Source organism: Pseudomonas sp. Ost2, from assembly GCF_018326065.1.
Classification (GTDB): Bacteria; Pseudomonadota; Gammaproteobacteria; order Pseudomonadales; family Pseudomonadaceae; genus Aquipseudomonas; species Aquipseudomonas gingeri.
Map to the genome: position 1 here is coordinate 6,075,018 of NZ_AP021904.1, position 57,671 is coordinate 6,132,688.

Below are 57,671 nucleotides of genomic sequence, written 5' to 3' on the forward strand. Positions count from 1 at the left end.
TCTGAAAAGATCAGTCCAAAGGCGGCACGGGAAGCCCGCGCTTGGCGTAGAAGGCATCGACAAAGGCGGCCAATGTACCCTGTTGAATAGCCTCGCGCAAACCAGCCATAAGCAGTTGGTAATGGCGCAAATTGTGGATGGTATTCAACATACTCCCCAGCATTTCGCCGCACTTGTCCAGATGATGCAGATAAGCACGGGAGAAGTTCTGGCAGGTGTAGCAATCGCAGGTCGGATCCAGCGGCGAATCATCATGGCGATGGAACGCGTTACGGATCTTCAGCACGCCGGTATCGACGAACAGATGCCCGTTGCGGGCATTACGGGTCGGCATCACGCAATCGAACATGTCCACCCCGCGGCGAACACCCTCCACGAGATCCTCCGGCTTGCCAACGCCCATAAGGTAACGAGGTTTGTCAGCGGGCATCTGGCCTGGCAGGTAGTCCAGTACCTTGATCATCTCGTGCTTGGGCTCGCCCACCGACAGGCCGCCGATGGCCAGGCCGTCGAAACCGATCTTGTCGAGGCCTTCGAGCGAGCGCATGCGCAGGTTCTGGTGCATGCCGCCCTGGACGATACCGAACAGCGCCGCGGTGTTGTCGCCATGGGCATTCTTCGAGCGCTGGGCCCAGCGCAGCGACAGTTCCATGGACACCCGGGCGACATCTTCATCCGCAGGGTACGGCGTGCACTCGTCGAAAATCATCACGATGTCCGAACCCAGGTCGCGCTGGACCTGCATCGACTCTTCCGGCCCCATGAATACCTTGGCACCGTCGACCGGCGAAGCGAAGGTCACGCCCTCCTCCTTGATCTTGCGCATGGCGCCCAGGCTGAACACCTGGAAACCGCCGGAGTCGGTGAGGATCGGCCCCTTCCACTGCATGAAGTCGTGCAGGTCGCCGTGTTTCTTGATCACTTCGGTGCCCGGGCGCAGCCACAGGTGGAAGGTGTTGCCCAGGATGATCTCGGCACCGGTGGCGACGATATCCCGTGGCAGCATGCCCTTGACCGTGCCGTAGGTGCCCACCGGCATGAACGCCGGGGTCTCGACGGTGCCGCGCGGGAAGGTCAGGCGACCGCGACGGGCCTTGCCATCGGTAGCGAGCAACTCGAACGACATACGACTGGTGCGACTCATGCTTGATCCTCGGATGCCGATTCCTGGGGTCCGGTCGGCGCGGGGTTGCGGGTGATGAACATCGCATCACCGTAACTGAAGAAGCGGTAGCCGTTGTCCACGGCGGCCTTGTAGGCGGCCATGGCTTCGGGGTAACCGGCGAAGGCCGAAACCAGCATCAGCAGCGTGGATTCGGGCAGGTGGAAGTTGGTGACCAGGGCGTCGACCACATGGAACGGCCGGCCCGGGTAGATAAAGATGTCGGTATCGCCACTGAACGGCTTGAGCACGCCATCGCGGGCAGCGCTTTCCAGCGAGCGTACGCTGGTGGTGCCTACCGCGATCACCCGACCACCGCGCGCGCGGCAGGCGGCGACGGCATCCACGACAGCCTGGCTGACTTCCAGCCATTCGTTATGCATATGGTGGTCTTCGATGCGCTCCACGCGCACCGGCTGGAAGGTGCCGGCGCCGACATGCAGGGTCACGAACGCGGTTTCGACGCCCTTGGCGGCAATGGCCTCCAGCAGCGGCTGATCGAAATGCAGACCGGCGGTCGGCGCGGCCACGGCGCCCAGGCGCTCGGCATAGACCGTCTGGTAACGCTCGCGGTCCGAGCCCTCGTCGGGACGGTCTATATAAGGAGGCAACGGCATGTGGCCGACGCGCTCCAGCAGGGGCAGTACTTCCTCGGCGAAACCCAGTTCGAACAGGGTGTCGTGACGGGCGAGCATCTCGGCTTCGCCCCCCCCTTCGATAAGGATCTTCGAGCCGGGTTTGGGCGACTTGCTGGAGCGCACATGAGCCAGCACACGGTGGCTGTCGAGCACTCGCTCGATGAGAATTTCCAGCTTGCCGCCGGAGGCTTTCTGGCCGAAAAGACGGGCCGGAATGACCCGGGTATTGTTGAACACCATCAAGTCGCCTGGGCGTAAATGCTCAAGCAAATCAGTGAATTGACGATGTGCCAGCGCGCCGCTGGGCCCATCCAGGGTCAGCAGGCGGCTGTTGCGACGCTCGGCCAGCGGATGGCGAGCGATCAGGGAATCGGGGAGCTCGAAAGTAAAGTCAGCGACGCGCATGATGGGGTTCGTCTAGCAGGGCCGGAAAGTTTAGCGGAATTCACCCATATTGACCATGAAAGGCGATTGACCAACGGTAATGGCGTCTCTATACTTCGCCGCCATTGAGCCCTGATGGCGGAATTGGTAGACGCGGCGGATTCAAAATCCGTTTTCGAAAGGAGTGGGAGTTCGAGTCTCCCTCGGGGCACCAAGATTGAAAAAGACCTTGATTATCAAGGTCTTTTTTTTCGTCTGCAGAAAAGCGGCCATCGTCCGCCACACACGACGACAGAGGCCCCGGCACCATGGAATCGTCACTGGAAACAGTCGCCCTTTTTGCCCTCAAGCTGGCTTATGAAACCGAAGGCCAGAGCCCGATTTTGCGCGACGATCCGGTCATGAGTGACTATCAGCGGGACGTGTTCGACTTGCTGGTGCGCAACCGCGATGTCGGCGCTATCCAGCGGAAGATGAATGCGTGCATCACGGTGGCGCTGGACGCTGTGGGTGGAACGGACAAGCCCCTCGGGCGCGAACTGCACAGACTGGCAACGGACTTCAGCCAGGCGCGGACCACCGAAGAAATGAATGCACCGCTCGTCTTGCTCAAGGACTACCTGAAAGACATTCAGTGATGAGCTGCGCTCACCGTCCCCTCTCATGAATCAGGCGGAAGCCATTCTAAGTCGTTTTTTTTCGCCTCGTTTTTTTGCCGATTCCCCCGCCCGCCCCATGCCCGGGCAACACCCTTCTATACTCAACGGTAGTCGCGGAAAGAACCGTGCACGTCGCTTTGGTGCCGATAAACCAAAGACAGCGTGGCAAGCTGCCCTTTATGCCCTGAAGAGGTGCGGCAAAGACCGCACCGGGCCCAACAAGATGCCCGCTCAGGGTGCCTGGCCAACGGCCGAAAATGCCACGATACCGTGACGTGGTGTGAATGCCGCAGCCGACACTTTCGGACAACCGACAACCTTGTGGTTTGTCCGTGACCGTGAGGAATGCTGTATGCCTGATGAGATGCTGCACCTGCCTATGGTCAACAGCCTGCTGGAGCGCCACAAAGGCTCCCCCGGCGCACTGTTGCCCATCCTTCATGAGATTCAGGCGGGCATCGGCTACATCCCCGATGCCGCCATCCCCGAGATTGCCCACGCCCTCAACCTGAGCCAGGCCGAAGTTCGCGGGGTGATCAGTTTCTACCACGACTTCCGCACCGCGCCCCCGGCCCGACATATCCTGCGCCTGTGCCGGGCCGAGTCCTGCCAGAGTCGCGGCGCCGAGCAGCTCGCCGCGCAACTGCGCGAGCGCCTGCAACTGGACGACCACGGCAGCAGCGCCGACGGCAGCATCAGCCTGCGTCCGGTCTATTGCCTCGGTGCCTGCGCCTGCTCGCCCGCCCTGGAGCTGGATGGCCAGGTGCATGCACGGCTCAGCGCCGAACGCCTGGATGCCCTGCTCGACGCCTGCCGGGAGGACGCATGATGCCCAGCCTCTATCTGCCCGCTGACTCCCTGGCCCGCGCCGTCGGGGCCGATGAAGTCGCCACGGCCCTTGCCGCCCAGGCCCGGGAACGCCATCTGCCGCTGGAGCTGCACCGCACCAGTTCCCGTGGCCTGTACTGGCTCGAACCGCTGCTGGAAATCGACAGCCCGCAAGGCCGTATCGGCTTCGGTCCGCTGACCGCCGCCGACGTACCGTCGCTGCTCGACGCCCTGCAAGGTGATCCCGCCACCCATCCACTGGCCCTCGGCCCCGTGGAAGAATTGCCCTACCTGAAGAGCCAGCAACGCCTGCTGTTCGCTCGCGCAGGCATTACCCGACCGCTGTCCCTGGAGGATTACCGTGCCCACGGCGGCTTCGAGGGCCTGGCCCGGGCCATCGCCCTCGGTGGCGAACAGACCGCCACCGCCGTATTCGATTCCGGCCTGCGCGGACGCGGCGGCGCGGCGTTCCCCGCCGGGATCAAATGGCGCACGGTGCGTGGTACCCAGGCTGCGCAGAAGTACATCGTCTGCAACGCCGACGAAGGCGACTCCGGCACCTTCGCCGACCGCATGCTGATGGAAGGCGACCCCTTCCTGCTGATCGAGGGCATGGCCATTGCCGGCCTCACCGTCGGGGCCAGCTACGGCTACATCTATGTACGCTCGGAATATCCCCAGGCCGTGGCGACCTTGCGCGAAGCCCTGGACATCGCCCGCGCCGCCGGCTATCTCGGCACCAATGTCAGCGGCAGCGGCCAGGCTTTCGACATGGAAGTCCGCGTCGGTGCCGGCGCCTATATCTGTGGCGAGGAAACCGCGCTTCTGGACTCCCTCGAAGGCAAGCGTGGGATCGTCCGCGCCAAGCCGCCGATCCCCGCCCTGCAAGGACTGTTCGGCCAGCCGACCCTGGTGCACAACGTACTGACCCTGGCCTCGGTGCCGCTGATCCTGGCGAAAGGCGCGCAGTTCTATCGCGACTACGGCATGGGCCGTTCCCTGGGCACCATGCCCTTCCAGCTGGCGGGCAATATCCGTCACGGCGGCCTGGTCGAAAGGGCCTTTGGCCTGACCCTGCGCGAGCTGGTGGAAAACTATGGCGGCGGCACCGCCAGTGGCCGGCCGCTGAAGGCAGCCCAGGTCGGTGGCCCTCTCGGGGCCTGGGTGCCACCCGGGCAATTCGACACGCCGCTGGATTACGAAGCTTTCGCCGCCATCGGTGCCATGCTCGGCCACGGTGGCGTGGTGGTGGCGGACGACAGTCTCGACATGGCCCGCATGGCGCGCTTCGCCCTGCAGTTCTGCGCCGAGGAATCCTGTGGCAAATGCACCCCGTGCCGCATCGGCTCCACCCGCGGCGTGGAGGTGATCGATCGCCTGCTGGCCGCACCCGACCAGGGCGGTCGCGATGAACAGGCGATCATCCTCAAGGACCTGTGCGACACCCTGCAATACGGTTCGCTGTGTGCGTTGGGCGGCATGACCTCCTATCCGGTGGCCAGCGCCCTCAAGCATTTCCCCGCCGACTTCGGTCTGCAGCCCTCGGAGGCCGACCAATGATCACTCTCTTCGACCCGAAAACCGATATCGACCTGGGCACCCCTGCCCGCGACAGCCAGGTGCAGGTCACCCTGACCATCGACGGCCGCAGCATCAGCGTGCCCGAAGGCACCTCGGTCATGCGCGCCGCCGCGTTGCTGGGCACCAGCATTCCGAAACTGTGCGCCACCGACAGCCTGGAAGCCTTCGGCTCCTGCCGCATGTGCCTGGTGGAGATCGACGGCATGCGCGGCTACCCGGCGTCCTGCACCACGCCGGTCAGCGAAGGCATGACCGTGCACACCCAGACGCCGAAGCTCGCCACCCTGCGGCGCAACGTCATGGAACTGTACATCTCCGATCACCCGCTGGACTGCCTGACCTGCTCGGCAAACGGCAACTGCGAGTTGCAGACCGTCGCCGGCCAGGTCGGCCTGCGGGAGGTGCGCTACGGCTACGAAGGTGAAAACCACCTCGCCGACAAGAAAGACACCTCCAACCCCTACTTCGACTACGACCCGAGCAAGTGCATCGTCTGCAACCGCTGCGTGCGCGCCTGTGAAGAAACCCAGGGCACCTTTGCCCTGACCATCACCGGACGCGGTTTCGAATCCCGGGTCGCGGCCGCCGGTGGCGAGGACTTCCTCGACTCGGAATGCGTGTCCTGCGGCGCCTGCGTGCAAGCCTGCCCCACCGCGACGCTGATGGAAAAAAGCGTGGTCGAACTGGGCCAGCCCGAACACGCCGTGATCACCACCTGCGCCTACTGCGGCGTGGGCTGCTCGTTCCGCGCCGAGATGAAAGGCGACCAACTGGTGCGCATGGTTCCCGACAAGAACGGCCAGGCCAACCACGGCCACTCCTGCGTCAAGGGCCGCTTTGCCTGGGGCTACGCCACCCACCCGGATCGCATTACCAAGCCGATGATCCGCAAGCACATCAGCGATCCCTGGCAGGAAGTCAGCTGGGATGAAGCGGTGACCTACGCCGCTGGCGAATTCCGTCGCCTGCAGCAGAAATACGGCCGCGACTCCATCGGTGGCATCACCTCCAGCCGCTGCACCAACGAAGAAACCTACCTGGTACAGAAGCTGGTGCGCGCCGCCTTCGGCAACAACAACGTCGACACCTGTGCGCGGGTCTGCCACTCGCCCACTGGCTACGGCCTGAAACAGACCCTGGGCGAATCCGCCGGCACCCAGAGTTTCGACTCGGTGATGCAGGCCGACGTTATCCTGGTCATGGGCGCCAACCCCAGCGACGCCCACCCCGTATTCGCCTCCCAACTCAAGCGCCGCCTGCGCGAGGGCGCCCGGTTGATCGTCATCGACCCGCGGCGCATCGACCTGGTGGACTCGGTGCATGCCCGCGCCGACCTGCACCTGGCCCTGCGCCCCGGCACCAACGTCGCCATGCTCAACGCCCTGGCCCACGTTATCGTCAGCGAGAACCTGCTCGACCAGGCCTTTATCGACGCCCGTTGCGAAGGCAGCGATTTCGCCCGCTGGAGCGAATTCGTCAGCCGCGCGGAAAACTCGCCGGAAGTCCTTGGCCTGATCTGCGGCGTCGACGCGGCCGACATCCGTGCCGCCGCCCGCCTCTACGCCGGCGCCGGCAACGCGGCGATCTACTACGGCCTGGGCATCACCGAACACAGCCAGGGCAGTACCGCGGTCATGGGCATCGCCAACCTGGCCATGGCCACCGGCAACATCGGCCGCGAAGGCGTCGGCGTCAACCCGCTGCGGGGGCAGAACAACGTCCAGGGTTCCTGCGACATGGGCTCCTTCCCCCACGAACTGCCCGGCTACCGGCATATCTCCAACGAAGTGGTACGGGCGCAGTTCGAACAGGCCTGGAACGTCACCCTGCAACCCGATCCGGGCCTGCGTATTCCCAACATGTTCGAGTCGGCCCTCGCCGGCAGCTTCAAGGGCCTGTACTGCCAGGGCGAAGACATCGCCCAGAGCGATCCGAATACCCAGCACGTCACCGCGGCGCTGTCGGCCATGGAATGCGTGGTGGTACAGGACATCTTCCTCAACGAAACCGCCAAGTTCGCCCACGTGTTCCTGCCGGGCAGCTCGTTCCTGGAAAAGGACGGCACCTTCACCAACGCCGAGCGGCGCATTTCGCGGGTACGCAAGGTCATGGAGCCGCTGGGCGGCAAGGCCGACTGGGAAGGCACCGTGGCCCTGGCCAACGCCCTGGGCTATCCGATGAACTACAAGCACCCGTCGGAAATCATGGATGAAATCGCCAGCCTGACGCCGACCTTCACCAACGTCAGCTACGCCGCCCTGGACAGCCATGGCAGCCTGCAATGGCCGTGCAACGCCGCGGCGCCGGACGGCACGCCGACCATGCACATCGAGCAGTTCGTGCGCGGCAAGGGGCGCTTCATGCTCACCGGCTACGTGCCCACCGAGGAAAAGGTCAACAACCGCTATCCGCTGTTGCTGACCACCGGACGCATCCTCAGCCAGTACAACGTCGGCGCCCAGACCCGGCGCACCGACAACGTCGCCTGGCACGACGAAGACCGCCTGGAAATCCACCCGACCGATGCCGAGAGCCGGGGTATCAACGAGGGCGACTGGGTCGGCATCGGCAGCCGCGCGGGCCAGACCGTGCTGCGCGCACGGGTGACCGAACGGGTCGCTCCGGGCGTGGTGTACACCACCTTCCACTTCCCGGAATCGGGGGCCAACGTCATCACCACCGACAACTCCGACTGGGCCACCAACTGTCCGGAGTACAAGGTCACCGCGGTGGAAGTCAGCCGTGTGTATCACCCTTCCGAGTGGCAGAAACGCTTCCAGGCCTTCAGTGACGAACAACAACGCCTGCTCGACGAACGCCGCCATGCGCGCAGCACCGGGGCAAAAGCGGAGGTACGCCGATGAGCACTGAAAACCTGATCAAGATGGCCAACCAGATCGCCCAGTACTTCTCCAGCGAACCGGACCAGCACCAGGCCGTGCTGGGCGTGCGCAACCATCTGCAGATGTTCTGGACGCCGGGGATGCGCAAGGAACTGCTGGCCTGGCAAACCACGCATCAAGGTGCGGACCTGCATCCACTGGCGCAGGAAGCGGTCAGTGGGGCGGGGTGGGAGGCTTAGGTACACACAACTGTTTGGGATTACCCCTTGGCCTGTGAAAGCAGGCCAAGGGGCGCTCCTGGAAGCTGTCTGCTCAAAGGCTAGGTCCGCTGGATTGGCAGTGAGGATTCAAGGGTCGCGCAACACCAAGAGCACTCAGGGAAGCGTATTTTTACTCATGACTTTTCCCGCCCCTATCCGCAGATACTCCAACGCATCAACAAACCTCTGAGCCTTTTCAAGACTCAACGTTCTCACCGTTCGCACCTGCCCTCCCTCAGCCGCACGAATGATCACGGCATAGCGTCCTGTGCGAACATTGCTTTGATAGAGGCTGACCGAGCTTATCGAACTAAAATAGAGACGCTGTCCTCTTTCCTTGGTCGTTACCGTCGAACTACCAACCGCAACTGCACCATTACCAAGCGGAGCAGCCGTACCGTAGGTTGTACCGTTTGAAACGGTGCCATCGGATAACGCAATGAATTGCTCCGTCACCTGAACCGACTGCGGCCGGCCCTTGCTGAAATCTTCATAGAATACCTGCTCAACGATATCTATCGCCTGCTGGCGATCCATTCCGGAAACAGGCCTCGGCGTGTACTCAATCTGCTTGTGTCCGCACCCCGTGAGAACCACCACCCACAACAAAACCATCCATACTTTTTTCATATCAATCTTTATCTACTTCTTTAACCTGGCCACATCAATGAGACGAGTGACCGTTAACCCTGTTCTTGTTACGCACGTACAATACCGCCCCACCTGTCGGTGAACCACCTCGACTTTCCAGTTCAAACGATTTGCTTTGGCTGCGAATCAAACCACTGAGTTTGGTGTGCCCATACAGCCGAGAGTCGAAATCGGAACGTAGCTGGCTGATGTTGTTACCCAACGCTCCGAGAGGCGCCCATCCGTCCTCATCGGCAATGTCATCCAGGATCTTCGCGATGAACTCCACCGGCACCTTCGGCTGTTTGGCCGAGGTTGGGGGAGACGATGGCTTCTCTACCTCAGCAACAGGGTGAGCCGCCGCAGGTATTTTCTCCCCCTGCCCGCCCTGCTCAACCGCCACCTCAGCCCGCAAAATCTCGGTATAGATAAACTTGTCGCAAGCGGACACAAACGGCTTGGGCGTTTTCTCTTCACCGAAGCCATAGACCGTCATCCCTTCCTCACGCAAGCGCGCGGCCAGTCGGGTGAAGTCGCTGTCACTGGATACCAGGCAAAAGCCGTCGAACCGGCGCGTATAAAGCAGGTCCATCGCATCGATGATCAGCGAGCTGTCGGTAGCGTTCTTGCCCTTGGTGTAGGCGAATTGCTGGATAGGCTGGATGGAGTGTTCCAGCATCAGCTTTTTCCAACTGCCCAGTTGCGGCGAGGTCCAGTCGCCGTACATGCGTTTCACGCTGGCGATGCCGTATTTGGCGATTTCCTCGAACAGGCCTTCGACAATCGCCGCCTGAGCGTTGTCGGCATCGATCAGCACGGCCAGGTGCTTCTGCTGGTGGTTGTGGGGCGATTTGGTAGCCATCACTCATCCTTGAAAAGTGACTACCTGGGGCGGGCTGACCGTGATCAGGACCTGGCAGGCAGTTCACTACGTCTTCCTTAACGAACATGAAGGCCTGGGGCATTGGCGCGTTGGTACGGCCAGTAGCGTGGGGCTTTGAGGGCGACGCTACTATTTTGATACTACTGCGTCCACAGGTCGGGCTGGGGTTTACGACTAAAGGAGGGTGAGAGCAGAGGGGATTCTTGGGCGTCCACTTGAAGCCCGTGCCGTCTGGGCCGGCGCTTTCGTGGGCAAGCCCGGCTTCCACAGGTTCGAGTGTTACAAAGTATTTGTAGGAGTTTCCGCAAGACTTGTGCGAATTCCAACTCACCCCGACCGAAGCCGGGGCAGGCCACCTCAACAATCCTTACCGCTGATTGTCGAAATGATCCCGTAGAAACTCATACAGGCGATAAGCCCGGAATGCGTTCACTACGAGGCTCCAGGTACGTCGCAGGATCTTTGACATACTTTGGCCCCCAAGGTGGGCCAAACCTCCAGCGTACTTACCGGAACACGTACGCCTTCAAGTCCACGTGAAGGACTCCATGAGGCAGCCGGGCTGATGGCCCCTTGAGCGAATCCGGCACGGGTTACTAAGCCGTGTCAGGGGGTCCGAAAATGCGCGCGCAGGCCTGGCTGCCTCATGACACTCCTTTAACGTGAGAGCGCCGACATCGTATCCGAGCGCCAGTCTTCAGATGTTTCCATCAGGCTTTTTTTTCGGCGAAGTTCAATCAAGACATTTCAGACTGAGCCAGTCTTTGTTCCAGCCAATCCTCCCGGTGGATGAGCGTTGCACAACACCAAGAGTCTCAGTAACATTGAACCGTCCACGTGAAGGTCTCGATGAGATCAGCAAATCAGTTTCATACTGGCTTTGCGCAAAAAACCGCCCTACTAAGGCGGTTTTTTTCGTCCCGACTCAGGCCTGCTCGCCCGCCTCAGCACGACACTCAACGCCACGCCACGCCACGCCGCGATTCGCGCAGCTGGCGCTTCAGCGTGCGCAACGGCGGCGCATACAGGAAGCCGAACGACACACTGTTCTTGCGCCCTTTCACCGCGTGGTGCAGCAGGTGCGCCTGGTACAGGCGTTTCAGGTAGCGATTGCGCGGCCGCGGGCGGAACGGCCAGTAGCGGTGCACGATGCCGTCATGCACCACCACGTAGATGATCCCGAACGCCGCGACGCCGGCGCCGATCCACTGCAAGGGATCGTGCCCGGTATTGCCCAGTACGATCAGGGTGATCGCCACCGCTGCCAGCACCAGCAGGTAGAGGTCGTTGCTCTCGAACGCCCCCAGGTGTTCCTCGTGGTGCGAACGGTGCAGGAACCAGCCCCAGCCATGCATGACGTACCTGTGCGCCAGGTAGCCGACTCCCTCCATGGCGACCAGGGTGCAGAGGAACAGGGCAAGGTGGCTGATCATGGAACGCTGTCGGCTCGCGGGAACGTCAGGGAATCAAGCGGAAGAAGGTGTCCAAGCATACCTTGCCGGGCGCGAAAATCGAGCCCTGCCGCGACAGGCGTCGCTGGGGGAAAAGCCCCATATTGGCTATCATCACGCGAACTGCCGGCCAGCACGCCCGTGCCGCGCCGCCCCGTGACGATCATCGACAAGGACGTTCCATGCCCCGCCTCTTCCTGCACGGCCAGCTCTGCCTGCTCGCATTCACCTTCGCTTGCCTGAGTCTTCCGGCCCATGCCGCGGCCAAGGTTGAACGCCGCTGCGGCTGGTTCGAGAACCCGACACCGGCCAACGCCACCCTCAGCGACCGCGACGGCACCTGGGAAATCGCCAGCCAGGGAGGCTACCAGGCCGAGGGCGACTGGCCGCAGTTCAGCGATGCACAGTGGGTGCGCACCAACGGCCACTACGGCTATGGCTGCGGCTGCATGACCGCCAGCGCCGATCCCGAAACCCATCGACTGGACAACCTGACCAAGGCCACCGCCCGGCCGCTGGCGGCCTGTCGCAACGATGCGACTCTGCGCGAGCCGGAAAACCCGCTCGCTCCGGCTGCGGACCCCACGTCAGGCCCGGTCAGGGAAATGAAGCCCTATCAGGCCGAAGGCTTCAGTTTCAGCTACCCGAAGGGCTGGAAGGTCAGCAAGGTCAAGGAGTGCCTGAACCTCAACCAGCCCAAGACCAGGACCAGGACCAACGAGGAATACACCCTCAACCTGTGTGTCCAGCACGGCACACTGGAACAGGCCGCCGACAGCATGATCTTTTCCCTCGAAGACGGCGTCTGGATGCGTAGCGCCGGCATGGACTCACCCAGCCCCGTCGACCTGATCGAAGGCCCGGGCTGGAAAGGCATGCAGACGACCCAGACCTGTGGCGTCGGCGATGAAGAGACCGGCTTCCACGCCGCCGGCGGCACCTGCCTGATGGCAATTGTCTACAACGCCAGGACGCAGCTGCTGTTCGACACCGTGGGTTACTACCAGGATTTCGACACCCTCAGTGCGATCATCCGTTCGGTGCGGTTCGACGAGAAATAACCGTCAAACCTCCGCTTGCACCACCTCGATCCCCATGCGTCGATAGGCCTCGATATCGTCGCTCACCTGGTGCTCGGTAATCATCGTGTGCAATCGCGAGCATGGTGCCACCACGAATGGTTCCACCGCGCCGAGCTTGTCGGCGGTAGTGACCGCCACCACATGGGAGGCGCTGTCCAGCAGAGCCTGTTTCACCGCGAGTTCTTCGTAGCGCAGGCAACTGATGCCGACTTCCGGATGAATCGCGCAGACGCCGGTAAACAGCAGGTCGGCCTTGATGCCCTGGATCAGCCGTACCGCTTCATGCCCGCCCACCGCCATGGTCAGCGGGTTCAGCGTGCCCCCGGCGAGGATCACCGTGACGCCTTTGTGTTCGGCCAGGGTCATGGCGATCATCGGTGAGCAGGTGACAGCGGTGATGGACATGCCCGTGGGCAGGGACTGGGCGATCTGCAAGGTGGTGCTGCCGGAGTCGAACAGGACGATCTGGCCCTCTTCGATGCGGCGCACCGCCAGTTGCGCCAGGTAGCGTTTCACTTCGTTGGTTTCGGCGATGCGGGTGAAGTAGTCCTTGCCCGTGTCCTTGGGCCGCGGCAAGGCGCCGCCGTGGACCCGTTGCAGCAGCCCGGCCTGGGCGAGTTCCGCCAGGTCGCGGCGGATGGTGTCCTCCGACACCGCGAAATGCTGGCCGAGGTCCGAGGCCATGACTTTGCCGTCGCGCTCCAGCAGCAACAGGATCTTCTGCCGCCGCAGGTGCGGCAGCTCGGAGGAGTGATGAAGGTTTTGCATGTTTATGCCCGATTACGCACGTTTGTGCCGACTCAGGCATGACTATATACCAGCCAACCGCCCCCGCACCACTCGCCCGCCGACCCGCGGTCAGCCCTCAGGCCTCTTCGCCGGCCAGTTGCTGCCACTCCTGTACCAGCGGGTGCTCCAGCACCTGCGCCACGTAGTCCTGCAAGGCGTCAGGCACCGCGATGCCATAGCGGCGGAAGCGGAACACCACCGGCACGAACATCGCGTCGACGATGCCGAACTCGCCGCAGAGGAAACGGCTGGAAGCGCTCCGCGTGCGCAGGTCGCTCCAGAGGCTGAAGATGCGCTGGATCTCCTCCTTCGTCTCGACCGTCAGCGCTTGCGCAATATCCCCTGTGGATAAGCCGAACGACAGCTGCGTGCGCAGATGACTGAAGCCCGAATGCATTTCCGCCACGGCAGCCCGGGCCAGGGCCTTGGGGATCGGGTACTGCGGCCACAGCTGGGCCTCGGGGTGCAGGTGCGCGATGTATTCGGCAATCGCCAGGCTGTCGTTGATGACCACGCCTTCGGTCAGCAGTGCCGGGACTTTCCCCGAGGGCGAATACCTGAGAATCTGCGCGCGGGTGTTTTCCTGGCCCAGCTTCACCTTGACCACCTCGAAGGAAACACCGGCGGCCTTGAGGACCAGCCATGCACGAAAAGACCACGAAGAGCTGTTGTAGTCCCCGATAACGAGCGTTGTCGACATTGTTTTTACCTGGCTTGCGCAATGGAGTGGGTGCTAAATTTATCGGCCCACCTTTCCCCCGTATTGCACAAAACTGGACAGGGTCATGAGCGAGCATCAGCTTCCAGGGACACCTGACACCACCGGGCGGGACTTCTCGCGCTTCTGGCGAATCAGCGAGGGCGACTGCGAACTGCTGTCGGCGCGCTACAGCAGCCAGTCATTCGGCCGTCACTCCCACGAGCGCTATGCCGTCGGCGTGATCAGCGCCGGCGTGGAAAAGCTCTATTACCGTGGCGGCTACTACCTGGGTGGGCAGTCCAGCATGGTGACCATCAGTCCGGGGGAAATCCATGACGGCCTGGCCGGCTGCGACACGGGCTGGATGTACCGGATGCTGTATATCGATCCGACCTGGTTGAACGAAACCGTGCTGGGCCAGCGCGTTGCCGCGGACCATATCCACCTGTTTCACCACGCGATCAGCCACGATCCGCATTTTGCCCAGGTGTTTCTCCGCGCCCATCGACTGATCGAACAGGCCGGCCAGACGCTGGAGCGCGAGACCACCCTACTGGAACTGGTCAGCTGCTTGTTCCAGCGCGACGGCGTCGGCATCGTCCCGTCGCCGGCCCTCGAGCGGCACGCGGTCACCCGGATCAAGCAGAAGCTCGACGACGAGTTCGAGCGCAATATTCCCCTGGAAGAACTGGCCAGGCTGGTGGACATGGAGCCGCTGTACCTGATCCGGGTGTTCCGCGCCAATGTCGGCGTGTCCCCGCACCAGTACCAGATCCAGCGCAGAATCGCCCGGGTGCAGCAGTTACTGCGCCTGGGTACCGGGATTGCCGAAGCGTCCTTCGCCTGCGGCTTCTTTGACCAGAGTCATATGGCCCGGGCCTTCAAGAAGGTGGTCGGGGTGACACCCGGCAGTTTTCGCCGGACGCGTTGAGCCGCCCGCGCAATCGGTGTAACCGACCCCGAGGTTCCAGGCACGCTCCTGTCGGAAACCTCCGATTCCACCGCTAATTTGCCCTCGAGCCCGCGTAATACTTGAGCCCCCCACCTTCGGGATTTAATATCCACGCCGCTTATGTCGAGCACTCAGTCCCGGTTGCACACCTGACCCGCTCAGGGCCCCGCTGAGAAGAAAAACTAGAGAAGGTGAAGCAATGACAGGTGACAACCTGACACCGGGTCTGCTCAAGCGCGGCCTGAAGAACCGCCATATCCAGCTGATTTCCCTGGGCGGGGCGATCGGCACCGGGCTGTTCCTCGGTTCCGCCGGGGTGCTCAAGTCGGCCGGCCCGGCGATGATCCTCGGCTACGCGATCTGCGGTTTTATCGCGTTCCTGATCATGCGCCAGCTCGGCGAGATGATCGTCGAGGAGCCCGTGGCCGGCTCCTTCAGCCACTTCGCCCACAAGTACTGGGGCGGCTACGCGGGCTTCCTCTGCGGCTGGAACTACTGGGTGCTCTATGTGCTGGTGGGCATGGCCGAGCTCACGGCCGTGGGCAAGTACGTGCAGTTCTGGTGGCCCGAGGTGCCGTCCTGGGTCAGCGCGGCGGTGTTCTTCGTGCTGGTCAACCTGATCAACCTGACCAATGTGAAGACCTTCGGTGAGGCCGAGTTCTGGTTCGCGATCATCAAGGTGGTGGCGATTGTCGGCATGATCGCCCTCGGCTGTTACCTGCTGATCAGCGGCGCCGGCGGCCCGCTGGCCACGGTGAGCAACCTGTGGAGCCACGGCGGGTTCTTCCCCAATGGCATCAGCGGCCTGCTGATGGCGCTGTGTTTCATCATGTTCTCCTTCGGTGGCCTGGAGCTGGTGGGCATCACCGCCGCCGAGGCCAGCGAACCGCGCAAGGTGATCCCCAAGGCGATCAACCAGGTGGTGTTGCGGATCCTGATCTTCTACGTCGGCGCGCTGACCGTGCTGCTGTCGCTGTACCCATGGGACCAGTTGCTGACCACCCTCGGCGCCTCCGGCGATGCCTACAGCGGCAGCCCGTTCGTGCAGATCTTCGCCCTGATCGGCAGCGACACAGCGGCACAGATCCTCAACGTGGTGGTCCTCACCGCCGCTCTGTCGGTGTACAACAGCGGCGTCTACTGCAACAGCCGCATGCTGTTCGGCCTCGCCGAGCAGGGCGACGCGCCGAAGTCGCTGATGAAGCTGAACAGGCAAGGCGTACCGGTACGGGCCATCGGCGTCTCGGCACTGGTGACGCTGCTGTGCGTGGTGGTCAACTACGTGGCCCCCCATGAGGCCCTGGAATTGCTGATGGCGCTGGTGGTGGCTTCATTGATCATCAACTGGATCGTGATCAGCCTGACCCACCTGAAATTCCGCAAGGCCATGGAGCAACAAGGCGTGGTGCCGGGCTTCAAGGCGTTCTGGACGCCGTTCAGCAATTACCTGTGCCTGGCCTTTGTCGCCCTGATCCTCGGCGTGATGCTGATGATCCCGGGCATCAGCGTGTCGGTGTACGTGATGCCGGTGTGGGTGCTGTTCATCTACGGCCTGTACCGCCTGCGCCTGGCGAAGGGTTCGGCCCGCCCGAGCTGAGCCGCCTGATCGTTCCCACGCGCAGCAAAACGCTGCGCGTCACCTCGCCGGCACTGGACGCGGAGCGTCCGGTCAGGCATTCCCACGCCGGAGCGTGGGAACGATCGCCGTCGGTCCCGTATTATCAGGGTTTGCCCGGATGGGGTTGCGGGTAGTCGCGGACGATATCCACCGGCCACGCATAGGGGCCATCCCACAGTTGCTCATGCAACGCTTCGATCCGCTCGGCCATGGCACTGTCGCGCATCACCACTTCCAGGTTGCGCGAGTTGTCGAGGTAGCCGCCCAGCCAGTTGCTGGTGCCAACCCAGGCCACCTGCCCGTCGATTTCCATCGTCTTGCTGTGGATAACTCGCGCATAGGGAATAAAGCCCTGCGGATCCTGGGGCAAGGTGACGATCTTGACCTGCACATTGGGCAGCACCGCCAGGCTTTTCAGATAGGCGACTTCCGGCATGCCGGTGTTCCAGTCGGAGACCATCAGCTTGATCGACACGCCACGCGCCGCGGCGGCTCGCAGGGCATTGTCGATCACCGCGTAGTACGCACGGGTGTTGTCCGGAGCGGATGACAACGGTGCATAATCGAGCAATTGCACCCGCACCTCGCGTTTCGCCTCGGCCAGCAAGCGCGGCAATTCCTGCTGCGAATCGCCGACGCCGGGCGGGTTGTAGCGTTGCGGGCTGGCGACCAGGTAGTTGCCGGTGCGTGCCGGCTCCTTGCCGGCCCTGGGCAACGGCACCGCCTTGTTGTCGGCCAGCGCGGCCTGGGCTTTCCAGTCCTGATCGAAGATCGCCTGCACCTGGCCGACCATGGTCTCGTCGCTGATGCGCAGGCCGGTCTCATGGATATGTTCGAGCGAGCGCCAGTCGAAATTCTGGCTGCCGATAAAGGCCAGGCGACCGTCCACCACCAGATACTTGGCGTGGATGATGCCGCCCCCCACGCGTGCGTAGGGCAGGACACGGAACGTCAGGTTGGGAATCCTGCGCAGCCGCTCCAGGGTCGCCTCATCGGAAAGCGCCAGGCCCTTTTCCTCCAGCAGGAAACGGATCTTGACCCCACGCTGGCCGGCGGCCTCGAGGCTTTCGAGCACCTTGTCCATCACCGAGCCGGGATGATCGGCAGTATAGAACTGGCCGATATCGATACGGCTTTGCGCACCGTCGAACAGTTCGATCCAGACCTCGCCGGGCTGGCGCAGGTCCGGGGTCGCGAGATCCGTCGCCAGCGGCACGCTGTGCACCAGCTCGAAGCCCGCAATGGAAAAGTCCGCCTGGGCCGGCGGACTGAGCAGCAGGCCGATCAGGCCCGCCATGGCGACGCTTGAGCGTGCCGGTTGAAACTTCAGGTGGATCGGCATAAATGTCTCGTCGGGAAAGGTAGGACGGCCCGCCCCCCGTCGTGCACCACGCGGCTGGCCGGTCGTTCCCGCGCAACGCGCAAGGAACGCTCCATCAACCCTCAGGGTAGCCGTATATCGTTACCATACGGCGTCTGCAAATCCCGCTCGGGAATCTCCCAGACCACCAGTTTGGGTGGCGTCTGCCTGAACGCCGGGCTGTCGAAGTAGGCCTTGGCCGCTCCGGAAAATTCGCCGCCATCCTTGGCGAAGTTACCCACAGGGGCGCCCAGCGCGGCCTCGAGGAAACCGAGGAAATTCGAGTTGCGCGAAAACGAGGTGCCGATCAGCGCTGTGTTGGGCAGGTTGTCGTCGCCAAACAGATCGTCCAGGTTGTCAGCACCGGCGGCCTCTTCTGCCTGCTCCTTCACCTGGGTCGCGGCCACGTTTTCGGTTCGAGGCTGCAACATCGGCGGTAACCAATCGATCCCCGCCAGGCGCACCAGATCACCCGGGCGCACCGCGCTCGCCTGCGTCACCAGATCGAAGCGCTTGTGTGGCGTCGCAGTGAACTTCAGCCCTGCGACCGCCCGGGCAACCTGCCCCGCCGCCGCCTTGGCACCGGCTTCGCTCCAGTGCGTATCGGTGCGCAGATAGGCCCCCACCCCCACCGCCTGCAACGTCGGTGTCAGGTCCAGGACTGGCACGCCAGCGCCCTGCAACAGGGTCAACCATTCGCCGATGCGTGGCGCCAGCAGCGCCGGGCGGGCCAGCGTGCACCGTTGCGACGCGACGATCCGACTCTTGTCCGGCACCACCGCCACCATCAGTTGGATACCGCGCCTGGCCAGCCCTTGCTGCAACTCGATCACCGCCCCGGCCTTGGCCCGGGCATTGAGCGCGGCGTTGTGGTTCACCCGCAGTTCATCGGTGAGGAACAACCAGCCGGGACAGCCCTCACGCACCCGTGGCCCAAGGTCGCCGAACACCAGCCAGCTGGCGCCACGCTCCAGGTCGGCGGCCTGTTTCGGCGCAGGCGCGTCGGACAGGGTCTTGGCGAAACGATGGGTGATATCGCCATGCAGCAACATGTCCCGGGTGACCACCTTGGGCACGAACTCGATCGAGCCCTTGAGCATCAGCCAGACACAGGACAGGAAGCCCAGGGACAGGAACAGCGTGAAGATCACCCCGGCCAGCGGGCTGGCGCGCAACGCCAGTTCGGTGGGTGGCGTGGGCGCGGTCGACGGGGATTGCGTTGGCTTGGTCATCAGAATTGAAAGTACAGAAAGGGCACGGCTTCACGACTGGCGATCAGAGCGAACGACAGGATGAACCCGAGCACGGGCCAGAGGGCCGCTGCCAGCACGAACCACGCACTGTCGGCGAATCGTCTTTCACATCGCGCCTGCAACAGCGGCGCGAGGATGCACACCAGCCCCAGCAGGGCCGCCAGGCCGTGCACCGGGCGCAGGGTCACCGCCAGCGCATCGCCGAGGGCGAAGCCATGCTGGCCGAACTGCCCGCCATACATGCTCAGGGCCGTGGCGAAATCCGGGGAGCGGAACAGCGTCCAGGCCAGGCACACGAACAACAGCGTCGCGGTATGCGAAGCCCACAGCGGCAGGCCCGGCAGGCTGGAGCGCGACCAGGCGCGATCGACGCACAGGGCCACGCCGTGGGCCGAGCCCCACAACAGGTAGTTCCAACTGTCGCCGCCATGCCACAGGCCGGCGATGGCCATGGTCAGGAACAGGTTGCGATAGGTTTTCCAGGTGCCCTTGCGATTGCCACCGAGGGCGATGTACAGGTAGTCGCGCAGCCAGCTGGACAACGACAGGTGCCAGCGCCGCCAGAAGTCCTGGATGCTGTAGGCCAGGTACGGCCGGTTGAAGTTCTCCGGAAAGTGAAAGCCCAGCATCAACCCCAGGCCGATGGCCATGGCGCTGTAGCCGGCGAAGTCGAAGAACAGTTGCAACGAGTACGCCAGGCAGCCGATCCAGGCATCGACGAAGGATGGCTGGTCCAGGTGGAAGGCCACATCCACCAGCGGCGACAGGGTGTCCGCCACCAGCACCTTCATGCACATGCCGATCATGAAGCGGCGCGCACCGAGGGAGAAGTTCACCCAGTTGAAGTAACGCTGGTTGAGCTCTCTCCGGACCCAGTCATAACGGATGATCGGCCCGGCAATCGAGTGGCCGAACATGGAAATGTAGGTCGCGTAATTGACGAAGCTGCGCTCCACCGGCACCACATGCCGGTGCACGTCGACCAGATAGGAAATCGCCTGCAGGACAATGAACGACAGCCCCGCCGGCAGTGCCACCCGCTGCCAGGCCATGGGCATGGCACCGTAGCAGGTGATCAGGTCGTTCCAGGTAGCGGCGAGGATATTCGCGTACTTGTACCAGCAGAGCACCGCGGTGTTGATCACGATCAGCGCAATCAGCAGCCGCATCCGCCCGCGCCCGTCTTCCCGGGAACGATCCACCAGCAGGCCGCCGACCCACGCCAGCACGGTCAGGACCATATGCAGGAACAGGAACAACGGGCTCAACCAGCCGTAGAACAACCAACTGCCGATCAACAGGATCACATTGCGCCAGCCCGGTCTTGCCAGGGCATAGACCAGCAGGAACGCAGGCAGGAACAGCGTCAGAAACTCGAGCGAGGCGAAAACCATGGCGACGGGTGCTTCCGATTCAGTTGGACACGCTATCCGTGGCAGTGACAAGGCGTGGCCCCGTCGGCGAAGGCAATACCAGCAAGCTGTAGCGCTTGTTCGGTTCCAGCGCCCCCAGCTCGACCGGCGCACCTACCGGCTTGTCGGCGCAGAGCAGTTGGACCGCCAGCGAAGCACGTGGATTGAGTTCCTGGCGGCGCGGGTTGCCCGCCGGCGCCTTCTGGAACAGATCGACATCGCGCCCGGCGAGGTTGATCCGCGCATCGGCGCAAGCAGCGTCGGCATTGAACAAGGCCAGCGAGGCCTTGAGCTGGTTGGGGATATCGAAGGCTTCGTTGACCACCAGTTGCCGGATGCCCTGGTGGCCGTCGTCCAGGGCAAATACCGTGGTGAAGTCCCCCGCCGCGACCGTCACCTGCACCGGCACGCTCTGCCCGTCACGCTGGAGCGTGCCCTTGACCGGCCGGCCACCGGGAACCGGGATAAAACCGCTGACGGCCTTGTCGCCTTCCAGCTTGAGGCTGGTCTTCGCCCCTTCCGGGGTCAGTTCCAGGGCACTGCCGGAGACATTGACGAAGCGCAGGTAGGCCGAGTCCTGGGACGGGCCGGTGGGGTACAGGGCAATCTGCGCACTGAACGCGGTGCCGCCCAAGGCGACGCCGAGCAGGCCGCCAACGAGGCTGAAGGTCCGTTTCACTGTTTCGCTCCCTTGACCGCGCTCGCGGGCAGTTCACTGATGGATTTGCCGATGGCCGCCGCCCAGGACTTGTACCCGGCGATGGTGAAGTGCTGCCCGTCGGAGGTGATCCACTCCCCTGGCTTGGAGAACTTCGTGGAGTCGATATAGGTGCAGGGCGCGACCATGTTCGCCAGGGTGCCGGCCACCAGTTGGGTGCGCACCTGGTTCTTGCCGTAGGTGTTTTCATTGGTATTGCTGCCATTCGCCTTGCCCCAGGCAGGCCCGACCCACACGCACTTGGCGCCGCTGTCGGCGATCTGCCGGGTCAGCGCGGTGACGCTCTGGTAAGCCCAGACCTTGGGAAACGGCGTGGTCTTATAGGAAGCCATGGTGTCCCCCATGATCAGCACCACCAGGTCCGGCTTGTCCTTGGCGATCACCTCCTTGATCGGCTGGGTGTCCAGGGTGCCGCGGCTCATCACCTTGATCTTCTCGCCTGGATCGCGGGTGGCGCCGCAGTCGAGCTTCAGTTTCGGCGTGACCCAGTCCGCCGGGTTGGCCCCGCAGGCACCGATCGCATGGACCTGCGCGCCCTGCTGGGTGAGGTTGTCATACAGCGGGTTCATCAGTGAGTCGGGAAAACTCATGTGGCTTTCGCCAATCACGAGCAACGTCAAACCAGCGAGCACAGAAGAAGCCATGAACCATTCCTCGTTGAATCAATTCGAATAGGGGGAACCGAAGGGGCTGACCGGCAAGTCCATCGGGCCGGTCATGTCCTCGAAGGTGTAACGCAGGTACAGGCCACCGGCGACCTGGCGGTAGTCGCTGGCGTTGTCCACGCCCAGCGAGCCCCCGAGGAAGAAGTTCGAACCGAACTTGTATTCACCGGCGGCGTTGAAGCTGTAGCCGATTCCTGTCTTGTTTTCGCCGTCATAACGCGTCAGGCCGACTGCCGTGGCGTTCGGCTGCAGCTCGCTGTGACCGGGGAAGATCGCGGCGCTGTCCTGGCCGATATGCTGGACGCCCACCGAACTCTTGATCCGGTAGGTGAATCGCTCGGTACGTTGCGACCAACTGACCGGCACGCCGAGGGCGAAGAAGGTCTGCGGGCTGAAGTAACCGCCGTGGCCGTAGGTGTAGAAGTCCTGGTTATCCGAGTAGCTCAGGGCCGAACCGCTGAGGCCGAGGGTCAGGATGCTGCCGGGGGTATTGCGCAGGTACCAGTAGACGCCGCTGCCCAGCTCGAAGCGGTCGTTGTCGTCGACGTTGTGGCCCACCAGCCGGTGTGCCGAACCGTAGCCGTAGGCGCCGAACTTCTGGTTGTCGTAACCCAGTTCGCCACGTACGCCGTTGGCGGTGACGCCCCCCCACTTCTCGCCGGTACGCGGGTCGCGGGAGCCGGCGAACGAGGTCAGGCTGTCGGTCACCGCCCGCCGTGAGGCACTGACGCCGTAGCTGAAATTGGAGTTGGCCGCGAATGGCCGGTTGAGGCTGACCCCGCCAATCGGCGTGCTGTAGGTAAAGCCCACCGGGCTGACCCCGATGTCGGCCTTGAGGCCCTGCTCCTTGTCGCGATAGGCCAAGGCGAACCCCACGCCGCTGTCTTTCTGCGACCCCACCGGATCCAGGCCGCTGGTGCCGAAACGGGCCTGGGCGAAATTGCCCGGACTGCCCGAGGACAGCCAGACCGGAGTAACCTGCAGGGCGATGCTCGCCATTTCCGTACCCACGGGGATACTGAGTTCAAACGGCGTCTCGATATCCGTCAGCTTGCCCAGGCCTTTCTCGCTGTTGTTGCTGCGCACGCTGAGGCCCTGGACCACATAGCCGGTGCGGTCCTGGAGGATATCGTCCAGGGCCAGTTGCGCCGGGCTGCGTCCCGCCTGCGCAGCCGTGTCGCGGGCATAGCTCTGGTCGAACGGATTGACGCCGCCATTGGTCGCGGCAACGACCTGGGCCTTGCGCCCGACCGGTGCCGGCACCTGCTCCGGATCCCCCGCGCCGAGCCCCGTCGCCGGGCCATCCACCGGCGGCGGAATCAGTGACGCCTGGGCCAGCGCGGTGGTCTGGCGCCGCTGCCCGGCCAGCCCGACAAAGGGGTTGGCCGAGACGGCCGAGCCGGCGGAAGTCACCACGTAGGTGTCGCTGCGCTGACTGTTCTCGATCTCGATGGCCTTGCGCAGCAACTGGCTGGCCTCGCCGGTACGGCCCATGCCGCGATAGACCCGCGCGGACGCAGTCAGCGTCTGCGGCACGCCCGGTTCCAGTTCGAGGGCTTTTTTCACCGCGCTTTCGGCCAGGGCATAGTCCCGGCCTTGCAGGGCGATATCGGCCAGGCCCAGTTGCAGCCTGGCGTTGCCCGGATCGGCCTTGATCAGCGGTTCATAGAGTTGCCGGGCCTTGGCGACATTGCCGCTGGCCGCATACATGCGCGCCAGCGAAGACACCGCCAGGCTGTCGTTCGGACGTTGCTGGAGAGCCGGCGACAACATGTCGTAGGCGGCCACCAGATCATTCTTTTCACGCAGTTCATCGGCCTGTTTGACCCGGTAGAGAAACACCAGGTCCTCGTAGCGCTTGCTCGCGGTTTCACTCATCGGCTTGCCTTGCAACTGGCGCAGGATGTCGCTGGCTTCGGCGTCCTGGTCGGCCTTGAGCAACACGCCCGCATAGAGCAATTGCAGGTCCGGCGTCGACGCGGACTTATCCAGCAAACCGCGCATCAGGCTCACCGCCTGGTCCGGATTGCCGGCTTCGGCATAGGCACTGGCCAGCACCGCCAGCCGCTCGGGCTTGCCCTGGGCCAGCGGCTCGCAACGCGACAGCAGCGCCCAGGCTTCCTGGCGCTGGCCGCGACGGGCGACATCCACCGCCAGTTCGGTCTGGATATGCAGGCGGATATCCAGCTCCATCTCGTTCATGTCGGCACTGCGCCTGGCCGCCGGAATCCGCGCCAGGGTGCGTTGGGCCTTGCTCCACTCGCCCAGTTCGGCAGACAGCAGGGTGCTGGTGTACAGCGCGTCCGGCTGGTCGGGTTGCTGCTTGAGCAGTTCGTCGATCAGGTCGCGGGCGACCTGGGTCTGGCCGTTGCGCAGGTAGACCCGGGCCAGGGCGAAACGTGTCCAGGGATTCTTCGGGTCGTCGGCCAGGGCTTCCTTGTAGGCTTTCTGCGCGGCAGCGAGATCGCCACGGCGCTCGGCCAGCTTGGCCACCTGGGTGGCCCGCAGCGCGCGGATATGCACGCTGGGCGCCAGGCGCGCCTGTTGCGCCGGTGACAGGCCGTCGATCAGTTGCAACGCTTCATCGGACTTGCCCGACCGCGACAGCGCGGCGATCAGTCCGCTCAAGGCATCCGGGTAGTTCGCGGTGCGCGCCAGCACCTGGCGATAACCGGCTTCGGCGGCGTCCAGTTGCCCGGCCTGGGCCTGCAACCCGGCCAGCGCGGTCGGGCCGGCCGGCTCCACCGGGTTCTTGGCAATGGCCTGTTCGATCAATTCCCGCGCCTGGGTTTGCCGTCCGCTGCGCTGGGCCTCGGCGGCCTTGTCGAGGAGGATCCAGTAGCGCACATCCTCGAGGGCCTCTTTCCATTGCCCGCCGCCGGCGGTGCGGGTCGCCTGCAGCAGATAGTTCTCGGCTTCGCCCAGGCGTTTCTGCTGCTGGCGCAGGATGCCCATGCCACCGAGGGCGTCGTAGTCGCCGGGCTTGTCGTTGAGGCGCGCCTGCAATTGCTGCTCGGCAGTGGCCAGGTCACCGGCCTCGAGGGCCTTGAGGCCACGGGCGACATGGGGATCGCGCTGCCAGCCGGCGCCGCCGCGGCCCTGGGCGATGCCCTTGTCCATCAACGCGCGGATTTCCGTGTCGTTCGGATGCGCCTGCAGATACTGCTCGAACAATGACACCTGGTCCCGCGACGGCGGACCGAGCCAGACCAGGGCGAAGCGCCAAGTCTCGTCGGCGTTGCCACCGATATCCGGGTTATGCGACAGCCGCGCCAGGGCACGGATACCTTCCGCGCGACTGTCGGGATTGCGCGCCAGGTGCAATGCCAGCCACAGGTCGAGGATCGCGTCATCCGGACGTTCCCGGCGCAACCGTTCCAGCCCGGTCCGCGCCTCGGGCCAGCCCCCCGTGGCGAAGCCCAGGGTGTTGTAGTACTCGCGGGCGATCAGGCCTTGCGGCTGATGACCGTCCAGTAACTGCCGATAGGTCTCGACGGCCTTGTCGCGCTCGCCGGCATCGCTCAGTTCGCGGGCTTTTTCCAGCAGTTGCTGTTTGTCCGGCGGGCTCAGGGCAATGTCCTGCTCGAGCTGCAACGCCAGGCGCGGCAACGGCTTGATCGCCTGCAACCGGGCCAGGTAATTCTGCGCGCCGGCCAGGCGCTGTTGTTGCAGGTCGATCAGGCCCAGGCCATACAAGGCGTCGGGTTGCTCGGGCTGCAGGTTCAACAGCCGCGTCCAGGCTTCCGCCGCGCGGTCCGGCTTTTCCTTGGCCTGCCAGTAGTAACCCTGCTGGATCAGCAGCGACTGCGGGGCAGCGCTGTCGGCGGCGAAGCTGGCGCCGGATGCCAGGGCGGCACACACCGCCAGGGCTAGGGTTTGCTGGCGCATGCGGCCTCCCAGGACACTTTCACGGTGCCGTCTTTGTTGAACTGATAGCGGTTCTCGCTCCAGCCGAGGGAAAACAGGCTCAGCATCACGTGGTAATACTGGTGCTGTTGATAAGCCGGATCGGCCGGGTTGCTGAAGTGCGCGATCGCCTGGTCCACCAGGCGTTGCTGCTGGTCCGCCAGCAACGGCAGGCCCTTGGCCCGCAGGTACGGCACCAGCGCGGCGGAGAACCCGTAGGGGCCGATCCCCTCGGTGGCGCCGGTCAGGACCTGGACCTTTTCCGGCGGTACGCCGGTGGACGCCGTGGCCTGTGCCATGCCGTCGAGATTGTCGAGAATCGGCCTGGCCAGCGGATCGCCCGGTGAGGTCAGGCCGGCCCAGAGATAGGCACGAATGGCGTCATAGCTGCCCTGGGCATTGGTGAACTTGTCCACCACGAACAGGCCCTTGTTGACGTCCGTGCCCCGATAACCGACCCAGTCCGGGACGAATCCGAAGCGGTTCATGTTCTTGTCGGCGATCATCTTCGCGGTGCTCTCGGCGACCTCTTTCCAGGGGCTCGACGGCGCCTCCCTGCTGAAGCGGCGCAGCAGCGGGATCGGCGTGTAGCTGGCATTGAAACGCCACAGTTGATCCGGGTGCTCATAACCCACCGGCCCGGGCAGGAGCATCTTGCCCAGGCCAGGGATATCGCGGATCAGGGTCTTTTCGACGTTGTTCAGAATGCGTTGCGCATCGCTGCGGTACGCCGGCTTTTTCCACAGGCGATCGGCCTCCAGCAGCGCGTAGGCGAACCACAGGTCGGCATCGCTGGCGGAGTTCCTGTCGAGCACGCCCCAGGTGCCGGCGGGAGTCGGCCCCCACAGCCAGCCGGGCAGGTTCCCGGCGATATCGGCACCAGCCATGTTGTCCCGGGTCCAGCGCCACAACGCATCGAAGGTCACCGGGTCATTGGCCACCAGCGCAAAGAACATCCCGTAGGACTGGCCTTCGGAACTGCTCTGGTTGGGGTCCATGCTCGATCCGAGCATGCGCCCGTCCTTCTGCACGAACCGCTCGGCGTAGCTTTTCCACAACGGCCAGTTCTGCACGCTGCAGCCCTCGGCCTGCACCGTGCCCGAGACCAGCAGCACCAGCGACAGCAGGCCGCCCAGGCAGCGCGGCTTGAGACATCGAGCGACACTCATGACAGTCGCTTCCGAGCCCGTGAGCGCAGGAACAAGTACAGCAGCACGCTCACCAGCGCCAGGCCCGCCACCGTCACCAGCAGCATCCACAACAGGTTCTGCGACAGGGTCCACTGCACCCGCTTGAACAGGCTCAGGTCGCCGACGTAGTACTGCTCGTCGGCCACCAGCGAGGTGATCCGCTTGTCCTGCACCACCGCCAGGCTGCCCTGGATGCTGTCCTTGTAAGAGTCGCCACCGATCAGCGCGGCGGTGGCATCGGCCAGGCCTTCCGGCTTGCCGCTGGCAATCACCACCACACTGCGCTCAGGCTTGAGCGGCGATTCGAAACCGGCCAGGTAAGTGCTGCTGTTGGCGCCGGTGTAGGTCACCTGAAGACGTGGCTTGCGCTGGTTGGCCTGGGCATCAGTGCTGATCCAGTCGCGCAGGCGCAAGGTCAGGTCGGACAGGTTGAAGCGGTGGCTGCTGCCGGCGGTGCTGGCGGGCAGGCGATCGGCCCACTGTTCCAGCAAGGGCTGGTTGGCTCCCGAGGCGAATACCAGCAGGTCCTTGTCGCTGACCGTCTGCACATCCTTGGCCTGGACCACGGTCACCGCCGTCGCCGGGTAACCGGTGGACTCGCCGAACCGGCCTAGCACGGTCAGGTAGGCGCCCCACTCTTGCGGGCCGCTGCCGTCGGGCAGGACCACGGCACTCTGCGACAGGTCCGCCAGGCGGGTGAACGGGAAGCCGCTGTCGTTGAACACGCCCAGGTTGGGCAAGGCGATGTAATGGTTGAAACCGCGCAGGTCGAGGCTCGAGTCCGGGTCGATCAGGCCGCGCATGTTATCGATGATGATGTCCCGGCATTCGCCCTGCTTGACGTAGTCGAACATGAAGCGCAGTTGCAACTGCGAGCGCGGCGACGCCACGCCCAGGGGCAACAGCACATTCGCCTCGCGGGGCAGGCTTTCATCCTTCTTCAGCAACGTCAGCAGGTTCTCGCCGCCGTCCAGGCTCTTGAGCGACGGCAACGGCATGGATTTCATGAAGGTGTTGTTCAGGCTCACCAGCAGTGACGAGTTGGCCGACTCCTGCTGCGGGGTGTAGCGGTATTTCAGGTCCAGCGGTACACCCGCTTCGCGCCAGTTGAACAGGTCCGGTGGCAGCCGCACGGGGATATTGATACTGCCGGGGTTGTAGCCGGACACACTGAGTTGGCGGGTATCGAGCAGTTCGCCCAGGCGCACCGGCCGATCGGACGGCAGCCAGTTCGGTGCGTCATAGGGTTTGCGCGGGCTCAGCGGATCGAGATGCTCGATCACCACGCTGCTGCCCACCAGCGCCTTGCTGCCCACCGCCACGGCGGCGGCAGCCAGCTTGAGCTCGGCCGCATTGCGTCCGGCGACGAGCAGCAGCTTGCCATGGGGATCGCCGGGGTTGGTCAGCAGCGTGACGGTCGCGCCTTTCGGTGCCGGCACCTGCAGGCCGCCCAGTTGCACCGCCTCCTGGCTTTCGATCAGGACAATCGCATTGCCCTGCTCGGGAAGCTGGCCCAGGCTGCTGGTGAAACTCGCGCCTCGATAGGCCGCCAGGCCACCGATCCAGGATGACAACGCCCCCGCTGCTTCCAGGGCGGCGTTATCCGGTTGCCGGGCGAACACGACCGGCAGGTTGACCTGGCGCGAGTCGCGGCGATCGAAGAACGGCAGCGGCAGGATCGACAGATCATCCTTGAGCTGGATCGGCGAAACGCTGAGCTTGAGTTCCGAGCTGTTGTTGATCTTGGCCCACAGGCTGCTGTGCTGCGGGTCCTCGCACTGCATCGTGTAGTGCCCGATAAATTGCAGGCGCAGGCGGTTGAACTCGGTGATCAGGTGCGCAGGGATCTGCACCACCTGCTGTTGCGGCTGGCCGGCGCCCTCCTTGGGCAACGCCAGGCTGGCGGCGACTTCGTCGTTGACCAGCACGTTGATCTGCGACAGGTCGGAGAGCAGCGCCGGCGAGTAGCTGTAGTGCAGCACCAGTTGCGCACCGTTGACCACTTCGTCGGCGCGGATATCGAAATTGACCCCGTCGGCCGCTTCGACACCCTGCAGGTTCATGGTGTCCAACCGGCCCAGTTGCTTGAGGGTCAGGTCGCGGTTGTAGCTGCCCGCGCTCGGCTGGACCACGGGACCGGCCTGAGCCGGTGCCAACGCAGGCGTCGCTGTCGTATCGGCATGGGCCAGGGGAATCATGCCGCCCAGGCCCAGTAGCGGCAAAGCCAGCCCCGATAAAAACTGCACCGATGAAAGCAGTACCCATGAAGGCAGGCGCATGAACGGATGACGTGGGCCACGGGTGGCGCTGCGTGCTGAGGATTTGATGATCATGACTTGTCCATAAGAGGTTCGAGCGGTTGCGAAGGAGCGGATCGGGCGACCAGGCGGTCGCGGGCCTGCAGGGCCACGGCCTTGAGCAGAGCGCCCATGCCGACGAGGCCGATGGCACTGACTTCCCGCAGGGCCGACAGCGGCGTATCGAGCTTGCCGCTGCCCCAACTGGCGGCCCAGGTATCGGCGCGGGAGAAGGTCATGCGCACCAGTTCGCTTTGCTGGCGCAGGCTCAGCGGGTCGAACAGCGCGCCCAGGTACTGACCCTTGCTGAACACCACCGTGGTATCGAACTGGCTGGTGCGCGAGTTGCGGAACAACGACACCCGCACCCGTTCCCCCGCCGCCACCGTGGTTCCCGCCGGCAATTTGAGGCCCAGGCCGCGCTGGGAAAAGTCCTGGGTCGTACCGTAGACCTCGGTGCCATCGGCCAGCTCGATCCTCACCGGCAGCTCGGCCCGGACCCGGGGTTCCGCGCGCACCTGGCGGGTCTCACTGGCCACCGCGACCGCGGCGCTGGTAATGATCAGGTTGTAGAGCGTCCACACACAGTTGATCAGCACCGTGATCGCCGTGTCCGGCGCCCCCCAGATCAACTGGTGGATACCGAAACCGAGACCGGTCACGTTCAGCACCAGCAGGACGATGTAGGGCCGGGCCAGCTTCCAGTCGAAATACTCCTTGTCGATGATCCCGCCCTTGTCGGTGACGTTGAAGCCGCCGAACTTCGGGTTGACCAGCGCCATCAGCACCGGCGGCATGATGTACCAGGCCAGGACCGTCTCGTAGACCTCGTTCCAGAACGAATGCCGGAAACGCCCCTGGATGCAGGAGTTGGTCAGGTTGGAATGGAACAGGTGCGGCAAGGCATAGGCGGTGATCATCAGGGCCGAGGCGTGGAAGATCTGCGCGCCGAAGATCAGGTAGGCCAGCGGCGCGGTGAGAAACACCAGCCGTGGCAGGCCATAGAAAAAGTGCAGCATGGCGTTGGCGTAGCAGATGCGCTGGCCGAGGTTCAGGCCCTTGCCCACCAGCGGGTTGTCGAGCCGGAAGATCTGCGCCATGCCGCGCGCCCAGCGGATCCGCTGGCTGATATGTCGCGACAGGCTTTCGGTGGCCAGGCCCGCCGCCTGGGGGATCGCCAGGTAGGCAGTGTTGTAGCCGGCACGGTTGAGCTTGAGGGCGGTGTGGGCGTCCTCGGTCACGGTTTCGACCGCCACCCCGCCGATTTCCTCCAGTGGCTTGCGGCGCAGAATGGCGCACGAGCCGCAGAAGAACGTCGCGTTCCACAGGTCGTTGCCGTCCTGCACCAGGCCATAGAACAGCTCGCCTTCGTTGGGCACGGCGCGGAAGGTGTTGAGATTCTTCTCGAACGGGTCCGGGGAAAAGAAGAAGTGCGGCGTCTGCAACATCGCAAGCTTCGGATCCTTGAGGAACCAGCCCATGCCGATCTGCAGGAAGGATCGGGTCGGCACGTGGTCGGCGTCGAACATGGCGATGTATTCGCCGTCGGTGACCTTGAGGGCTTCGTTGAGGTTGCCGGCCTTGGCGTGAAAGTTGTTGTCGCGGGTGATGTAGTTGACGCCGATGCTCTGGCAGAAGCGGCGGAACTCATCGCGCCGGCCGTCATCGAGGACATGCACGCGCAGCTTGTCCTTGGGCCAGTCCATCGCCTGGGCGGCGAAGATGCTCAACTTCACGATGCTCAGGGTTTCGTTGTAGGTGGGGATGAACACATCCACCGTCGGCCAGTCGCCCGGATCGCCCGCCAGCATCACCGGACGGCGGCGCAGCGGCCACGCGGTCTGCACATAACCGAAGACCAGCACCACCAGCGCATAGATCTCCGCCAGCACCAGGCCGTAGCCGAAGAGGATGTCCAGCCAGCCGTCAAAACCGAGGGTGTCGGTCAGGCGCCAGTACAGGTAGCGCAACGAAGCCACCAGCGACAGCACGATCAGCGCCAGGATCGGCAGGCGCCCCGGCAGGCGCTTGATCAGCAACGCCGAACCGAAGCACAGCGCGGCGAACAGGCATTGGGTGTAGAGGTCCAGCGGGGCGCTGATGATGCTGACCAGCAACAGGCCGGCGACCAGCGCGCCGCCGAAAATCAACACCCGGCGCAGTGCGCCCGGCCATTGCTTGAAGCGGGTCGACCAATCGTTGAGACGCAGTTCGCTGCGCCCCGGGAGATGGGACGTGGGATTGGGATCGCGGATCATGACAAATGGGACTCTTGCGTACCTTGCATGAGCAGTTCGCACAGCGAGCCTGCGATATCGAGGGTGTCCTGGCAGCCTCGGGTGCTTGGGGTGTGCGCCAGCGGGTTACGGTCGTACGCCAATGCTTCGCTGAAGAAATGATCCTGATGGATCACTCCGAGCAGCTGGTTGCCTGTTCTTTTTTTCAGCACTTCGTACACGTCGAGGCTGAACTGGCGGGACGTATCCAACTGGTTGATGACGTATTTGCACTGCAACGGCTTGTCCCGCTGCAGATAGGGCGCGAGCAGCCGCTCCATCTGGTTGAGACTGGAGTAGGACGCCGCATCGGCGAGGGTTACCACCAGGGCGATGTCGGCGATGGCCAGGGCCTGGGCGAGATAGGCCGTAGCCCCGGGCGGCGTGTCGATGATCAGTGTGTCCCGCTCGCCCAGCCCCATGTCGGCCAGATGACGAGCCAGCCAGGTGGGATCGGCGCGCAGGCTGTTTTCGAAATCCAGGCGTTCCGCTTCGCTGACCACCCCGTAGGCCAGGCAGCGGCTGGCGGCAAAACCCTCGCGAATCAGCTGGCGCCAGTCCTGCTGCTCCGGGTCGTCCTGGGCGATGCCCGGCCATTGTTCATTGCCGCCCAGATGCAGGCACAAGGCGTTTTGCGGGTCGAGGTCGATCGCCAGGGTACGCCCGCCGGAGCGCTTGATCGCACTCGCCAGGGCACCGGCCAGAGTGCTCTTGCCGACACCGCCCTTGGCCGAGACCACCGCGATGACCTTGGCTTTCAGGATCGGACGGGAAGCGCCCGGGACAGGGGCATCGACGACCACCGCTGCACGCTGTTGCTCGATTTCCGCCAGCAGGCGACTCAGCGGTGTGGAACTGGCCGGGGCTGCCGGCAGGACGAACGGCGATGGCTCGACGACCGCAGACGGGGTCTGCGCCTGAGGTACAGGCGGTGTCGCGACAGGAGACACCGGGACCTCGACCACGGACACCCCGTCCGGCGGTTGCCCGGTACTCAAGACGGCGGCACAAGGCGTGGCAGTCTCTTCGATGTAGTCGTAGGACGGTTCTATTTCCCGATAGCTGTCCGCGCTTGCGCCGAATCTCTGGAACAGATTCGCGATATCGTCTGGCCGATGCATCCTGGTATCCCTTTGTACAAAAAGGTTCAAAACGAGCATCCAAAGGGACTAGCACCAACCCTGGTCATACACTCCGTTGTTCCCCGATGACTCCCCCCCACAAGTGATATCAATATGATTGTGTCATTATTTTGGAGTCTAATTGATTTTACGCAGCGAACAGGCCGTGCTCGCCAATATTTTGGCGAACAAACTGTAATCCATTGAATGTAAAGGAGCTCTTGTCCCCTGCGCGGGCCACTCGCCTGTTGATCCGTGACAACGGCGCGTCGGTCCAATAGATTAGGCGCCCGGAAATGCCCAAGGCATTTCGCGCCTCACAACCTGTCAAATGAAATAGCGAAATTTCGATGCCTGATTCCCATACCGATGAAGCCGTAACCTCCTTGTCCGCCAAGCACGAGTACGAAAACGCGATCAATCTTTCCCAGCACGTGGCCCAGGCCAAGACCATCAGTGAAATGGTGCTCGACGCTTTCCACACCTCCAAGGAAAGCGATGAGATTCGCCAGTTGCGCGCGGCAATCCGCCAGGCGCACGACCGTTTTGACGACGACAAAGCCTACGAACTCATGGGCCAGCTCAAGCAACTCAAGGACGCCGAGGCCGCGGATATCGCCGCGCTGGAAGACCTGAGCACGAAATTCCCGATCACCCGGATCCTCTCCAGCTACAAGGACGACCCGGCGTTCCAGGAACTGGTCTACGGCCTGGCGCTCAAGGTGCTGAACCAGACCCACCAGGCGGTGAGCAACCCGAATGCCGGCAAGGGCAAGGCCGCGCGCCCGAAGAAAGAAGCCGAGGTCTTCGTGATCAGCAAGGACGGCAACAGCGTCAACTTCCCGCTGCGCACGCCACGCTCCAAGGCCAACGCCGATCGCGAAGCCTACGAGTTCCTGGGCTTCGCCTTTGCCGGTCATGGCGACCTGGCCGAACTGCTGAGCGAAACCTTTGTGGACAACGAAGGCAACGAACAACCGGCGACACGCAAGAACATCGTCACCGCGATCCAGCAACAGACCGCGTTTGCCGGCTACAGCATCGTTCAGCAGTAAAACCGCGATGGCTTGATCGAAGCCGTGGTGGGAAAGGGTGGATGTGTTACGAGGTGCGACGTGCCGGGGAACAGATCCGCCCTTTTTGCTTCATGAGCGCTGCAAACGACGCGACTTTTCCTCAAGCCCTGCCATGCCGATCCCATTCGAAAACGGACCTCGTATGCTTCAACCCCTGTTGACCAGCGTTTACCCCGGCTTCGACCCGGAACAGACCAAGATCCATTTCGCCCAGCACAATGGTTCGGACGATCCACTGGATGTGTACTTCGCCGGTAAGTTCGACGACTGGCAGGCCTGGCAACGCCAGAAGAATTTCGAACGACCGCTGTTGCTGTCGCTGGTGCAGATGCCGCGCTGGAACAAGTGGCTGTTTGTCGGCGCCTACGATTCGCTGGAAGCGATTCCCAACGATGAGTATCCGCCCCTGCAGTATCACTACCGCTACCGCAAGGTCGAAGCCTTCAGGCCACTGGAGGGGCGACTGGTCATTCACCATGAGAAGACGGCCCGGGCCAACTATCGAAACCTGGAAACCTGCCTCCACGAACTGCAGCTGTCGGAAATTCGCGAAGAACGGCTCACCATCGGCCCGTTCCCCGGTTTCAAGGACGTCAATGTCAGCTACCCGGAACTGCGGTTGATCGTCAATCAGGAACTGGAGTCCTGGCGCACGGCGCTGTCCAGCGTCGCCGGGGTCTACCTGATCTCCGACCGGGAACAGAACCAGCTCTACGTGGGCAGTGCCACCGGCATGGATGGCATCTGGGGACGCTGGGTGACCTACGCGCATTCGGGTCATGGCGGCAACGTGCGGCTGGTGGATCTCGAAGCCGTGCGCGGGGGCAGTTTCTCGGAGAAGCTCCACTTTTCCATCCTGGAAATAGCCGACAAACACACCGGCGCCGACGAGATGCGCGACAAGGAAAATCACTGGAAAATCCGCCTGCTGACACGCGACAGCGGCCTGAACGGCAACTGAGTCGTGGCAGCTAAAGCCCCGTGCAGTCCCGGGCCGGCACGGCGCTGAATCGACTTTTGCGCGCGAGAAAATCCGGGCTTCCCGGCTTCAGCGCCAGCGCCCGCTCTTCAGCCGCCAGCGCGCCGACAAAGTCCCCCGACCGCGCCTTGACGCAAGCCAGGGTATCCAGGGCATTGGCTCCGGGTTCCAGCGCCACGGCCCGTTGCGCCGCGAGCTGGGCTTCGGCCAGCAGGGCCGGGGTCTTGAAGGCGGCCGTGCTGGCGATGATCCAGGCCAGGTTGTTCTGCCCCTTCGGCGACTGGGGATAGAGCCGCACACCCGTGCGGTAATCCGCCAGGGCCTCGTCGAGCTTGCCCTGTTTGTGCCAGGACTCGCCACGCAACAAGGTCGCGTACCCCAGCACTTCGTCGCGCGACAGGCTTCGCCCCTGCCAGGCCGGCAGGCCCGCCGGCGTGCGGCATTGGGCGCGGCCATTGGTATCCCAGTCCATCGCCGGACCGTGGCGGGGCGTCCAGCGCAGGTAGTTGTGGCTCTCGCCATCGGGCAGGCGCATTTCCACCAGGCTCATGGGCAGCGACAGGGACTCGGCCACCGACAGATACAGGAATGCGCTGGTGTCACAGTCGGCGATATGCCGCCCGCCTCCGGGCAGTGTGCGCGAGGCCAGGGCATCGCCCAGGGTTTCGGTCGGGACGTACAACTGGAAACCGTTGTCGACGAGCGTGGCCCCCGCCACCGTGAACGTGGCCCGGGCCTGCGCTTGCCAGTCGGCCTTTGCGCCGGGCCGGGCAGCCAGCGAATCCCGCGCCTGATCGATCAGCGAGTCCAGCAGGCGAAAACTCTCGTCCGGCACGAAGCAGGCCTCAGACTCCAGCATAAGGATCTCGTAGCCCAGGCCGCGATGGCGGGGTTGGTAAGTCCTGGGTGAAGGCTTCGAGCATTGCCGGGAGGCAAGCGCAGTGCCGGGCTGGGCGATAGGGCCTGCATACAGGCTCGAGTCCCCACACAGGGGTAAATCGGTCGGAGAACGGATGGCTTGATCAAACAGCGGCTGATTCGCACCGGCGTACAGAGACGCCAATATCAAAGCCAGAGTCGACAAACCTTGGAACAACTCTCTGATCACTCCGTGCACTCTTCTTTTCGCGCCATGCTCACCTCACCGTACATTATGCCTACTACCTCGGTTTCCTCCAGGCAACTCACCGCCTGAACGAACTTGTCCATTTGCAAAAGTAGCCTTTAAAGGCTACTTTCAAAAATGTAGCCTTCAGAGGCTACTCTCTTATCCCTTCTGCACAGAGATACTCCATGGCGATCAAGGCGGTATTGACGGGCGACCTGATCCACTCCCAGGCAGCGGATAGCACGCAGGCCTATATCGACGGCCTGAAGGCGGTGCTCGACGAACTCGGCAAGCACTATGACTTCCAGGTGGAAATCTTTCGTGGTGATGGTTTCCAGTTGGTCCCCGTATCACCGGAACAGGCTTTTCATTGTGCATTAGCCCTACGCGCCGGTCTGATCGCCAAAAGCCCGCCAGGGGAGCGATGGGATGCCCGAATCGCCGTCGGGGTCGGTTCGGCAAACTCAAACCCAGGATATGGCGAAGCCTATGTGTTGTCCGGCCAAGGCTTGGACAGCATGAAGAGGACGACGCTCATGTTGTTCAGCCATGACCTGAACCTGCAAGAGCGCACCGAGTTGTTGACGGAATTTGTCGGCACGACCCTCGATGAATGGACAATCGTGGAGGCCCGGACCTATTTCCTCCACATGACCGAAAACCTTGATCAACAAGGCACCGCACGCATGCTCGGCAAGTCCAGGGTCACTGTGAACAAAGCACTGCAACGCGCACATGCACGCTTGCTGGATCGTTATCTCGATTGCATCGGTGAATGGATCAAGGGATTGAACCATGCTTGATTCAACGGTTTTTTTACTGATCCTGCTGCTTGCTTACGTCACCGTCGAATTCATGCTGTTACCGCACAATGTCGAAAACACGCCTAACAAGGGCCTGGAACTGACCATAGAAATGCTGCTCCATGCCCTCCTCCTGGGGACGCTGCTGTACTTTCTGCGCGATAACGTCGAATTGGCCCTCGGGGGCTCGGCGATGACGCTCCTGGTGCGGCTGTTGGCCGGTACGGTATTACCCCGCCTGGGGCTGACATCGACATTCCTGTTTATTACTCGACAGGGGATGTTCCTTGCCCTGTTGATCGGGGTATGGCTCATCAGCGAGCAGTTTCTTTCCAGGATTTGCGACTACCTGTCCACTCAAGCCAATACGCGTAATCTGCTCGTCATACTGGCCTATCTGCTGGTACTTTCCCCGGCATCAGTCCTGATTGGCTCAATACTCAGTCCCATGCTGAAAGATATTGCCATCGGTGGGTCATTGAAGAATGCGGGGAGGCTTATCGGTTATCTGGAAAGGTCATTGATTCTAACCTTCGTCTTACTCGGTCAATGGGAGGCGGTAGGTTTCCTGCTCACGGCCAAAAGCATCTTACGCTTCAATGAAATACAAGGCGCCGAACACAGGCCCCTCAGCGAGTACGTACTGGTAGGCACTTTGCTGAGCTTTTCCATCAGCATTGGCATAGGTCTGATCGTCGTCCTGATACTGGATCTCTGACAGATACCCTCGCACAACACGCGTATCCTCCAGAAGCTACTTGTTGAAATGTAGCCCCTATAGGCTACTTCAGACAGACCGCATACTGGCTTCACTGCCACAACCTCAACCTGTACAGTATCACCGCGCCATAGGACATCGTGCCCTGTTGTTGGCCTGCAAAGCCCAAGATCAACAACGCCAAGGGAGTGAGCGATGATGGCCAATGCACCCAAGAACGGCCCCTGGAATATCAATCTCAGCGATATCAGTGAAGAAGTGGTGCACGCGATCCTCGAGCTGATCAGCGATGGCATCTGGGACTGGAATGCCAATACCGGTTTCGTCTACCGCAATCCCGGCTGGTACGAAATGCTCGGCTACACGCCCCATGCACTGCCCAACACTGTCTTTACCTGGGAAAACCTGGTCCACCCCGACGACTACCCCCAGGTCATGACCCACTTCGACAACCATATCCACGGTCATACCCAGGGTTACCTGGCCGAGTATCGCCTCAAGAACCGTCATGGCGACTACATCCTCATCGAGGATCGCGGCTACGTGATCTCCCGCAATGACGACGGCTCCGTGGCCCGCATGATCGGCGCGCACCGCAGTATCGAAGACAAGCGACGCCTGCTCGAACAACTCGAAGTGCGCACCCATTCCCTTGAAGCCCTGATCAACGAGCGGACCGCCGAGTTGTCGCGGGTCAATCATCAATTGCAATTGCAGCTGGAAGAAAACCGCAAGCTGGCGCACAGCGACTCATTGACCGGCGTCGCCAATCGCTACCGGCTGGAACAGGTGCTGCGCAAGGAATGTGAGCGCGCCCAGCGCTTTCGCCAACCCTTGGCGCTGATCGCCATGGATATCGACGACTTCAAGCTGATCAACGACCAGCATGGCCATCTCGGCGGCGATGCGGTGCTGATGGAAGTCGCCCGGGGTATCCAGAGCTGCCTGCGCGATGTCGACGTATTGGCGCGCTGGGGTGGCGACGAATTCATGGTGGTTGTCCCCCACGGCACCCGGGCGACCTCGACGACCCTGGCCGGGCGGATACGCCGGATGATCCTGAAACTGCGGCCCAGGGGCACGATTTCCCTGAGCATGAGTTTTGGCGTGGTCGAACGCCTCGACGGTGAACAGATGGCAGCCCTGATGGGACGTGCCGACCAGGCGTTGTACCGGTCCAAGGCCGCGGGCAAGAACATGATCTCGGGTTGATCGCCGCGGCATTCCGCTATTTCCGCGCGCACAAAAAAACCCGCCGAAGCGGGTTTTTCCTTTGACCTTCCGACATCCTGTCAGCGGCCATCCTGGCCAGGTCGATCGTCCCTGATCCTGTACGCATCCTTGCGCAGCAGAAGTAGGTTCAGATTAGGCCAGTCGCCGTGGCCGACCAAGACGTGATCACCGGCATGTCGTGTAAGCCTTTAGCCATAGGCCAAGGCTTTTTCCACCGGCGCGCCAGCCAGTACACCGCAGACGGCTGCCACGATCATCTCCACCTCGGCCTCGTCAATCGTCAATGGCGGCAGCAGCCGGATGGTCTTGCCCCGCGTGACATTGATCAGCACGCCATGGTCACGGGCAGCGATCAATGCCAGGTCGCGGACCGGCTGCCTGAGTTCTATGCCGATCATCAACCCGCGGCCACGAATCTCCACGACCTGCGGATGCCCGCCCAGCTCGCTACGCAAACGCGCCAGCAGGCGCTCGCCCTGTTGCCGGGCGTTACCGACCAGGTCCTGTTCCTCGATGATATCGAGCACCGTGCAACCCACCCGACAGGCCAGCGGATTACCTCCGAAGGTACTGCCGTGGCTACCCGGCGTGAACAGTTCCGCCGCCCTGCCCCGCGCCAGGCAGGCGCCGATGGGAATGCCGTTGCCCAGGCCCTTGGCCAGGGTCATCACGTCCGGGACGATGCCTTCATGCTGGAAGGCGAACCACTGGCCGGTGCGGCCGATACCGGTCTGGATTTCGTCGAGCATCAGCAACCAGGAGCGGCGCTTGCACAAGTCCCCTACGGCTTTGAGATAGCCCGGCGGTGGCAGTTGCACGCCGCTTTCGCCCTGGATCGGCTCCATCAATACCGCGCAGATACGCTGGCCATGGCTGCGGGCGAGGCTGTGCAACAGCGGCAGGTCGCCGAACGGCACCTTGACGAAGTCCCCCGGCAGCGCGTGATAGCCCAGGCGCACTGCCGGACCGTCGCTGGCCGACAGGGTACCCAGGGTGCGCCCGTGAAAGGCGTTCTCCATGACCACCACCAGCGGCTGCTCGATGCCTTTGTGCCAGGCATGCAGGCGCGCCAGCTTCAACGCGCTTTCATTGGCCTCGGCCCCCGAATTGTTGAAGAACACCCGGTCCATGCCGGACAACTGGGTCAACTGCCGCGCCAGCCGTTGTTGCCAGTCGATACTGTAGAGGTTCGAAGTGTGCAGCAGCAGGCCTGCCTGCTCGCTGATCGCACTGACCAGCCGTGGATGGGAATGGCCGACATTGGTCACCGCCACGCCCGCCACGGCATCCAGGTACTCGCGGCCGCCCTGGTCCCAGAGTCGCGTGCCCAAGCCTTTGACAAATCCCAGATCGAGCGGTTGATAGGTGGTCATCAGGCAGGCGGCGGTCATGGCATCGAGCTCCAGGCATCAGGGTGGTGCTGGCAGTATCGTTAGCCACCTGAGCTGGATAAACTCTTCACCACTTCAATAATTTTAAACCAGGGATTGATAATGGATCTGTTCCAGGCGATGCAGGTGTATGTGAAGGTGGTGGAGAGCGGCAGCATGACCGCGGCCGCCCTGGAGTGCGGCATTTCCACCACCATGGTCGGCAATCACCTGCGCGCGCTGGAGCAACGCCTCGGGGTCAGCCTGCTCAGCCGCACGACCCGGCGCCAGCGCCTGACCGAGTTCGGCGCGACCTACTACCAGCGCTGCCTCGAGGTACTCGGGCTGCTGGCCGATTCCGAGCGGTTGGCGGAACAGGTCCAGGGCGAGCCGAGCGGCACCCTGCGGATCACCGCGCCGCTGACCTTCGGCTCCGAACGCCTGGCGCCGGCCCTCAGCGAATTCGTGGCGCGGTATCCGCGGATCAAGCTCGACGTGATGCTCAGCAACCAGCGCGAGGACCTGATCGACAGCGGTTTCGACGTGGCGATCCGCCTGGGCGTGCCCGAGCCTTCGGCACTGATTGCCCGGCCCCTGGAAAACTACGCGCTGACGGTCTGTGCGGCGCCGGCGTACCTGCAAAGGCGCGGGACACCGCTGATCCCCCAGGATCTCGAACATCACGATTGCCTGGCCTTCACCTACCCGGCGGGAGACGACTGGCGGACGGTGGAAAAACAATGGAGCCTGAGTGGCCCGGAAGGAGAAATCCTGGTGCCGGTCAGTGGCCCGATGACCGTCAACAGCTCGTCGGCGCTGTATCAGGCGGCGCTCGCCGGCATGGGTATCGTGATGCTGCCGGATGCGCTGTTGCGCGACGACCTGCGCGAGGGTCGGCTGGTGCCGATCCTGGGAACCTACAAACTGCCCTGTCGGCCGATGAACCTGCTCTATGCGCAGGACCGCTACCGGCTGCCCAAGCTGCGCAGTTTCGTGGAGTTCGCGCTGGAGAAGTGGGCCAAGCCCTGAGAGAGGTCGTGGCGAGCGAATACACCCGCTCGCCACCCGCGGCCGCTTACTGGGCAGTGGCCTTGGCCGCATCCTCGATGATCGCCGCGACCTTGTCCGGATGGGACACCATCACCACATGGGACGCGCCCTTGATATCCACGGTTTCCTTGGAGCCGGCACGATCGGCCATGAACTTCAGGGCAGCCTCGGGAATGTTCTTGTCCGCCGAACCGTAGATGAACCAGGACGGCAGGTTTTTCCATGCCGGATCACCCGACGGCTCCTTCAGCGCCGCCTCGGCGATCGGACGCTGGGTCGCGGCCATCAGCGCGGCCTCTTTGGCCGGGACGTCAGCGGCAAACTGGGCGGGGAATTTGTCCTGCTGGATAAACAGGTCGACGGTGCCGTTTTTCAGTTGGACCGGCGGTGCCAGGGTCGGGCCGAGGGTACCACCCGGGTAGCGACCGGAGAGCTCGACGGCGGTCTCGCCTTTTTCCGGGGCGAAGGCCGCGACATAGACCAGGGCCTTGACGTTGGACTGGCCATGGACCGCGTTGGAAATCACCGAACCACCGTAGGAATGGCCGACCAGGATCACCGGGCCCGCTGTGTGTTCGACGATATCGGCCACGTAGTCCGAATCGCTCTTCACACTGTGCAGCGGGTTGGCGACAGCGATGACCGGATACCCCTTGGCCTGCAGGCGGGCAATCACCCCGTTCCAGCTGGACGACTCGGCAAAGGCGCCGTGCACCAGGACCACGGTGGCTTTCTTGCCGGGTTCCGTGGCAGCCGAGGCTGAAGCCGCCCAGCCCAGCGACAGGGCGCCGGCAGCGATGGCAACAGCGGCGAACAGTTTCGAGACAGCAGAGAGACGGGACGTTTGCATCGGTGTTTCCTCGTGCTTGAAGTGGATTATCCGCCGGAAGCGGCGGCGTCCAGGTCGCTGAACGTGGCGCCATGATGGGCAAAACCGATTTACGAATGGCGCCTTTTTGTCGATGATATGCGACAGATCGTCTAAACCTGTCTTGAAAGAGATTGACCCCATGGATCGCCTGTCGACCTTGCTCACCCACTTCGGCATCGCCGCCGACACCTTTCACAGCGGCTTCCTGCGGGGCAAGGCCGAGCTCGACGGCGCACAGCCGCGCGGGCATGTACATCTGCTCAAGAGCGGTCGCGTCAACCTGGAGGCCGGGGGCAAGGTGCTGCGGATCGAAGAGCCCAGCCTGATCCTGATTCCCCGTCCACTGCCTCATCGCCTGATCGCCAGCGAGGCCGATGCCGCCGAACTGGTGTGCGCCGCGCTGCGTTTCGACGGCGGTATCGACAATCCCTTGTCCGTGGCCTTGTCCGACACCATCGTGATGCCGCTCGCGGCGGTGCCCATGCTCGAGGGCACGCTGGAGTGGCTGTTCGACGAGGCCTTCGCCGAGCACTGTGGCCGGGAAGCGGTGATGAACCGCCTGTTCGAGCTGATGGTGATCCAGTTCCTGCGTCACATGATGGCCTACCACAGCATGACCACCGGGATGATGTCGGGTCTGGCCGACCTGCGCCTGGCACGGGCCATGACCATGATGCACAACCGGCCCGAGCGGCCCTGGACCGTGGCCGAACTGGCGCTGGAGTCGAACATGTCGCGGGCCAGTTTCGCCGCGCATTTTCACAAGGTGGTCGGCCAGACTCCGGCAGACTATGTCCTGAGCTGGCGCGTGAGCCTGGCGCAGAAGCGCCTGCGCGAAGGCCGGCCGATTGCGCTGATCGCCGATGAGGTCGGTTACGAAAGCCCGTCGGCGTTGGCCCGGGCGTTTCGTCGCAAGATCGGCGAAAGCCCGCGGGAATGGCTGGCACGCCAGTCAGCCTGAATAAAAACCGCCGCCAGGGCATTCCGGCAGGCACTTTCGCCCACCGGGTCGATCAGACCCAACAGGCGCCTCGCCCCCGGCAAGGCAAACCAGCGACCGCGACAAGGATCAACAGCCGCCCATGTTCGAACACATCGACTTCACCTACCTGCTCGCCACCTACGGCTACTGGGCCATCTTCATCGGTTGCCTGCTGGAGGGTGAAAGCATCCTGATCCTCGGTGGCATGGCGGCCCATCAACAGGTATTGCAGCTGATGCCGGTGATCTTCTGGGCCAGCCTGGGCGGCATGCTCGGCGATCAGTTGCTGTTCTGGACCGGGCGTTATTTCGGCGCCCGCCTGTTGCCGCACCTGCATCGCCAGCAGGCGGCAATCGACCGGGTCACCGGGCTGATCGCGCGCTATCCGCTGGCCTCGGTGTTTTCCGTGCGTTTCCTGTATGGCATGCGCCTGGTGGGCCCGCTGGTGATCGGCGCCAGCGGCCTGTCGCCGCTGCGCTTCAGTCTGATCAACCTGCTCGGCGCGGTGGTCTGGGCCAGCCTCTTCGCCTCCGGCGGCTACTGGGCCGGCGAATTCCTGGAACAGATGCTCGGCAACCTCAAGCCCTACCGCCTGCCCATCGTCATCGGCGTGGTGCTGCTGATGGCGGGCATCGCGCTGATCCGGCACCTGCGGAGCCAGCGCAAGGCCCGCCAGTCAGACGCGAAACTGCCCCACCATCCCCCGCAGTGAATTGGCCAACTGCGACAGCTCGTGGCTGGAGGCGCTGGTCTGGTCGGCGCCGGTAGCCGAACGCAGCGACAGGTCGCGGATATTCACCAGGTTGCGGTCCACTTCACGGGCGACCTGGGCCTGCTCCTCGGCGGCACTGGCGATCACCAGGTTGCGCTCATGGATCTGGTGCACCGAGCTGGTAATGGTCTGCAAGGCGTCGCCCGCCCGTTCGGCCAGGACCAGGGTACTGGCGGCGCGGCGGGAACTGGCCTGCATCGAATCCAGGGCCTGGGTCGAGCCGTTGCGCATACCCTGGACCATCTGCTCGATTTCCTGGGTCGATTGCTGGGTGCGATGGGCCAGGGCACGCACTTCGTCCGCCACCACGGCAAAGCCGCGTCCGCTCTCGCCGGCACGGGCTGCCTCGATGGCGGCGTTGAGCGCCAGCAGGTTGGTCTGTTCGGCAATCGCCCGGATCACATCGAGCACCTTGCCGATGTCCTGGGACCGGGCGGCCAGTGACTGCACCAGCTCCCCGGTATGCGCCACTTCACCGGCCAGGGCGTTGATCGCCTCGACCGTTTCGCCGACCCGCTCCTGGCCCAGCCGCGCCGAGTCGCTGGACTCACGGGTGGCCTCGGAAGTGGACACGGCATTGCGCGCGACCTCCTCCACGGCGGTAGTCATTTCGGTGACGGCGGTGGCCGCCTGCTCGATTTCGTTGTTCTGTTGCTGCATATCGCGGGTGCTGCCGAGGGTCACCGCGTTCAACTCGTCTGCCGCCGTCGCCAGTTGCGCCGCGGAACCGCTGATACCCTGCAAGGTGTTGCGCAGGGTCTGTTGCATGGTCGCCAGGGCTTCGAGCAGGCGGCTCACTTCATCGTTGCCACGGGCTTCGATGGTCTGGGTCAGGTCGCCACGCGCCACGTTCTGCGCGGCGCTCAGGGCCTCGCCCAACGGCTTGACGATACTGCGGGTCAGCAGCATCGCCAGGACCACGGTGGCCAGGGCCGCCAGCACGATAAACAGGCTGACGATCATCCGCGACCCCGTGTAATACGCCTCGGATTTCAGGCTCTCGGCCGCAACCTGCTTGCTGAACAGGTCTGCCAGGTCGGTGAGCTGCTTGCCCGAACCATCGACCACGGTTTTCATGTCCACCAGCAGCAGCTTGATCAACTCATCCCGTCGCCCCTGTTCCGCCAGGGTGAACGACTGGGCGATACCGGAACGGTAAGCGGCGAAGGTCGACTTGAACTGGTCATACAACACCTTGGCTTCCGGCGTGGTGACCAGCTTGTCGTAGGCATTGATCTTGTCGCTCAGTTCCTTGTCCCGCGTGTCCATCTGGCCGCGGTACACGGCAACGTTCTTCGGATCCGGATCGAGGGCCATGCGCAGGGAGATGGTGCGGATGCGCAGCATGATCTCGCGAATCTCGTCACCGCCTCGAATACTCGGCAGCCATTGGGTTTCAACCGCCACTTCGCTGTCGCGGATACTCGACATCTTCTCCAGGGCGAACACCCCGAGCAAGGCCACCAGCAAGGCAATCAGGGCAAACCCGAGCGCTGCGCGGGGCGCGATATTCAATTGACGAAGAAACATGACGGCAGCCTTTTCTTGTAGGGATCCGAAGAGGAACGGCGTCGGCACAGGCACCGACGACTGGCAGGCTATCGGCAAGTTGTATGACAACTTGAACACGCTGTCGGGAAAAACAAGGCCGTGTGCCATCAATGAGCTATTGTGCTGCAAGGCCAACTCGATCTTGGGGCCAGGCTCTTGAGACCAGGGTGCGCGGGGATTAAGTGAAACATTGCTTTTCCATCGGCCACAAAAAACCCGCCGAAGCGGGTTTTTTGTTGACCATTACGACATCCTGTCGTCGACCGTCCTGGCCTGGGCCAATCTTCCATGACTCTGTGCACATCCTTGCGCAGCAGCGATGGGTAAAGATTAAGCCCCGCGGCAAAGGCGCAACAGAGGAGATCTCGGTGTCCGTCTGTAAGCCTTTCGCCATATCCCCACCGGCCCGCGCACAAGCCACGGCCAACCGGCTGACGCCCATCCCCCGCTCGGCCCAACAACAGGTGATCATCGGGTCGGAGACGGGCCATCACGCCTGATGGCCTGCCAGCTTGTAAAGTCCCCGGAGACTGCGACGCCACGCGGCCCCGCAGAAACTCCCCGCGTACCTGACCAGGAGGGTAGCCCCATGGATAGGTGATGCCCCACGGTTGTGTGCCAAGAACCTCCCCCCACCTTCCTGCATCACGGGTCCGCCTGCAAATACGCCGTTCGCCTTACAGTCATGACTTCAGTGATGCGATTTCGATGGTCAATATGAACTCGCCTCCTCTCTACCGCCAACTCGCCAATCACTACCTCAACGCGATTCAGGCAGGAACCCTGAAAACCGGTGAGCGTTTCCCATCCATTCGCCTGATGATGGAAAAACACGCCATCAGTCTCTCCACCGCCGTCCAGATCTGTCGCCAGCTGGAAGACTACGGTGTCCTGGAAGCCCGTCCCCGCTCCGGAAACTTCATTCGCCAACCCGCCAGGCCCATTGCGCTGGCCGCCGACAGCGAACCACTGCTGCCCCTGGATACCAGCCACTATGTCGGTATCCACGAGCAGGTCTCGGCAGTCGTCAAGGCCAGCCAGCAGGCTTCGATCCAGGTCAACCTCGCCAGTGCCTACTGCGGTGCGCAGATCTACCCGCTCAAGGTACTCCAGGACCATATGATCAAGGCCCTGCGCCAGGACCCGCAATTGATCGGCAGTCCGTCCCCGGCCTGCGGCGCCCGCCCGTTGCGCGACTTGCTGGCCCGCCGGGCGCTGGGCTCGAAGATCAGCGTCACCGCCGACAAGATCGTCATCACCAACGGGGCCACGGAAGCCATCAACCTGGCCCTGCGTGCCGTGACCCAGCCGGGGGATATCGTCGCGGTGGAGTCACCGACGTTCTACGGACTCCTGCAGATTCTCGAAAGCCTGAGCCTGCGGGTACTGGAAGTGCCCACCACGGCCAAGACCGGGATCAACCTGTTCGCCCTCGAACAGTTGCTCCAGGGTTCGGAGCGGATCAAGGCGCTGATCGTCATTCCCAACCTGCACAATCCCCTGGGCAGCGTGATGCCCGATGCGCACAAGGCGTTGCTGGTGCAACTGTGCTCGGACTACGACACGGTGCTGATCGAGGACGATACCTACTCCGACCTGGCGGATACCGAGCAGCCGTTGTCGGCCCTGAAAAGCTGGGACCGCAACGACAACCTGATCTATTGCGCGTCCCTGAACAAGACGCTCGCTCCCGGCCTGCGCCTGGGCTGGATCGCCGCCGGCAAATGGCACGACCGGGTCGAGATGCTCAAGCACACCCAGTCGCGCAACTGCGAAATGTTGCCGCAGCTGGCGGTGGATGCCTTTATGAAAACACCGTCCTATGAGCGTTACCTGCGCAGGCTGCGCGGGCAGTTGACGATGCAGAGAAAACAGATGAGCGCGGCGATCGCGCAATACTTCCCGGCGGGCACGCAGATCACCAACCCCAAGGGCGGCACCCTGCTGTGGGTGGAGTTGCCCCAGGGCCATTCGTCCCTGGAGCTGTTCCACCAGGCGTTGCAGCAAGGGATCTACATATCGCCTGGAATGATCTTCTCCAACTCGCGAAGCTTCGATCACTTCATCCGCATCGGCTGTGGAACGCCTTATTCACCGCGCATTGAAAATGCAGTGGCCACCCTGGGGCGCCTGATTGCGCGACAAGGCTGAACGCGGTGTGCCGGAGAGGTCTCCCGGTCACCCGCAGACCTTCCCGGCATCCCTTACATCCGGTCTACCGGATGCTCGTGCAGGCAGATGATGTGCGGGTCGTTCTGCCAATGGGGGAAGCGTTGGGCAATCAGCGGGTCGTGTCCCGGAATGACATGGTCCTCGCCATCCACCAGGCCGTCGATGGTCGCGAAGGCTTCGAGGGTCTGGGCCATGTCATCGAGAATCGGGAACGGGCTGCGCAAACGGATATTGGCCCACAGGTGCGCCGCGTCGGAAGCCAGTACCACCCAGCCACGCTGGGTCCGCACGCGCACCACCTGGCTGCCCGGCGTGTGACCACCCACCGCGTGGATCGTCACGCCCGGCACGATCTCCACGGTGCCGCGATGCAGGCGCAGGCGCCCTTCGAACAGCGGCGGGATCGCCGACATCACATCGTCCACTTCGTAGGTCTTGTTGATCGTATGGTGGGTCATCTTCGGCCCGGTGCAGAAACGCAGCTCTTCCTCCTGCAGGTGAATCACGGCCTTGGGAAACAACCCCAGGTTGCCGGCATGATCCCAGTGCAGGTGCGTCAGGATCAGCGTTTCGACCCGGGCCGGATCGATACCCAGTTGCTGCAACGACTCCTCCGGCAAACGGTACATCTCACGATTGCGGCGATCGGCCGTGGCCGGCTGGAAACAGGTGTCCACGACCACCACGTGCTGGTCGTTGCGGATCACCCAGAAGTAGTAATCCAGCGGCATCGGCGCATTGGGATCACCGCAGCAGGCGTCGTAGAGAAAGTTCTCCCGCGCGGTACGCTGGGAGTTGGCGCCGACGCGGATGGCGAAGACTTCATAGACCGGGGACAGCGATGGATTCGACATGCGACTGCTCTCCTCAGGCCGGTTGCGCGGCAGGCGCCGCCTTGACGGTGGAACTGAAGTCGAAGTCCATGTCGGCGGTGATGCCCAGGTCCTCGGCCAGTCGATACAGGCCGCTATAGTCACGCATGATCGCGCTGCCACGGCTGGCCTCGCGGGTGTCGCCGATGATCACGTCGACATCGGCCACGCCGAGCTGCGTCAGGATCGCCTCCCACATCGAATAGTCCTGGGCGACAAAGGCATTGAGCGCCTCGGGCAAGGTCTGTACGAAGAAACGGCGCTTCTCGGCGTCCATATGTTCGTACATCACTTTCGCCACCTCGGCGAGCACCTTGCTGTGGGCGTATTCGTCACGGTTGTGCAGCTCGGCGACCCGGCGGTTCTGCGGCTGGATGCTCTGGTCGTCGGCGAGCATGTCCAGGTAGGCGTTGACGCTGATCTCGGCGACCACCGCAAAGGTGATCGCGGCCAGGTCCCGTTGCCAGGCATGGGGCAGTTGCGCGCACAGCGCCTGCAGGCGCAGGTAGGTGACGGAAGGCGGCAGGTCGAGGTCCTGTTCGAGGTTGCGGTCGGCCTTGCTGCGCTGGATCGCCCGCAGGTGCATGAGCGTGTGGTAGTGCTCGTCGATCAGGGTCTGCTGCATGGCTTCGCGAAAGTGCCAGTCGTCCTTGCCCAGGTACTGGTTGGCGATGACGCTCAGGGCCGGATTGACCACGCACTCCTCGGCGGTGACGGTACGCAGGTTATAGCCGATCCAGCCCCAGGTCAGCACGGCACTTTTCAGTTCCTCGCTCAGCGCCTGGAACTTCGGATGATGGAAGAATGGGACCATGGCAATCGGATAATCCGGCTTGCTCGGGTCGAACTCGTCGGTCAGCGGGAATTTATCGCCGGCGCAGACGGTCGCCCGCTTGGTCCAGGCCTTGTTGAGTTGCACGACCAGCTTGTGGTCGACCTTGGCGATGACAATGGCTTGTTGCATGACGTGATACCTGTAGGACGCGCACGGAGTCCGTGCGCGGGTGCAAAGGGGGAAGCCGCGGGACGCATTCGGGCGTCAGGCGAGCCAGTAGCGGGTCAGGTGCCGCTGGGGGTCGCGGTACTGGCTGCGGGCATGCATCAGGCGCCAGTTGTCCCAGATCAACACGCAGCCATCGGGGATCAGCAACGGCGTGCAGTGCTCCAGGAAGAACTGCTCGCCCAATGCCGCGATACGCCCCAGGGGCGTGCCGCTGTTACGGCCTTCGGGCGCACCCAGGTCCTCCACGGACGGATTCACATCGCCGTAGTGGAACTGGTTGTAGCTGAAGCGGAAGATGTCGCCGTCGGCCGCGGGCTTGAAGATGTACTCCTCCAGCACGCGGCGGGTGGTTTCACCGGGCTTGGCCGTGGCGTTGAACGCGACGGGATTGTCCTCGATCCACGCCCGCAGGTCCGCCGGCAGGGTCTTGAGGAAGGCCAGACCGTCGGCCAGTTGCGTATGCCCGCCACCGCAGGTCGCCTGGCGATGGCAGTGCAGCACCAGGTAGCGCGGCGGCGGGTCATAGACCGGCGCCTCGGTGTGGGGACCGATGCCGTTCATGCTCTGGGAGTACGGCAGGTCGTCGAAGCCCGGCTTCAGGGTGACGTCGAAGGTATCCAGGCCGTTGAACTGCGGGATCACCCGGCCGAACGGCGCCAGTGTCTCATACAGGTCGGTACTGAGTTCGCCCGGCTGCAACAGGGTCCAGCCCTGTTCGGCCAGTTCGCGATGGTGGTGGCTCAGGCCGTGCCGCGCAACCACGGCAGGGTCGTTTACAGCGGTTTCTTCCAACATGACGAAAGTCCTTTTGTCTGGTCAGGCGATGACGGCCGCGGCGTAGGCGTCGATCAGGTCACGACAGGCCTGGCCGGGCTCATACTGGAGGTCGTCGATGCTGCGCACCGGAGTGATTTCGGCGGCCGTGCCGGTCAGGAAGCACTCGTCGAAATCGCCGAGGTCATCGGGCAACAAGGTCCGCTCGATCACCTCGTAGTCCAGCGCCCGGGCCAGACTGATCACGGTCTGGCGAGTGATGCCGTTGAGAAAGCAATCCGGCACCGGCGTGTGCAGTTGCCGGCCCTTGACGAAGAAAATATTCGCGCTGGTGGCCTCGGCCACATGGCCGCGCCAGTCGAGCATCAGGGCATCGTGATAACCGCTGTTTTCCGCATCGTGCTTGCTCAGGGTGGCGATCATGTATTGCCCCGAGGCCTTGGCCTCGAACGGGCTGCTGCTCGGTGGCGGACGCCGCCAGGCCGCGGTCTTGAGCTTGATCCCGGCCATGCGGGCCGCCGGGTCGAAGTAGCTCGGCCATTGCCAGCAGGCGATCGCCAAGTGCACGCTGTTGAAACGCGCCGAGGTCGAGATCATCTCGCTGCCGCGCCAGGCCACCGGACGCAGGTAGCCATCGGTCACGCCGTTGCGTTCGAGCAGGGCATGGCTCGCGGCTTCCAGGGTTTGCAGGTCGTAGGGAATGGAGAAGTCCATCAACTGCGCGGAGCGGTACAAGCGCTCGGAGTGCGCCCGCAGCTGGAAGATCTTCCCACCGTAGACCCGCTCGCCCTCGTAGACCGTGCTGGCGTAGTGCAACCCGTGGGTCAGGACATGGATCTTCGCTTCCTTCCACTCGACGAACTCGCCGTCGAGCCAGATGTAGCCGTCGCGCTGATCGAAAGGGACTGCTGTCGGGCCGCTCATACACTCACCTCCGCGGTGTTCATCAGGACACTGGCCACATTCAGGCCACAGAGCCGGGCTTCGGCCATCAGCACACCGGCCTCTTCTTCGGACGCCGGGATACCGGCAATCAGGCGATTGCGCCGGGTATGGGCCTGGGGATCGCCGGCCACGCTGATACGCTCGCCGGCCTGGGCCGGGGTGGTGCGAATGGTTTCCATCAGGCCGGCAAGACTGCTCTGGAAGCTGCGCAGGTCGGTGAAGGCGGCAATATCCAGGGCAATCATGAAGTGACCGATCTGCCGGCCCTTGCTGAAGGAGCCGGTGTCCAGATGATCCAACTGGTGATCCAACGGCATGCCGGTCAGCAGGCAACTGAGCACCTGGACCATCATGGCCAGGCCCTGCCCCTTGTAGCCACCCAGCGGGGACAGCGAAACCACCTCATCCGGTTCGGCGGTGTCGTTGCCGTCCTTGTCCAGCGCCCAGCCCAGGGGCAGCGACAGGCCGAGCTTGCGGTAGTGCTTGACCTGGGAATAGGAGATCTGGCTGGTCGCCATGTCGAGCACGAAGGGTTGTTCGTCCGCCGGAGCGGTGAAGCAGATCGGGTTGGTCCCGAACATCGGCTGCTTGCCCTTGAACGGCGCCATGCGCGCCGCGGCGCTGGTGGTGACGATGCCGATCATGCCGCTGTTGGCGATTTCCAGGCCATACACCGAGGCCGCGCCGAAGTGGTTGGAGTTGCCGACCCCGACCGCGGCGATGCCACTGTTGCGGGCTTCCTGCACCGCCAGCTTGGCCGCATACATGCCGGCCACGGTGCCGAGTGCCTGGTCGGCGTCGAGGATAATCACGTTGCCGTTGCGGCGCTGCACATTGATGTCCGGCATCGCATGGCTGCGGCCTTCATCCAGTTCCCGCAGGTACAGCGGCAGCAGGCGCAGACCATGGGTGTCGACGCCCATCAGCGAGGTGTCGACCAGGGCGTTGGCGAACCAGTGGGCGTGTTCGGTCGACACGCCACGGCGTTTGACCGCCTGCGCGCAGACCTGGCGAGCGGTGTGCGGATTCAGATAGAGCATGGTGTTCATTCCATCGAATTAGGTTGGGATCAAACGGCTTCCAGCACGACCGGAATCAGTTTCGGCGGCGCGACGCTTTCGTTCTGGAAGAAGAAAAACTCCTCGCCAAAGGCCGGGACCAACTCGTCGAACCAGGTCGCCTGCGGGTCGAACTTGGCGTAGAAGGTGCGCAATACCCACTGCGGATCGCGGGCCTGGAGAAACTGCAGGACGAAGACTTTCTCGCCAGCGACGGTCTCGATGCCGTTGATCACCACCTTGCCGTAGAAAGTACTCATCGACGGCCCGCGTACCGTGCGCGCCAGCCCGGAGACCGTGCGATAGGCCGACTGGTAGATCTCGAAGGCACGGTGCAGCGGCATCGCGAAGTAATGGCTGGGGCCGGTATCGCGCTCGACGAAGAAGTAGTACGGGATGGCCCCGAGGCGTACGCCTTCGGTCCAGAGCGCCGCCCAGTCGGCCGGGTCTTCGTTGATGTGGCGAATCAGCGGCGCCTGGATCCGCAAGGTCGCCCCGGACGAGCGGATCCGCTGGATCGCCTGACGGGCCATGTCCTGCTTGATCTCCACCGGATGGTTGTAGTGGCCCATCACCGAGAGGTTCTTGCCGGTCGCCACCACACGCCTGAACAGGTCGATCAGGGCATCGGCGTCCTTGTCCGTGACAAAGCGCTGCGGCCAGTACGCCACCGACTTGGTCCCCAGGCGGATGCTCTTGATATGCGCCATGTCCGGCGCCAGCAAGGGCTCGATGTACTCGGCCAGGGAACGGGTGTTCATGATCAGCGGGTCGCCGCCGGTGATCAGCACATCGGTCACTTCGGTGTGTACCCGCAGGTAAGCCGCCAGTTCCTGGGATTCACGGGCGTTGAACTTGAGTTCTTCCTCGCCGATGAACTGGGCCCAGCGGAAGCAGAAGGTGCAGTAGGCATGACAGGTCTGGCCCGCGCCGGGAAAGAACAGCACGGTCTCCCGGTACTTGTGCTGGATACCCGACAGCGGCTTGCCATCCAGGGTCACGGTGTTGTGGGTCAACTGGCCGGCCGGGTGCGGGTTCATCCGCTGCCAGACCTGCTCGACCTGGCGCTTGACCGCCGCACTGTCATCGCCGTCGATCAGCGCCTTCAGGGCCTCGTACTCATGCGGGTGCAGCATGTCGCGGTGAGGGAAGGTCATGCGGAAGATCGGATCGTCCGGAATGTTGTTCCAGTCGATCAAGGTACTGAGCACATAATCATTGGTACGAAACGGCATGACCTTGGACACTACCGTCATTGCTTCCTGCAACTCCGGGGTCAACTTCTGCCAATACACCGTATCGCGAATAGTGCGTGAATTATAAGGCTTGTATTTCTGTGGTTCGGACATTCCCTGCATGACAGCGCTCCTGACGATTCTGTTATGAGTTCACCTTGCATATCGCTTTTAATCGAACCGTTGCGAACTCCGCCTATTCAGCAATTACAGGCAAACAGATGCCTGCTGCCTTTAACGCTTGTTCAACGCGGCAAGTTCGATCTTGTTCAATAGCGGTTATCAACCACTGACAGCGATACAGTGCTTATTCGAATCTTTTCAATCATTCATCACGGTCAATCGATCATTGTCCCCAACGGACCGATCGCGGCTGTGCTCACTTCGCTGGCAGCGGCGCCACACGTTCCTGGTTGACCCAGGCCTGGACGCTGTCACGGCCCCATTGTCGACGGACATAGGCCGCCAGGTGCTCGGGCATCTCGTCGCCATTGGCCAGCAGGCGATTGAGCATGATTGCCAGGTCCGTGTCGGCAATGCTCCAGTCACCGAACAAGTGCCCGCCACTGTCACCGAGGAAGGTGCTGGCGACCCGATACAGGCGCTCTACGGCAGCCTTCGCCGCATCGGACAGGGGCTGGTCTTTCTTGCCGAAATAGATCAGGTCGGCCGGGCGTTCCTGGCGGATCACCAGCAGGTCGCTGCGCAGCCAGGCCTGCAACTGACGAGCCCGGGCGCGCTCCTTGAGCCCACGGGGCAGAACCTGCTTGTGGCCGGCATGGGCAAAAGCCTCGTCCAGGTATTCGGCGATGGCCGAGGACTCGGTCAGGGCGAAACCGTCATGGACCAGGGTCGGCACCTTGCAGGTCAGCGACAGATCGCGATAAGCCGGCAAGTAATTGTCCCGTTGCTTGAGATCAACGGTGACAATATCAAACGGCAGTTCCTTTTCTTTCAAGGCAACAAATGCCGACAACGCAAAGGCACTGACAAAGTCCGCACCGACATACAGGGTTAATGATTGATCAGCCACAGGACGCTCCCTTCCAGATTCAAATACATGAATAGTTTCAATCGAATTGTTCGACTGCAAAAACTGCCTGACAGATAGATAACGGGACAACGCGCGGTAATACGCCGATTTGCCCATCACTCAAATTGATTCAGAGGTGTTATCTACGGATAAGGATCGTAGATAACTGGAGACTCCTTCGATAGATACAGAAAATGCCTGTTTGTATCGATACAGATGGCCTACGGACAAACGCCTGCAGCGGGACGATCGGACAGCCGATTACCCGGGGAAGGAGCGAAGGCAAGGGGTAGCGAGGGCGCGGCAGAGTACCGGGCAGAAAAGCCGGGCGCGCAAATGCAATCAGGGAGCCAACGAACGTTGGCTCCCTGACGGGAACAGCGGCGGGGAGGAATCGCGACGGGTTACTTCACCACGCCGATCCGCCCGTTCTGATCGGCGAAATTCGACAGTGCCGCCACCTGCGGCATGTTGCTGATATTGAGCATCACCAGCGGCTCGTCCGCGGAGCCGTTGACAAACCCGTGCTTGTTCCACGCCGGCACGACGATCACGTCACCGCTGCTGACCGGGACCGCCTCGGCATCGCCCAGGGTCAGCTCGCCCCGGCCCGACTGGATAATGAACAGATGCCACCAGGTATGGGCGTGTCCATTGAGGGTGGTGCCCGGGTTCAACCACTGCATCGAGATCACGGTGCCGGGCAGGATTTCGCAACCGCCGATGCTCGACTCGCTCGACAGCGCGACGATATCGGTATCGCTGGGCTGCATGTCGCGTTGCAGGCTCGCCAGGTCCGTGCCCTTCCAGACCTGGGGCCGAGGTGACGATCCTTGCAGGCTGTCGCGGAAATCCTGATAGGTGAAAAAGCTGCCCTTGAAGGTATCCATGTGTCGTTCCATTTTTTCGTGCGGCGAATCGTTCCCGCCGCACAGACATTGAATTTATAGCTGGCGCAACGCCCCTTCGCTAACCGCGGCAATGATATCGACTTCGATGGCGGCATTCTTCGGCAATTGGTACACGCCGATGGTCGTCCGGGTATGCCGGCCGGCATCGCCCAGCACCCGATGGAAAACGTCCGAGGCACCATTGGCGACTTCGCTGAGTTCGGGGAAGTCTTCCGTCGACTTGACGTAGACCGTCACCCGCACCAGGGTCTTGATGCGATCCAGCGAACCGATGGTCTGAAGGATCAGCGCCAGCCCGCGCATGGCACTGATGCGGGCGGCTTTCTGGCCCTCGGACAGGCTCAGGTTGGCGCCGACGCGGCCGGGCAGGACCACGCGGCCGCTCATCATCGGCACCAGGCCGCTGACGTAGACCTGATCATGCAGGCGGATCACCGGCGAGTAATGACCTCCGGCGGTGTTTTCACCGTAGATGTCATAACCCAGTTCCTGGGCAATGGCGATAAAACGTTCATCACACGACATCAACATGACTTCCTTCTGTGGATGGGCAAGCACCGGGATCGAGGCGTCGGGCCAGGGGGGTTCTCGGTTCACGGCAGTGCCTCTTCGAGTTGCCGTACCGGTTCGGACTGCGACACCACGATCGCCGACTCGATGGCCCGGGTCAGTTGCAGAAGCTGCCGGCTGAGCGTCGGATAGTCGGGATTGAAAAGAATGACGTGGCCGATGAACGAGGTGTTGTCGGTCACCAGGGAGGAAACCCGGTCACCCACGCCCTTGCTGTAGCAGCCTTCGATCACCTCGATCCCCAGGCTGGCGGCCAGTGCCTGGATATCCGGAAGGTGCTGCAGGGTGCCGTGGGCAGGCGCGCTCACCAGGCGGATACCGCAGTAGCCTTGCGCGACCGGCTCGGCCTGCGCCATGCGTCCTTCGACCGCCCAGCGCACCCAACTCTCCCAGGGGTCGAATGCGTCGAGGGCAGCAAAGGCTTTACGGGCCAGGTCCCAGATATGCATGCCCGCCGGGCGCATATTGGTTTCCACGGCCGAGGTCGTGCCGTCCTGCCTGAAGAAAACCTCGTTGTGATAGGCGCCATTGTCCACGGAGACCAACTGACGCATGTGCTCGCCAGCCGCGGCGATGGCGGTCAGCGCCGCGCCCGTCAATGGCGCGGGAACCACCTGCTGGATCTCGGCACGATAAGCCCCTTCGGTGGTGGTCTTCTCGGTGACCCAGGAACGCCCCGCCACACAATCCCAGCTGTATTCCCGGGCTTCCTGCACCAGCTCTTCGACGATGATTCCGCCCGCCCGGTACTGCTCCAGGGCCGCCCAGGCTTCCTCGCACTCGGCGGGCGAGTGGATCACCCGGCAACCCCGGCTGGCCCCTTCGCAGGCCGGCTTGATAAAGGCCTTGCCGCCGAGTGCCGCGACCCGTTGGCGCAGTTCGTCGAGGTCCGCGACCCGGCAGGAAAACACGGGTCGGTAACTCGCCGGGGAAGTCGGTGCCGCCGCCTCCAACTGGCGGAAGATTTCCTTGTCCAGGCCGGCCCGGGCCTGCTCGGGCGTGATGCCCGGCAAACCGTGACGCGTCGCCAGACCCGCACCGAGCAACACCCCACGGTCGGAAAACGGCAGGACACCGAGCAGATTCCACTCATCGACCGCCAGGCAACTGGACACCGCGTCCAGCGCCGCATCGAGGTTTTCGATGGCCAAGGAGGTGGTCCAGACGTAGTCCGCCACCTCGTAGTCTTCCAGCTGGACCTTTTCCACCAGCAGGATCAGCGTCGCCTGGTAGAACGACCGGCACAGCTCGCGCAGCTTGCCGATGTCACGTACGCGGTTGCCGTTGTAGCCGACCACGATCACACAGGGTTTTGCACTCATTTCGGATCTCCCCTTCCTGTTACGGGCTCTTGCTACGGTTCAGTCATGCAGCGGCGCGTTGAGTCTGCGATTGAGGTAGTACCAGGCCAGGATCCCCAAGGCACCGATCAGCGCCAGGACATAGGCGTTATAGGGGTCGGGCAGCGCGCGCATGAGCAGCACGGTCAGACCGGCACCGACGCCCAGGGACACTTCCTTGGCGAACATGCTGTTCTGCTTGACGGAGAAGTAGTCGAGGTAGCTGAACGCGCATTCGGCGATGGACAACAGGGTGACCCAGATGAACGCACCGATCAGGGTTTCCACATGGAAGGCGGCCGGCGAGGACAGGACGAGGAATCCGGCGAAGATGATGCCGATCACGGTGAACACCTTGAACCGGCCGGTCACTTCGATCACGCGCATGACCGGGACTTGCAGGAACACCACCACGGCACTGTTGAGAATCAGCATCAGGCCGTACCAGGACGGCAGCTCGCCGGTTTCCCGCAGGATCGCCTGGGGCAGGATCGAGAACACCCCGAACAGCTTGATGCCCATGATGATGCCGGCGATCACCCACGGCAGCTTGCCCAGCCAGCCGGAACCGCCCTGGGCCTTCGACG

At 63.1% G+C, this 57,671-nt stretch carries 49 protein-coding genes and 1 tRNA gene (1 of these 50 only partly in view); 18 read left to right on the forward strand and 32 right to left on the reverse strand.

Annotation, left to right across the window (positions count from 1 at the left end; genetic code table 11):
- Positions 1-10: 10 nt before the first annotated feature.
- Both tgt and queA read right to left on the reverse strand, forming a co-directional pair.
- Entirely contained in the window at positions 11-1,126 is a 1,116-nt protein-coding gene (gene tgt, locus KI243_RS26850; protein ID WP_167331613.1) for a tRNA guanosine(34) transglycosylase Tgt, read from the reverse strand.
- 14 nt (positions 1,127-1,140) lie between these two features.
- Positions 1,141-2,205: a tRNA preQ1(34) S-adenosylmethionine ribosyltransferase-isomerase QueA gene (gene queA, locus KI243_RS26855; RefSeq protein WP_178990706.1), complete on the reverse strand. Its 1,065-nt coding sequence runs from the start codon at positions 2,203-2,205 to the stop codon at positions 1,141-1,143.
- Positions 2,206-2,313: 108 nt separating this feature from the next.
- On the opposite strand from queA, the gene KI243_RS26860 reads away from it, so the two are divergent.
- The 6 genes from KI243_RS26860 (at position 2,314) to KI243_RS26885 (ending at position 8,334) form a co-directional block, all read left to right on the forward strand.
- Positions 2,314-2,398 (forward strand) — tRNA-Leu (locus KI243_RS26860).
- A 94-nt stretch (positions 2,399-2,492) separates the two neighbouring features.
- Positions 2,493-2,822 (forward strand): hypothetical protein, encoded by a 330-nt coding sequence (locus KI243_RS26865; protein ID WP_177107975.1) that lies wholly within the window; start codon positions 2,493-2,495, stop codon positions 2,820-2,822.
- Between the two features lie 373 nt (positions 2,823-3,195).
- Complete coding sequence (locus KI243_RS26870; RefSeq protein WP_017123685.1) at positions 3,196-3,672, forward strand: formate dehydrogenase subunit gamma; 477 nt, start codon at positions 3,196-3,198, stop codon at positions 3,670-3,672.
- Complete coding sequence (locus tag KI243_RS26875) at positions 3,669-5,231, forward strand: formate dehydrogenase beta subunit (protein WP_212810083.1); 1,563 nt, start codon at positions 3,669-3,671, stop codon at positions 5,229-5,231. Before KI243_RS26870 ends, KI243_RS26875 begins: the two co-directional genes overlap by 4 nt.
- Positions 5,228-8,116, forward strand: coding sequence for a formate dehydrogenase subunit alpha (gene fdhF / locus KI243_RS26880; RefSeq protein ID WP_017123683.1), 2,889 nt, complete (start codon positions 5,228-5,230; stop codon positions 8,114-8,116). The genes KI243_RS26875 and fdhF overlap by 4 nt, the downstream gene beginning before the upstream one ends.
- Entirely contained in the window at positions 8,113-8,334 is a 222-nt protein-coding gene (locus KI243_RS26885) for a formate dehydrogenase subunit delta (RefSeq protein WP_017123682.1), read from the forward strand. The genes fdhF and KI243_RS26885 overlap by 4 nt, the downstream gene beginning before the upstream one ends.
- Before the next feature lie 135 nt (positions 8,335-8,469).
- Here the strand turns inward: KI243_RS26885 and KI243_RS26890 are convergent, their stop codons facing one another.
- The 3 genes from KI243_RS26890 to KI243_RS26900 form a co-directional block, all read right to left on the reverse strand.
- Positions 8,470-8,985: a hypothetical protein gene (locus KI243_RS26890; protein WP_017123681.1), complete on the reverse strand. Its 516-nt coding sequence runs from the start codon at positions 8,983-8,985 to the stop codon at positions 8,470-8,472.
- A 34-nt stretch (positions 8,986-9,019) separates the two neighbouring features.
- Complete coding sequence (locus tag KI243_RS26895; RefSeq protein ID WP_212810084.1) at positions 9,020-9,847, reverse strand: NYN domain-containing protein; 828 nt, start codon at positions 9,845-9,847, stop codon at positions 9,020-9,022.
- Between the two features lie 977 nt (positions 9,848-10,824).
- Entirely contained in the window at positions 10,825-11,301 is a 477-nt protein-coding gene (locus KI243_RS26900) for a sterol desaturase family protein (RefSeq protein WP_212810085.1), read from the reverse strand.
- A 200-nt stretch (positions 11,302-11,501) separates the two neighbouring features.
- Between KI243_RS26900 and KI243_RS26905 the strand changes: the two genes are divergently transcribed.
- Positions 11,502-12,380 (forward strand): DUF4087 domain-containing protein, encoded by an 879-nt coding sequence (locus KI243_RS26905; RefSeq protein ID WP_212810086.1) that lies wholly within the window; start codon positions 11,502-11,504, stop codon positions 12,378-12,380.
- Positions 12,381-12,383: 3 nt separating this feature from the next.
- Here the strand turns inward: KI243_RS26905 and KI243_RS26910 are convergent, their stop codons facing one another.
- Both KI243_RS26910 and KI243_RS26915 read right to left on the reverse strand, forming a co-directional pair.
- Complete coding sequence (locus KI243_RS26910) at positions 12,384-13,169, reverse strand: DeoR/GlpR family DNA-binding transcription regulator (protein WP_212810087.1); 786 nt, start codon at positions 13,167-13,169, stop codon at positions 12,384-12,386.
- A gap of 97 nt (positions 13,170-13,266) precedes the next feature.
- Positions 13,267-13,890: a glutathione S-transferase family protein gene (locus KI243_RS26915; protein ID WP_212810088.1), complete on the reverse strand. Its 624-nt coding sequence runs from the start codon at positions 13,888-13,890 to the stop codon at positions 13,267-13,269.
- 85 nt (positions 13,891-13,975) lie between these two features.
- On the opposite strand from KI243_RS26915, the gene KI243_RS26920 reads away from it, so the two are divergent.
- Positions 13,976-14,821, forward strand: coding sequence for an AraC family transcriptional regulator (locus tag KI243_RS26920; RefSeq protein ID WP_212810089.1), 846 nt, complete (start codon positions 13,976-13,978; stop codon positions 14,819-14,821).
- Between the two features lie 220 nt (positions 14,822-15,041).
- The gene (locus tag KI243_RS26925) at positions 15,042-16,439 is read left to right on the forward strand and encodes an amino acid permease (protein ID WP_212810090.1); all 1,398 of its coding nucleotides are present in this window, start codon (positions 15,042-15,044) and stop codon (positions 16,437-16,439) included.
- A gap of 124 nt (positions 16,440-16,563) precedes the next feature.
- On the opposite strand, the gene KI243_RS26930 is transcribed toward KI243_RS26925, so the two are convergent.
- The 10 genes from KI243_RS26930 to bcsQ form a co-directional block, all read right to left on the reverse strand.
- Positions 16,564-17,802, reverse strand: coding sequence for a phospholipase D-like domain-containing protein (locus tag KI243_RS26930; protein WP_212810091.1), 1,239 nt, complete (start codon positions 17,800-17,802; stop codon positions 16,564-16,566).
- A gap of 101 nt (positions 17,803-17,903) precedes the next feature.
- Positions 17,904-19,052 carry a cell division protein FtsQ gene (locus tag KI243_RS26935; protein ID WP_178990693.1) on the reverse strand — a complete coding sequence of 383 codons (1,149 nt, stop codon included), beginning with the start codon at positions 19,050-19,052 and terminating at the stop codon, positions 17,904-17,906.
- Positions 19,052-20,467, reverse strand: a complete 1,416-nt coding sequence (locus KI243_RS26940; RefSeq protein WP_212810092.1) for an MBOAT family O-acyltransferase — start codon at positions 20,465-20,467, stop codon at positions 19,052-19,054. Before KI243_RS26940 ends, KI243_RS26935 begins: the two co-directional genes overlap by 1 nt.
- 19 nt (positions 20,468-20,486) lie before the next feature.
- Positions 20,487-21,164 (reverse strand): cell division protein FtsQ, encoded by a 678-nt coding sequence (locus KI243_RS26945; RefSeq protein ID WP_017123668.1) that lies wholly within the window; start codon positions 21,162-21,164, stop codon positions 20,487-20,489.
- The gene (locus KI243_RS26950; protein WP_177084214.1) at positions 21,161-21,847 is read right to left on the reverse strand and encodes an SGNH/GDSL hydrolase family protein; all 687 of its coding nucleotides are present in this window, start codon (positions 21,845-21,847) and stop codon (positions 21,161-21,163) included. The genes KI243_RS26945 and KI243_RS26950 overlap by 4 nt, the downstream gene beginning before the upstream one ends.
- Before the next feature lie 18 nt (positions 21,848-21,865).
- On the reverse strand, positions 21,866-25,756 hold the full coding sequence (locus tag KI243_RS26955; RefSeq protein WP_212810093.1) for a cellulose biosynthesis protein BcsC: 3,891 nt from the start codon (positions 25,754-25,756) through the stop codon (positions 21,866-21,868).
- Positions 25,738-26,943 (reverse strand): cellulose synthase complex periplasmic endoglucanase BcsZ, encoded by a 1,206-nt coding sequence (gene bcsZ, locus KI243_RS26960; protein WP_017123665.1) that lies wholly within the window; start codon positions 26,941-26,943, stop codon positions 25,738-25,740. Before bcsZ ends, KI243_RS26955 begins: the two co-directional genes overlap by 19 nt.
- The gene (bcsB, locus tag KI243_RS26965; protein WP_212810094.1) at positions 26,940-29,297 is read right to left on the reverse strand and encodes a cellulose biosynthesis cyclic di-GMP-binding regulatory protein BcsB; all 2,358 of its coding nucleotides are present in this window, start codon (positions 29,295-29,297) and stop codon (positions 26,940-26,942) included. Before bcsB ends, bcsZ begins: the two co-directional genes overlap by 4 nt.
- On the reverse strand, positions 29,294-31,519 hold the full coding sequence (gene bcsA, locus KI243_RS26970; protein ID WP_177128447.1) for a UDP-forming cellulose synthase catalytic subunit: 2,226 nt from the start codon (positions 31,517-31,519) through the stop codon (positions 29,294-29,296). The genes bcsB and bcsA overlap by 4 nt, the downstream gene beginning before the upstream one ends.
- The gene (gene bcsQ / locus KI243_RS26975; RefSeq protein ID WP_212810095.1) at positions 31,516-32,658 is read right to left on the reverse strand and encodes a cellulose biosynthesis protein BcsQ; all 1,143 of its coding nucleotides are present in this window, start codon (positions 32,656-32,658) and stop codon (positions 31,516-31,518) included. The genes bcsA and bcsQ overlap by 4 nt, the downstream gene beginning before the upstream one ends.
- 350 nt (positions 32,659-33,008) lie before the next feature.
- Between bcsQ and KI243_RS26980 the strand changes: the two genes are divergently transcribed.
- Together KI243_RS26980 and KI243_RS26985 are read left to right on the forward strand one after the other, a co-directional pair.
- Positions 33,009-33,713, forward strand: a complete 705-nt coding sequence (locus KI243_RS26980) for a hypothetical protein (protein WP_017123661.1) — start codon at positions 33,009-33,011, stop codon at positions 33,711-33,713.
- Positions 33,714-33,876: 163 nt separating this feature from the next.
- A complete protein-coding gene (locus KI243_RS26985; protein ID WP_212810096.1) occupies positions 33,877-34,695 on the forward strand; it encodes a GIY-YIG nuclease family protein in 819 nt (272 codons plus the stop codon).
- A gap of 10 nt (positions 34,696-34,705) precedes the next feature.
- On the opposite strand, the gene KI243_RS26990 is transcribed toward KI243_RS26985, so the two are convergent.
- Complete coding sequence (locus KI243_RS26990; RefSeq protein ID WP_212810097.1) at positions 34,706-35,572, reverse strand: hypothetical protein; 867 nt, start codon at positions 35,570-35,572, stop codon at positions 34,706-34,708.
- A 434-nt stretch (positions 35,573-36,006) separates the two neighbouring features.
- Between KI243_RS26990 and KI243_RS26995 the strand changes: the two genes are divergently transcribed.
- From KI243_RS26995 to KI243_RS27005, 3 genes are all read left to right on the forward strand, one after another.
- A complete protein-coding gene (locus KI243_RS26995) occupies positions 36,007-36,624 on the forward strand; it encodes a hypothetical protein (protein WP_212810098.1) in 618 nt (205 codons plus the stop codon).
- Positions 36,617-37,342 carry a hypothetical protein gene (locus KI243_RS27000; RefSeq protein ID WP_017123656.1) on the forward strand — a complete coding sequence of 242 codons (726 nt, stop codon included), beginning with the start codon at positions 36,617-36,619 and terminating at the stop codon, positions 37,340-37,342. Before KI243_RS26995 ends, KI243_RS27000 begins: the two co-directional genes overlap by 8 nt.
- A 198-nt stretch (positions 37,343-37,540) precedes the next feature.
- Positions 37,541-38,554 (forward strand): sensor domain-containing diguanylate cyclase, encoded by a 1,014-nt coding sequence (locus tag KI243_RS27005; protein ID WP_177084583.1) that lies wholly within the window; start codon positions 37,541-37,543, stop codon positions 38,552-38,554.
- Between the two features lie 209 nt (positions 38,555-38,763).
- Here KI243_RS27005 and KI243_RS27010 read toward each other — a convergent pair whose 3' ends face one another.
- Positions 38,764-39,966, reverse strand: a complete 1,203-nt coding sequence (locus KI243_RS27010; RefSeq protein WP_178991852.1) for an aspartate aminotransferase family protein — start codon at positions 39,964-39,966, stop codon at positions 38,764-38,766.
- A gap of 102 nt (positions 39,967-40,068) precedes the next feature.
- Between KI243_RS27010 and KI243_RS27015 the strand changes: the two genes are divergently transcribed.
- Positions 40,069-40,974 (forward strand): LysR family transcriptional regulator, encoded by a 906-nt coding sequence (locus tag KI243_RS27015; protein WP_017123653.1) that lies wholly within the window; start codon positions 40,069-40,071, stop codon positions 40,972-40,974.
- 46 nt (positions 40,975-41,020) lie between these two features.
- On the opposite strand, the gene KI243_RS27020 is transcribed toward KI243_RS27015, so the two are convergent.
- A complete protein-coding gene (locus tag KI243_RS27020; protein ID WP_177084193.1) occupies positions 41,021-41,845 on the reverse strand; it encodes an alpha/beta hydrolase in 825 nt (274 codons plus the stop codon).
- A gap of 160 nt (positions 41,846-42,005) precedes the next feature.
- On the opposite strand from KI243_RS27020, the gene KI243_RS27025 reads away from it, so the two are divergent.
- Both KI243_RS27025 and KI243_RS27030 read left to right on the forward strand, forming a co-directional pair.
- The gene (locus KI243_RS27025; RefSeq protein WP_177106374.1) at positions 42,006-42,827 is read left to right on the forward strand and encodes an AraC family transcriptional regulator; all 822 of its coding nucleotides are present in this window, start codon (positions 42,006-42,008) and stop codon (positions 42,825-42,827) included.
- 121 nt (positions 42,828-42,948) lie between these two features.
- On the forward strand, positions 42,949-43,560 hold the full coding sequence (locus KI243_RS27030; RefSeq protein WP_017123651.1) for a DedA family protein: 612 nt from the start codon (positions 42,949-42,951) through the stop codon (positions 43,558-43,560).
- Here the strand turns inward: KI243_RS27030 and KI243_RS27035 are convergent.
- Complete coding sequence (locus KI243_RS27035; RefSeq protein ID WP_212810099.1) at positions 43,525-45,150, reverse strand: methyl-accepting chemotaxis protein; 1,626 nt, start codon at positions 45,148-45,150, stop codon at positions 43,525-43,527. The two genes, KI243_RS27030 and KI243_RS27035, sit on opposite strands and share 36 nt — an antisense overlap.
- A 738-nt stretch (positions 45,151-45,888) precedes the next feature.
- Between KI243_RS27035 and KI243_RS27040 the strand changes: the two genes are divergently transcribed.
- Positions 45,889-47,322, forward strand: a complete 1,434-nt coding sequence (locus KI243_RS27040; protein ID WP_042934410.1) for a PLP-dependent aminotransferase family protein — start codon at positions 45,889-45,891, stop codon at positions 47,320-47,322.
- A gap of 53 nt (positions 47,323-47,375) precedes the next feature.
- On the opposite strand, the gene KI243_RS27045 is transcribed toward KI243_RS27040, so the two are convergent.
- From KI243_RS27045 to KI243_RS27095, 11 genes are all read right to left on the reverse strand, one after another.
- Positions 47,376-48,197, reverse strand: a complete 822-nt coding sequence (locus tag KI243_RS27045) for an N-acyl homoserine lactonase family protein (RefSeq protein ID WP_017123648.1) — start codon at positions 48,195-48,197, stop codon at positions 47,376-47,378.
- 13 nt (positions 48,198-48,210) lie between these two features.
- Positions 48,211-49,179, reverse strand: coding sequence for a diiron oxygenase (locus KI243_RS27050; protein WP_017123647.1), 969 nt, complete (start codon positions 49,177-49,179; stop codon positions 48,211-48,213).
- A gap of 75 nt (positions 49,180-49,254) precedes the next feature.
- Positions 49,255-50,013, reverse strand: a complete 759-nt coding sequence (locus tag KI243_RS27055; RefSeq protein WP_017123646.1) for a TauD/TfdA family dioxygenase — start codon at positions 50,011-50,013, stop codon at positions 49,255-49,257.
- A 21-nt stretch (positions 50,014-50,034) separates the two neighbouring features.
- A complete protein-coding gene (locus KI243_RS27060) occupies positions 50,035-50,916 on the reverse strand; it encodes a branched-chain amino acid aminotransferase (protein WP_212810100.1) in 882 nt (293 codons plus the stop codon).
- Positions 50,913-51,977 carry an Ldh family oxidoreductase gene (locus tag KI243_RS27065; RefSeq protein ID WP_042934408.1) on the reverse strand — a complete coding sequence of 355 codons (1,065 nt, stop codon included), beginning with the start codon at positions 51,975-51,977 and terminating at the stop codon, positions 50,913-50,915. The genes KI243_RS27060 and KI243_RS27065 overlap by 4 nt, the downstream gene beginning before the upstream one ends.
- Before the next feature lie 29 nt (positions 51,978-52,006).
- Entirely contained in the window at positions 52,007-53,353 is a 1,347-nt protein-coding gene (locus KI243_RS27070; RefSeq protein WP_017123643.1) for a lysine 2,3-aminomutase, read from the reverse strand.
- Between the two features lie 256 nt (positions 53,354-53,609).
- Positions 53,610-54,263, reverse strand: a complete 654-nt coding sequence (yfcF, locus tag KI243_RS27075; RefSeq protein WP_177084175.1) for a glutathione transferase — start codon at positions 54,261-54,263, stop codon at positions 53,610-53,612.
- Positions 54,264-54,667: 404 nt separating this feature from the next.
- Positions 54,668-55,153: a cupin domain-containing protein gene (locus tag KI243_RS27080; RefSeq protein ID WP_177107010.1), complete on the reverse strand. Its 486-nt coding sequence runs from the start codon at positions 55,151-55,153 to the stop codon at positions 54,668-54,670.
- A gap of 54 nt (positions 55,154-55,207) precedes the next feature.
- Entirely contained in the window at positions 55,208-55,705 is a 498-nt protein-coding gene (locus tag KI243_RS27085) for a RidA family protein (protein ID WP_017123640.1), read from the reverse strand.
- A gap of 62 nt (positions 55,706-55,767) precedes the next feature.
- Positions 55,768-57,066, reverse strand: coding sequence for an ATP-grasp domain-containing protein (locus KI243_RS27090; RefSeq protein ID WP_177117746.1), 1,299 nt, complete (start codon positions 57,064-57,066; stop codon positions 55,768-55,770).
- A 39-nt stretch (positions 57,067-57,105) separates the two neighbouring features.
- Positions 57,106-57,671 carry the 3' portion of a hypothetical protein gene (locus KI243_RS27095; protein WP_177084171.1) on the reverse strand. It continues 535 nt past the right edge of the window, so 566 of the gene's 1,101 nt are visible here — the last part of the coding sequence; its start codon lies beyond the right edge, outside the window; the stop codon is at positions 57,106-57,108.

Coding starts and splice junctions, on each gene's coding strand:
- KI243_RS27065 (WP_042934408.1), bottom strand. CDS start 51,977: ATGCTCTATCTGAATCCGCACACCGCTCGCCAGGTCTGCGCGCAGGCG.
- KI243_RS26920 (WP_212810089.1), top strand. CDS start 13,976: ATGAGCGAGCATCAGCTTCCAGGGACACCTGACACCACCGGGCGGGAC.
- KI243_RS27035 (WP_212810099.1), bottom strand. CDS start 45,150: ATGTTTCTTCGTCAATTGAATATCGCGCCCCGCGCAGCGCTCGGGTTT.
- KI243_RS26925 (WP_212810090.1), top strand. CDS start 15,042: ATGACAGGTGACAACCTGACACCGGGTCTGCTCAAGCGCGGCCTGAAG.
- bcsB (WP_212810094.1), bottom strand. CDS start 29,297: ATGATCATCAAATCCTCAGCACGCAGCGCCACCCGTGGCCCACGTCAT.
- KI243_RS26990 (WP_212810097.1), bottom strand. CDS start 35,572: ATGCTGGAGTCTGAGGCCTGCTTCGTGCCGGACGAGAGTTTTCGCCTG.
- KI243_RS26900 (WP_212810085.1), bottom strand. CDS start 11,301: ATGATCAGCCACCTTGCCCTGTTCCTCTGCACCCTGGTCGCCATGGAG.
- fdhF (WP_017123683.1), top strand. CDS start 5,228: ATGATCACTCTCTTCGACCCGAAAACCGATATCGACCTGGGCACCCCT.
- KI243_RS27090 (WP_177117746.1), bottom strand. CDS start 57,066: ATGAGTGCAAAACCCTGTGTGATCGTGGTCGGCTACAACGGCAACCGC.
- KI243_RS26885 (WP_017123682.1), top strand. CDS start 8,113: ATGAGCACTGAAAACCTGATCAAGATGGCCAACCAGATCGCCCAGTAC.
- KI243_RS26935 (WP_178990693.1), bottom strand. CDS start 19,052: ATGACCAAGCCAACGCAATCCCCGTCGACCGCGCCCACGCCACCCACC.
- KI243_RS26905 (WP_212810086.1), top strand. CDS start 11,502: ATGCCCCGCCTCTTCCTGCACGGCCAGCTCTGCCTGCTCGCATTCACC.
- KI243_RS27040 (WP_042934410.1), top strand. CDS start 45,889: ATGAACTCGCCTCCTCTCTACCGCCAACTCGCCAATCACTACCTCAAC.
- KI243_RS27000 (WP_017123656.1), top strand. CDS start 36,617: ATGCTTGATTCAACGGTTTTTTTACTGATCCTGCTGCTTGCTTACGTC.
- KI243_RS26930 (WP_212810091.1), bottom strand. CDS start 17,802: ATGCCGATCCACCTGAAGTTTCAACCGGCACGCTCAAGCGTCGCCATG.
- KI243_RS26940 (WP_212810092.1), bottom strand. CDS start 20,467: ATGGTTTTCGCCTCGCTCGAGTTTCTGACGCTGTTCCTGCCTGCGTTC.
- queA (WP_178990706.1), bottom strand. CDS start 2,205: ATGCGCGTCGCTGACTTTACTTTCGAGCTCCCCGATTCCCTGATCGCT.
- KI243_RS26890 (WP_017123681.1), bottom strand. CDS start 8,985: ATGAAAAAAGTATGGATGGTTTTGTTGTGGGTGGTGGTTCTCACGGGG.
- bcsZ (WP_017123665.1), bottom strand. CDS start 26,943: ATGAGTGTCGCTCGATGTCTCAAGCCGCGCTGCCTGGGCGGCCTGCTG.
- KI243_RS26950 (WP_177084214.1), bottom strand. CDS start 21,847: ATGGCTTCTTCTGTGCTCGCTGGTTTGACGTTGCTCGTGATTGGCGAA.
- KI243_RS27025 (WP_177106374.1), top strand. CDS start 42,006: ATGGATCGCCTGTCGACCTTGCTCACCCACTTCGGCATCGCCGCCGAC.
- KI243_RS26895 (WP_212810084.1), bottom strand. CDS start 9,847: ATGGCTACCAAATCGCCCCACAACCACCAGCAGAAGCACCTGGCCGTG.
- KI243_RS27050 (WP_017123647.1), bottom strand. CDS start 49,179: ATGCAACAAGCCATTGTCATCGCCAAGGTCGACCACAAGCTGGTCGTG.
- KI243_RS27015 (WP_017123653.1), top strand. CDS start 40,069: ATGGATCTGTTCCAGGCGATGCAGGTGTATGTGAAGGTGGTGGAGAGC.
- KI243_RS27020 (WP_177084193.1), bottom strand. CDS start 41,845: ATGCAAACGTCCCGTCTCTCTGCTGTCTCGAAACTGTTCGCCGCTGTT.
- KI243_RS27080 (WP_177107010.1), bottom strand. CDS start 55,153: ATGGATACCTTCAAGGGCAGCTTTTTCACCTATCAGGATTTCCGCGAC.
- tgt (WP_167331613.1), bottom strand. CDS start 1,126: ATGTCGTTCGAGTTGCTCGCTACCGATGGCAAGGCCCGTCGCGGTCGC.
- KI243_RS27085 (WP_017123640.1), bottom strand. CDS start 55,705: ATGTTGATGTCGTGTGATGAACGTTTTATCGCCATTGCCCAGGAACTG.
- KI243_RS26980 (WP_017123661.1), top strand. CDS start 33,009: ATGCCTGATTCCCATACCGATGAAGCCGTAACCTCCTTGTCCGCCAAG.
- KI243_RS27030 (WP_017123651.1), top strand. CDS start 42,949: ATGTTCGAACACATCGACTTCACCTACCTGCTCGCCACCTACGGCTAC.
- KI243_RS26875 (WP_212810083.1), top strand. CDS start 3,669: ATGATGCCCAGCCTCTATCTGCCCGCTGACTCCCTGGCCCGCGCCGTC.
- KI243_RS27060 (WP_212810100.1), bottom strand. CDS start 50,916: ATGAGCGGCCCGACAGCAGTCCCTTTCGATCAGCGCGACGGCTACATC.
- KI243_RS27045 (WP_017123648.1), bottom strand. CDS start 48,197: ATGTCGAATCCATCGCTGTCCCCGGTCTATGAAGTCTTCGCCATCCGC.
- KI243_RS27070 (WP_017123643.1), bottom strand. CDS start 53,353: ATGCAGGGAATGTCCGAACCACAGAAATACAAGCCTTATAATTCACGC.
- KI243_RS26985 (WP_212810096.1), top strand. CDS start 33,877: ATGCTTCAACCCCTGTTGACCAGCGTTTACCCCGGCTTCGACCCGGAA.
- KI243_RS26870 (WP_017123685.1), top strand. CDS start 3,196: ATGCCTGATGAGATGCTGCACCTGCCTATGGTCAACAGCCTGCTGGAG.
- KI243_RS26915 (WP_212810088.1), bottom strand. CDS start 13,890: ATGTCGACAACGCTCGTTATCGGGGACTACAACAGCTCTTCGTGGTCT.
- KI243_RS27005 (WP_177084583.1), top strand. CDS start 37,541: ATGGCCAATGCACCCAAGAACGGCCCCTGGAATATCAATCTCAGCGAT.
- KI243_RS26955 (WP_212810093.1), bottom strand. CDS start 25,756: ATGCGCCAGCAAACCCTAGCCCTGGCGGTGTGTGCCGCCCTGGCATCC.
- KI243_RS27010 (WP_178991852.1), bottom strand. CDS start 39,966: ATGACCGCCGCCTGCCTGATGACCACCTATCAACCGCTCGATCTGGGA.
- KI243_RS26865 (WP_177107975.1), top strand. CDS start 2,493: ATGGAATCGTCACTGGAAACAGTCGCCCTTTTTGCCCTCAAGCTGGCT.
- KI243_RS26910 (WP_212810087.1), bottom strand. CDS start 13,169: ATGCAAAACCTTCATCACTCCTCCGAGCTGCCGCACCTGCGGCGGCAG.
- KI243_RS26995 (WP_212810098.1), top strand. CDS start 36,007: ATGGCGATCAAGGCGGTATTGACGGGCGACCTGATCCACTCCCAGGCA.
- bcsA (WP_177128447.1), bottom strand. CDS start 31,519: ATGATCCGCGATCCCAATCCCACGTCCCATCTCCCGGGGCGCAGCGAA.
- bcsQ (WP_212810095.1), bottom strand. CDS start 32,658: ATGCATCGGCCAGACGATATCGCGAATCTGTTCCAGAGATTCGGCGCA.
- KI243_RS27055 (WP_017123646.1), bottom strand. CDS start 50,013: ATGTTGGAAGAAACCGCTGTAAACGACCCTGCCGTGGTTGCGCGGCAC.